This window comes from Arthrobacter sp. Y3223151, from assembly GCF_059091125.1.
In genome coordinates, this window is sequence record NZ_JBNHGI010000006.1 from 111,706 (window position 1) to 169,376 (window position 57,671).

Sequence of the window (57,671 nt, forward strand, 5' to 3'; positions counted from 1 at the left end):
GACGAGGAAGCGGAAACCCTGCGCAAGATCCTCTCCTCCAACTGACCTGAATGTTCCTGGCCTCCTACCTGCTGGCCGCCATGGCGGTCATTTTGGCGTGGCCTGCCCCCATCCTGCTCTCGCGGGCTCGTTGGACGGCCCGCAGTCCCGGGACGGCGCTGGTGCTCTGGCAGGCCATCGCCCTGGCCGGGGGCCTGTCCATGATCGGCGCCATGCTCACATGGGGCTTGGAACCGCTGGGAGACCACCTGCTGGCCGGCCTCCGGGGCCTGACCGGCCTTCTGCTGGACGACAGTCCGGACACCGGCCTGGACCTGGTGCACGTGTTCGCGCTCAGCGCCGCCCTGCTGCTGACCGTGCACCTGGTCTTCACGCTGCTGCTGACCTACTACAAGATCCGCAAACAGCGCGGCCGGCACCGCGACCTGCTGAATCTGCTCAGCTCCCCGTCCGAAGACTCCCCGCGCACCTTGGTGATCAACCATCCGGCGCCGGTGGCCTACTGCCTGCCCGGCGGCGGCGGATCCGTCACGGTGCTCTCGAACGGCCTGCTCGAGTTGCTCTCGCCCGACGAACTGCACGCCGTCATGACGCACGAAAAGGCGCACCTGGACCAGCGCCACGACCTGCTGCTGTGGGCCTTCGCCGCCTGGCGGGCGGCCCTGCCCTGGCTCCCCACCTCCAAGCTGGCCCGGACGGCGGTGAACGAGCTGATCGAGATGCTCGCGGACGACCATGCCCTGAAGACGTCGGCCCGCGAGACGCTGGTGCGCGCGATCGCCGTCGTCGCCGCCGGTGAGCGGCCGGCCACGGCAGGCCCGGCCGCCGGCCTGGGCGACCCGGCGAAAGGTTTGCTCGGCGCCGCCGAGGCGGAGTCCTTTGTCACCGCGCACCGGCTCCGGCGGCTGCTCTCCCCCGTTCCGGCCCTCGGCGGGGCGGCCCGGTCCGCGGTACTGCTGGCCGCGGCATTGCTGCTGGCAGTGCCGACCGTCCTGCTGGTGGCACCCGGGCTGGCGGCCTAGGCGTCGATCCGTTCCCGGTCCAGCATGGAGGCGCCGGCCACGATGAACTCCTTGCGCGGCGCCACGTCGGAGCCCATCAGCAGGTCGAAGGAACGCTCGGCCGCTTCGGCATCCTCGATCCGCACCCTGCGCAGCGTTCGGTGGCGGGGCTCCATGGTGGTCTCGGCCAGCTGGTCGGCGTCCATCTCGCCCAGGCCCTTGTAGCGCTGGATCGGCTCCTTGTACTTCCGGCCGTCCTTCTCCAGGGTGGCGAGCAGTTTGTGAAGCTCGTTCTCCGAATAGGTGTACACGACCTCGTTGGCCTTGGCACCCGGATTGATGATCTCCACCCGATGCAGCGGGGGCACCGCGGCGTACACGCGGCCGGCGTCGACCAGGGGGCGCATGTAGCGGAAGAAGAGCGTGAGCAGCAGCGTGCGGATGTGCGCGCCGTCCACGTCGGCGTCCGTCATGAGGACCACCTTGCCGTAGCGGGCCGCGTCCAACTGGAAGCTGCGCCCTGACCCGGCCCCCACCACCTGGATGATGGCCGCGCATTCGGCGTTGGAGAGCATGTCGCCCACCGACGCCTTCTGCACGTTGAGGATCTTGCCGCGGATCGGCAGCAGCGCCTGGTGGTCGGACGAGCGGGCCAGCCGTGCCGTGCCCAACGCGCTGTCGCCCTCGACGATGAACAGCTCGGAGCGTTCGACGTCGCTGGTGCGGCAGTCGATCAGCTTTGCCGGCATGGAGGACGTCTCCAGCGCATTCTTGCGCCGCTGCGTCTCCTTGTGGACGCGGGCCGAGATGCGGGACTTCATCTCGCTGACGACCTTTTCCAGCAGCAGCGCCGATTGGGCCTTGTCCCCGCGGTTCGAGGACCCCAGCTTGGCGGCCAGCTCCTTCTCCACCACGCGGGACACGATGGCGCGGACGGCGGAGGTGCCCAGGATCTCCTTGGTCTGGCCTTCGAACTGCGGCTCGGCCAGGCGGACGGTGAGCACCGCGGTGAGTCCCGCGAAGACGTCGTCCTTCTCAATCTTGTCGCTGCCGGCCTTCAGCTTGCGGGCGTTCGCCTCGATCACCTTCCGGAAGGTTTTCAACAGCGCCTGTTCGAAGCCGGCCTGGTGCGTGCCGCCCTTGGGGGTGGCAATGATGTTCACGTAGGAACGGACCGTGGTGTCGTAGCCAATGCCCCAGCGCAGGGCGACGTCCACGTGGCAGTCGCGGTCGACCTCGGCGATCTTGCTGTGCCCGTTTTCGTCGAGTACCGGAACGGTTTCCTTGAACTTGCCGGAGCCGTGGAAGCGCCAGACATCCGTGACGGCGCTGTCGTTGGCCAGGTATTCGACGAACTCGGCAATGCCGCCGTCGTGGTGGAACACTTCCTCGATCGGGCCGTTCTCGCCGGCGGTGCCGGCCAACCTGCGCTCGTCGCGCAGCGTGATCTTCAGCCCCGGAACCAGGAACGAGGTCTGCCGCGCCCGGTTCTGCAGCTCTTCATAGGAAAACTTGGCGTCCGGGGTGAAAATCTGCCGGTCGCCCCAGTACCTGATGCGCGTTCCGGTCACGCCGCGTTTGGCGGTGCCGACCACTTCCAGTTTGGAGCCCGTGACGAACGGCTCGAACGCGGACTCCGGGCCCGGCCCCCTGCCGGTGTCGATGAACTTGCCCGGCTCGCCGCGGCGGAAGGACATTTGGTACGTCTTGCCGCCGCGGTCCACCTGGACATCCAGGCGGGAGGACAGGGCGTTGACCACGCTGGCGCCGACGCCGTGCAGGCCGCCGGAGGCCGTGTAGGAGCCGCCGCCGAACTTGCCGCCGGCGTGCAGTTTGGTGAACACCACTTCGACGCCGCTCAAGCCGGTCTTTGGCTCGATGTCCACCGGGATGCCGCGGCCGTCGTCGTGGATCTCCACCGAGCCGTCCGGGTGCAGCGTGATCTTGATGCTCTGCCCGTACCCGGCCAGCGCCTCGTCGACGGAGTTGTCGATGATTTCCCAGAGGCAGTGCATCAACCCGCGGGAATCCGTGGACCCGATGTACATGCCCGGCCTCTTGCGGACGGCTTCCAGCCCTTCCAGGACGGAAAGATGGCGTGCTGTGTACTCAGACTTCGTTGGCGCCACGTGTACGAGTGCTCCTTGGCAGACAGAACTGCGGTCCTTAGCCGCGGTCCGCCGCGAATAACGGACCGTTACTAGGCTAATCCCCTTTGCGGGCGGGCTTGTGCACCGCGCCGGGGCACATGCCGGCATGTGACGCAGCTCCCGGCTGTTACCCACACGTGATACGCGGTGAGCGAAAGTGACCCCATCTTGCGAAGATTTCCGCGCTTCGGATGGTTCTATGGATAGACGCACTCGTAAGGAGGTCATCATGACGACAGCAGTAGCCCCCCGTGAACTGACCGCATTGGATCGATGCGACCGGTGTGGTGCCCAAGCCTATGTACGGGTTGTCCTGGCCTCCTCCGGCGGCGAACTCCTCTTCTGCGGGCACCATGCCCGTCAGCATGAGCCGCAGCTTCGCTCCAAGGCCTCGGAATGGCAGGACGAAACCAGCCGGTTGACCGAAAAGGCCGGCGCCGCCGCCGAATAGGTTCTTGAGGGAACGGCTGCAGCGGCAGCCCGTTCCCGGTGCGGTCCGACAGGTCCGCCCGGTACCCGGTCAAAGGGCGCCGTTCCCCGCAGGGGGAACGGCGCCCTTTGCGTCTCCGGAAGCCTTTCCGTCGGGGCACCCGCGCACCTGACGCCGCAACGCGGGACCCCTTCCCCTCCCCTGCTCCCGCCGGCTAAAGCAGCAGGGCCGGCCCCTTGCCGGTGGCCGGTTAACGCAGCAGGGCCGGCCCCTTGCGGGTGCCGGCCCTGCTGCGCAGTCGGATTAGTCCAGGTAGTCGCGGAGTACCTGCGACCGCGACGGGTGCCGCAGCTTGGACATGGTCTTGGATTCGATCTGGCGGATGCGCTCCCGCGTGACGCCGTAGACCTTGCCGATTTCGTCTAAAGTCTTCGGCTGGCCGTCGGTGAGTCCGAAGCGCATGGCCACCACGCCGGCTTCGCGCTCGGACAGCGTGTCCAGCACCGAGTGGAGCTGTTCCTGCAGCAGGGTGAAGCTGACCGCGTCGGCGGGAACCACGGCTTCGGAGTCTTCGATCAGGTCGCCGAACTCCGAGTCGCCGTCTTCGCCCAGCGGCGTGTGCAGCGAGATCGGCTCCCGGCCGTACTTCTGGACCTCGACGACCTTTTCCGGCGTCATGTCCAGTTCCTTGGCCAGCTCTTCGGGAGTAGGCTCGCGGCCCAGGTCCTGGAGCATCTGGCGCTGCACGCGGGCCAGCTTGTTAATGACTTCTACCATGTGCACCGGGATGCGGATGGTGCGGGCCTGGTCCGCCATGGCGCGGGTGATGGCCTGCCGGATCCACCAGGTCGCGTAGGTGGAGAACTTGAAGCCCTTGGTGTAGTCGAACTTCTCGACGGCGCGGATGAGGCCCAGGTTGCCTTCCTGGATCAGATCCAGGAACAGCATGCCGCGGCCCGTGTAGCGCTTGGCCAGCGAGACCACCAGGCGGAGGTTGGCTTCCAGCAGGTGGTTCTTGGCGCGCTTGCCGTCGTGGACAATCTGCTCCAGGTCGCGCCGCAGGCGCGTCTCCATGGTGCCGTCGTCCTTGGCCAGCTTCTCTTCGGCGAAGAGACCGGCCTCGATCCGCAGCGCGAGGTCGACTTCCTGCTCGGCGTTCAGCAGGGCGACCTTGCCAATCTGCTTCAGGTAGTCCTTGACGGGGTCGGCGGTGGCGCCGGCGGAGACCACCTGCTGGGCGGGGGCGTCGTCGTCATCGGCGTCGGAGTAAACAAACCCGGACCCGGTCTCGCCTTCCTTGCCCTTCTTGGCGCCGGCTTCCTCGGTGGCTTCTACATCTTCCTCCGTGGGCTCCGGCTCAACCTCGGGATCCTCGTCGACTTCTTCTGTAGCCAGCTCGGCGGTGTTCGCCTCATCCTTCTTGGCGGCGGCACCGGGCTTGCGGCCGCGCCGTTTGGGAGCAGCTTCCGCCGCTGCCGCTGACTGGGCGCCCGCGCGCTTGGTCGTCGCGGACTTTTTCGGAGCGGAGGCAGCAGTCTCCTCATCGGGAGCTGCAGCAGTCTTCTTGTCCGGTGACACAGAGAACCTTTCGTACGGCGGTCTGTGACGCTACCTGCGGGTAACACCACTATGACCCTGTCAAGTCCGTGAATGAATTCAAACCAAGCCACGGACGCAGGGTCTGCATGGCATAACCTGATCCGCGGCGGCGGTATTCCCGCAGGAACTACCGCTGTTTGAAACACGAACCCAACCGGGTCTCGGTTCCCATTGTCTCACGATTCAGACCGCCGGATGAACTGATTTTCGACCCCCCCGCGGACGCCGCGGTCATGCCGTCAGGTGCCTCCGGCCCGGCCAGGCCGTCTCCCGCCGGCGCGCCCACACCGGCAGCATTCCGCTGTCCGCCAGTTCCCGCACCAGTTCCGCCAGCCGATAGCCGGGCCATTCGCGAAGGCATGCTTCGGCGCGTTGATGCGCATGCGTACCGCGCCCCCGGGCCCATTCGATCCAGGCATGCAGCGTGCCGGCGGCAGCGCGGGAGCGCCCCGTTCCGACCGCGTGCAGGCGGGAGAGCAGGTGTGCCGTGGCGTCCACGCGATCCCAGTCCGGAGCGTGGGGCGACTCGCCGATCAGAATTTTGGACCAGCCCCGGGCTGCCGCAGGATCGCCGGACCCGGGGAATGGAACGGCGGGCGGCGCGGCGCCCGCCGCCCGGTCCGCGTCCTCGAGGAGGCCGGACGCCTCGGCCCAGAGGAACGCCGTCTCGGCGCTGCTGCAGGCGAAGATGGCAACACCGTCCCGTACCGCGTTGTCGGTCAGGCTCGCCAGCAGGAAGGCCTGCGCTTCCGCCGTGAGGGTTCCAGCTTGGTGCGCTGCCAGGGAATGCTCCCAGCGGCGGAGGGTATGGAAGTAGCAGGCCGCATGGGTCCACCCTCCCGCGGTTTCCGCGGCGAGCCGGTCCGCCTCCTGCTGTATCCCGGCCGCCACGTCGGGTGGTACGTCGGGTGCCGCTGACGCTGCCGGCGGCGGTGCGGCGGCTGACCCCGTCTTCCGGCCGGATGCGGCGGCCGCGTAGGGTGCGCCGGATGTTGCGGCCCGTGGGACGGCCACGGCCTCCGCTGCGGATGGCGCATAGGTGCTGCCGCTGTAGACAAGTTCGGCGTTCAGCGCACTGTCCCGGATCTGTGACACCGGACGCCCGGGCAGCGGACAGCATTTCGTGTCGCCGCAATAAAGCTCGCGCCAATGCCGTGGGCCAACCGTCCAGCCCGCGCGGACCGGCAGCCCGGCGGCGGACAGGGAACGGCCGAGGGCGGCCACGAGCCGGGCATGGGGCGGCCGCTCCGGCGAACGCCAGGGGTGGTCCGTGTACAGGATGAGCAGCGCGGAGTCGGCGTCCTCATCGGAGCGCAGGTAGTCCGCCGCTGTTTCGGCAAACAGTTCGAGGTGGCAGCCGTCCCCGCTGGCGGGAAGATCCAGGCGGAGAGTCGCGCCCAAACGGCCTTGTGTCAGGGCCAGCAGCACCACGCTGTCGGCGGGAAGGAATCCCAGCGCATGCGGCACGAAACCGAGAATGTCGACGGAGCGGCGGGCGGTGAACTTCTTCTTCTCCATGACAGGAGCCTTCCGCCGCTGCCTGCCCCGCGGCCAGCCGAGGGGGCTCCCCTGTGGACAAGTGCCCTGCAGAAGCCCAGGTGGAGGGAAGGTGCTCAACCGTGGAGCGAGGGCGCTTACCCGCCCCGGGTTCCGCCGTTCCCCTTGCGTTCCCGGATCCGTTGGCGCCGCCGGCGGCGCTCCCGGGCCAGCGCGTCGCGCAGCGGCGGCACGGTGATCCCGCCGTGCGACATCCGGGTACGCACGCGTTTGCGCACGGCCAGCATCGCCAGCGTGCCCGCAATCAGGAAAAGGAACTGGAGGCTGAAGGCCAGCTTGAACGAGTCCAGCGCGTACAGGTCGCCCTGCGAGAACCCGCTGGCCAGCAGGGCATCGAGCACCACGCCCATGCCGAGCATCACCAGCAGCGCCGAGATGAAGCCGCCGACGTTGACAATTCCGGTGGCCGTTCCGGCGCGGCTGAGCGGATTGAAGGTCCGGGCGAAGTCGAAGCCGATCATGGAACCCGGGCCGCCGACCGCCACGGCCATGACCAGCAGCAGAAGCAGCCAGAACGGTGCCGGACCCGGGTAAACCAGCACGCACAGCCAGGCGGCCGACATGGCCCCGACGATCAGCAGGACCATCGTGGAGCGCCGCAGGGGATGCCGGCCCACCCAGCGGCCCAGCAACGGGCCGGCGACGAAGGAGGTCATGACCGCTGCCGTCATCAGCACCGAGGCTTCCGTCGGCGTCAGGCCCTGGGCGGACACCAGGAATGGGTAGCCCCACATGAGCATGAACACGTTCGCGGGGAACTGGACCGTGAAATGGGTCCACAGTCCCAGTCGCGTTCCCGGTTCCCGCCACGCTTCGGCCAGCGACGCGCCGGTCTGGCGCAGGGTCGGCTGCGGGGCCGTCCGCCGGGGGCCGGGCTCGTTGCGGACCACCGCGAGGGCAAGGACAAAGGCCACCGCGGAGAGCGCGGCAACAGAGAGGAAAGCCGGCGTCCAACCCGCAAGGTTAAGGATGGCCACGAACGGGATGACGCTGATCAGCTGGCCGATCTGGCCCAGCTGGCCGGTCAACTGGGTCAGCAACGGGATGTGCTTGCCGCTGAACCAACTGGGCAGCAGCCGCAGCACGGACACGAAGGTCATCGCGTCGCCGGCACCGACGAGGACGCGTCCGGCCAGCCCTTCGGGGACGGAGGACGCGAAGGCCAGGGCGGTTTGCCCGGCCAGCATCAGCACGGCCCCTCCGGCCACCATCATCCGGGGCCCGTATTTGTCCACCATGAGGCCGACGGGGATCTGCAGCCCCGCGTACACCACCAGTTGAACCACGGTGAACGTCGACAACGCGGCGGCGGTGGCGTCAAAGCGCTCGGTGGCCTGCAGGCCTGCTACGCCGAAGGTCGTCCGCTGGGTGATCGCCACCAAATAGGCGAATATCCCGCTCCCCCACACCCACCAAGCACGCCGCGAATCCATTGCTCCATCTTGCCCACGGCCCGGGGCGCGGGACTAATCGGCGTCGCCGGGCCCCGCGGAGGCTCCTTCGGCGCCGTCGTCGTCGGTGGCAGGCTGGGTGGCCAGGAAGGCCTCCACTGCCGCGCCGATCTCGTCGGCGTCGGGAAGCTCTTCGTTGTCCTTGACCAGCAGCGAGCGGCGCTCTTCGTGCCCCGCGTACTCGTCATACCGCTCTTCCAGCCGGCCGACCACCCGCTGGACGTCGGCAGAGTCCTGTACCTGCCGGTCGATTTGGCTCTCGACCTCGCGTCCGGTCTCGCGCAGCCGGTCTGTGGGCAACGTCAGCGAGGTGGCGGCGCCGATGTACTCCAGCGCCGCGACGGCGGCGGGCGGGTACTGGGCGTCGGACAGGTAGTGCGGCACATGGATGGAATAGCCGACGACGTCACGCCCGGCCTCCGCGAGGCGCATTTCCAGCAGCGGGCCGATGCCGGCCTGCAGCTCCGCCTGGGGTTTCCAGCTGGTGATCCCGTCGATCAGGTCCTGCCGCGAGCCGTGGACGGTGACGCCGATCGGGCGGGTGTGGGGCACCGGCATGGGAAGCGACTGGACCCACGCGACCAGCCGCGTCTGGAGCCGGTTCGCCACCCAGACGACCGCCCGGGAGAACCGCTCCCATTGGTAGTCCGGTTCGGGGCCGGTCAACAGCAGGAACGGCGTGCCGAGCCCGTCGACCAGCCGGTACAGCTCGATGGCGGGGGCTTCGTAGTCGGTGAAACGGTCGCCGGCGAAGATGATGCGGGGCCGCCTGCTGCGGTAGTCCACCAGTTGGTCGGCGTCGAAAGAGACGACCAGCTGTGCGTCGAGCTCGTCGAGCAACTCGTCGCCGATCTGTTCCACCACGTGGCCGGCTTCGGCAGCACCGGTGAATCCCATGACGAGATCAAGCCCGCGCAGCGCAGGCGAGTCGAATAACTCCGCGTTGGTCGACATCAGCGACCGTGGATCCAGCAATGTGCCCTCCGTTCCGGCATCGTCTTTCCCTGCCGTGCATGGCTCTCTCGCAATGTTCAGCGCCCGGGCGGGCGGAAAAATTCCTGCCCGCGGGCCGGGACAGCGCGTGCGCGGCACCGCATCCGGTGCCGGAGAGACTACGATCGACAGGTGCAGGCCCTGTTCCGGCCAACCTTTCAAAGGCTCATTCCTGCTGGAACTACTGTAGACACAACGGTAAGCAACCGGTGAGCGGCGGCGGGCACCACCCGTCCGGCCGGCCGGCTGTAGGAGAAGTTAGGACAGATCTGCGTGATCCCCACGACCGAGCTCAAGCTCAGCGCCATTGCCAAAGATGTCAAAAAGGCCAAGTCAGCCGCCCTCGTCATTGCGGTCGGGCAGGACGGAGACGGTCCGGTCCTGCTGGAGAATCCGCTGCCGGCCAAGGCGTCGAAGACGCTGCAGGACTCCCTTCCGCTGCTCGGCGTCACCGGCGCGGCCGACGAGGTACACCGGCTGCCGGGGCTGCCCGGGGCCGGGGCGGACGTGGTGGTGCTGGCCGGCGTCGGGAAGCTGCTTCCTGGGCAGGCGTTGACGGAAGAAACCCTGCGCCGCACCGCCGGCTCGGCGGTGCGCCAACTGGCAGGGGTCCGCTCGGTGGCCCTCGGCCTGCCGGCGGGAACAGTCGCCGAAGCGGCGGCCGTCGCCGAAGGCGCCGCCCTGGGCGCCTATGACTTCAGCGATCACCGCACCCGGGCGGCCGGCGCCCGCGGCCCGGTGGCGGAAGCCACCGTCATCACGCCGGTTGCCGGCGACAAGGAACTGGCGAAGGCACTCAAGCGGGCCTCGGTGCTGGGACGGGCGGTCAACGCGACGCGCTCCCTGGTCAACCAGCCGCCGAGCCACCTGTACCCGGAGTCGTTCGCCGAGGCGGCCACCCAGATGGCCCGGAACCTGCCGGTCAAGGTCACCGTCCTGGACGAGGCCCGGCTGGCGAAAGACGGGTACGGGGGCCTGACCGGCGTCGGCAAGGGCTCCAGCCGCCCGCCCCGCCTGGTCAAGGTGGAATACTCGCCGGTCCGGGCCAAGGCGAAGCTCGCCTTCGTGGGCAAGGGCATCACCTTCGACTCCGGCGGCCTCTCGCTCAAGCCCGCGACCGGCATGATGACCATGAAGTGCGACATGGCAGGCGCGGCCGTGGTGCTGAACGCCGTCCTGGCGATCGCGGAGCTGGGACTGCCGGTGAAGGCCACGGCGTGGCTTTGCCTGGCGGAGAACATGCCGTCCGGCACCGCGTCCCGGCCCTCCGACGTCTTAACCATGTACGGCGGCAAGACGGTGGAAGTGCTGAACACCGACGCGGAGGGCCGGCTGGTCATGGCCGACGGACTGGCCGCCGCCAGCGAGGAACATCCCGACGTCCTGTTGGACGTCGCCACGCTGACGGGTGCGCAGATGGTCGCGCTGGGAAGCCGGGTAGCCGCGGTCATGGGCGAAGAACCCGTGCGTGATGCCGTCAAGGCCGCCGCCGACCGGGCGGGGGAACTGTTCTGGCCGATGCCGCTGCCGGAGGAACTTCGTCCCAGCCTGGACTCGCAGGTGGCAGACCTGTCCAACATGGGCGACAAGTACGGCGGCATGCTGACGGCCGCGATCTTCCTGCGCGAGTTCGTGGGCGAATCCGGCGGCGCGCGCATCCCGTGGGCCCACCTGGACATCGCCGGCCCGGCCTTCAACGAAGGATCTCCGCACGGCTACACCCCGAAGGAGGGCACCGGCGTCGCCGTCCGCACGCTGGTGGCCTACGCCGAGGATGTAGTGGCCCGCAGCTCCTAAAGGCCCGCGCCCCGCGGCTCGCCCGCGTGAGTCCGCACACAATCCGGCCTGTTGGGGCCGTCACCAACTAGATGATGGTATGCGGGAGGGCTAAGGTGAGACCCAACCAACTTCGTTCGTCAACCCCAATCAACTCATCGACGTGTCACCACACGTTGCGAACACGCGAGGGAGCGTTCACGTGGCCGATTCGGCAACAGCGCAAGAATTCGACATCCTGATCCTCGGCGGCGGCAGCGGCGGTTATGCCGCTGCCCTCCGCGCCGTGCAGCTGGGCTTCAGCGTCGGTCTGGTGGAAAAGGGCAAGCTCGGCGGCACCTGCCTGCACAACGGCTGCATCCCCACCAAGGCGCTGTTGCATTCGGCCGAGCTGGCCGACCACGCCAAGGACGCCGCGAAGTACGGCGTGAACGTGAGCCTCGATTCCATCGACATGGCTGCCGTCAATGCCTACAAGGACGGTGTCATCGCCGGGAAGTTCAAGGGCCTGACCGGCCTGGTCAAGTCCAAGGGCATCACCGTCATCGAAGGCGAAGGCAAGCTCGTCGGCAAGGACACCATCGAGGTCGGCGGCACCGCCTACAAGGGCAAGAACATCGTCCTGGCCACCGGCTCCTACTCCAAGACCCTCCCCGGCCTGGAAATCGGCGGCAAGGTCATCACCTCCGACCATGCCCTGAAGATGGACACCCTGCCCAAGAGCGCCGTGGTGCTCGGCGGCGGCGTCATCGGCGTCGAGTTCGCCTCGGTATGGAACTCGTTCGGCGTTGACGTCACCATCGTCGAGGGCCTGCCCTCGCTGGTGCCCAACGAGGACCCGGCCATCATCAAGCAGCTCGAGCGCGCGTTCAAGAAGCGCGGCATCAAGTTCAACACCGGCGTTTTCTTCGAAAAGGTGGAACAGAACGACGACGGCGTTGTGGTCACCCTCGCCGACGGCAAGACGTTCCAGGCCGACCTGATGCTGGTTGCCGTCGGGCGCGGACCGAGCACCGCAGGCCTGGGCTTCGAGGAAGCCGGCCTCACGGTTGACCGCGGCTTCGTGATCACCAACGAGCGGCTGCACACCGGTGTCGGCAACATCTACGCCGTCGGCGACATTGTTCCCGGCGTCCAGCTGGCCCACCGCGGATTCCAGCAGGGCATCTTCGTGGCCGAGGAGATTGCCGGCAACAAGCCGGCCCTCATCGAAGACATCAACATCCCGAAGGTCACCTACTGCGATCCGGAGATTGCCTCCGTCGGCCTCAACCAGCCGCAGGCCGAGGAGAAGTTCGGCAAGGACAACGTGGAGACCGTCGAGTACAACCTGGCCGGCAACGGCAAGAGCTCGATCCTGGGCACCAGCGGCATGATCAAGATGGTCCGCGAAAAGGACGGCCCCATTGTGGGCATGCACATGATCGGCGGCCGCATCGGCGAGCAGATCGGCGAGGCGCAGCTGATCGTCAGCTGGGAAGCCTACCCGGAGGACGTCGCGGCGCTCATCCACGCGCACCCCACGCAGAACGAGGCCCTCGGCGAGGCCGCCATGGCGCTGGCCGGCCGCCCGCTGCACGGCTAACAAGCCCTCCCCTGGTGCACCCGTCCCCGCGGGGCGGGTGCACTAGGCTCAAGACAAGACTCGATGTACCGGCCAGGCCGGAAAATAGACTCAAAGGAGAACGGGCACCACATGTCTGAAACCGTGAACTTGCCCGCCCTCGGTGAAAGCGTCACCGAAGGCACTGTGACCCGCTGGCTGAAACAGGTCGGCGACCGGGTCGAAGTCGACGAACCCCTGCTCGAGGTTTCCACCGACAAGGTCGACACCGAGATCCCCTCTCCGGTAGCCGGTGTGATCGAAGAGATCCTGGTCGCCGAGGACGAAACCGCCGACGTCGGAGCCCCGCTGGTGCGCATTGGCGACGGTTCCGGCTCCGGCGAGGCAGCCGAAGAAGCGCCGGCGGCGCAGCAGGAGGCTGAAGCCCCCCAGCAGGAAGCCCCCGCCCAGGAGGCCCCGAAGCAGGAGGAGCCCCGGCAGGAAGCCCCCGCCGAGGAGGCTCCCGCCGCCGGTTCCGGCGAAGGCACCGAAGTCACCCTCCCGGCCTTGGGCGAAAGCGTGACCGAGGGGACGGTCACTCGCTGGCTGAAGCAGGTGGGCGACACCGTCGAGGTCGATGAGCCGCTGCTCGAGGTCTCCACCGACAAGGTAGACACGGAGATCCCGTCCCCGGTGGCCGGCACGGTCCAGGAAATCAAGGTCGCCGAGGACGAGACCGCAGAGGTCGGTTCGGTGCTCGCCATCATCGGCACCGGTGCCGGCCCCGCCAAGGCGGAGCCGAAGGAAGCCGAGCCGGTGGCCGCGGCGCCTGCCGAGGAACGCGAAGCCCCGGTGGCTGAACCGTCCGCCGAACAGCCTGCCGCAGAAGCCCCCAAGGCCGAGGCTCCCAAGGCCGAGGCTCCGAAGGCCGAGGCTCCGGAGGCGGCAGCCCCCCAGGCAGCCCCGGCCCCCGCCGAGCCCGCCGCGGGCCCGGACGCCGGCTACGTCACCCCGCTGGTCCGCAAGCTGGCCAACCAGCACGGCGTGGACCTGTCAGCCGTCAAGGGCACCGGCGTGGGTGGACGCATCCGCAAGCAGGACGTGCTGGAGGCGGCCGAATCCGCCAAGCCGGCCGCAGCACCGGCAGCCGCCGCGAAGGCTCCGGCGGACGCCGCGGCCTCGGCCAAGCGCGGCACGGTCGAGAAGGCACCGCGGATCCGCCAGGTGATCGCCCGCCGGATGCGCGAATCGCTGGACGCTTCCACCCAGCTCACCCAGGTCCACGAGGTCGACATGACCAAGGTGGCCAAGCTGCGCGAGCGTGCCAAGAAGTCCTTCCAGGAGCAGAACGGCGTCAAGCTGACGTACCTGCCCTTCATCGCCAAGGCCGTCGCGGAGGCGCTCAAGCAGCATCCGAAGCTGAACGCCGAGTACGACGAGGAAAAGCAGGAGATCACCTACCACAACGCCGAGCACCTGGCGATTGCGGTGGACACCGACAAGGGCCTGCTGGTCCCGGTGATCAACGACGCCGGCAGCCTGAACCTGGCCGGCCTGGCGGGCAAGATCGCCGATGTTGCCGCACGTACCCGCAGCAACAAGATCGCTCCCGACGAGCTCTCCGGCGGTACCTTCTCGATCACCAACATCGGCAGCGTCGGCGCCCTGTTCGACACGCCGATCATCAACCAGCCGCAGGTGGGAATCCTCGGTACCGGCGCCATCGTCAAGCGGCCCATGGTGGTCCAGGATGAGAACGGCGACGATTCGATCGCCATCCGCTCGATGATGTACCTGTCCCTGACCTACGACCACCGTCTGGTCGACGGCGCGGATGCCGGCCGTTTCCTGCAGACACTGCGGGCGCGTCTGGAAGCCGGACAGTTCGAGGCGGACCTGGGCCTCTAGCCCGACCCCCCGCGCGACGCACGGATGAGCGGCGGGCTGCGTTCCCAGTGGACGCAGCCCGCCGCTGTGCTTTGCCCCCTCGGCCCGCCAGCCGCTACTACGTCAGGTAGAAATACCCGTCCCGCCGCGGCATGGCGCGGATCTGCGTACCTCCCCGGCCGATAAGCTGGGCCTATGGACATCCTTTACAACATTTTCGTCTTCCTGCACATCGTCGGTGCTGCCATGATCGTCGGCATCTGGATCGGCAACATGAAGAAGCCCACCGTCCACCCCCGCCAGTTCGACGGCGCCGCCCTCCAGCTGATCACCGGCGTCATCATGATGGGCCTGATTCCGGCCCTGGCCATGGACGCCGACTACGTGAAGCTGACCATCAAGCTGGTCATCGGGCTCGTCGTGGGCGTCCTCGCGTTCATCGGCCGCCGCAAGTACAAGGCCGGCGAACCGATTTCGACCGGGCTGGCCCATTCCGTGGGCGGCCTGGCGCTGCTGAACGTCGCCATCGCGACCCTCTGGAACTGACCTTACGAATGTGCACGCTGCGGCCGGCCCCGCCCCGGGGCCGGCCGCGGTGGCTTAAACCGTTGCCGCCGGACAGTCGGGCGCAACTCCCCTAGGATGAAGAAGACGGCACCGGCCGCCTTTGGCCGGGACCGGCGGAAAACGCATCCTGTACATCGACCAAGGAGGACATATGGCTACAACACGTTCTGCCAGCACCGAGTGGAACGGCGACCTGTTTAGCGGCGCCGGCCAGACTACGTTCGAAACGTCCGGGATCGGCACCTACGATGTCACCTGGAAGGCACGTGCGGACCAGTCCGAAGGAAAGACCAGCCCCGAAGAACTGCTGGCTGCCGCCCACGCCACCTGCTACTCGATGCAGTTCAGCAACATGCTTAAGGAAAACGGGACCACCGCCGAGAGCATTAAGACCTCGGCGGCCGTGGATTTCGTGCCGGGCACCGGCATTACCGAGATTCGCCTGACCGTGAACGCGACCGTCCCCGGGATCAGCGAGGACGACTTCCAGCGCCTGGCCTCCGGTGCCAAGGACACCTGTCCGGTTTCCGGCGCCCTGGCCTCCGTGCCGAGCATCACGATTGATGCCACTCTGGCCGGCTAGCACTCCAGTCTTCGTCGAAGAACCCCGGGCACCTTCGGTGTGCCCGGGGTTCTTCAATGTTCGGCCCGGCCCTCAGCCGGCCTCCTGCGGACGCGGCGGCAGCGGTCCGGGGCGCAGCACGGGATAACCGGCCCGCGCCGGCGGCTGGTCGGTCGGCAGCTCGCCCAGCATCTCCTTGAGGATGCCGACGCTGTGCTCCAGCTGCGGGTCCTCCCCCGCCCCGTACGCATGCGGCGGAAACGGCACCTCGATGTCCGGATCCACCCCGTAGTTCTCCACGCCCCAGCCCACGCCCTGCGTGAACCAGAACGCGTACCGCGGCTGCGTGACACCGGTGCCGTCGGCCAGCGAGAACTTCGCGTCGATGCCGACTACCCCGCCCCAGGTCCGCGTCCCGACCACGGGACCGATTCCGCGCAGCTTGCTCACCTGGGTGATGATGTCGCCGTCGGACCCGGCGTATTCATCCGTGAGGACGACGACGGGGCCCCGCGGCGCATGGGCCGGGTACGTGCCCGGCTGCTCGCCGCGGGCGAGGTTCCAGGCGGTGACCTTCCGGCCGATCAACTCGGCAACCAGCTGGGAGGTATGGCCGCCGCGGTTGCGCCGTACGTCGATGACGAGCGCGTCCTTGGCGGTCTCCACGTCCAGGTCGCGGTGCAGTTGTGCCCAGCCGCGCGCCACCATGTCCGGGATATGGAGGTAACCGAAGCGTCCGTTCGATGCCTCGCGGACATTGCGGCGGTTCCCGGAAACCCAGTTCTGGTACCGGAGCCGCTCTTCGTCGCGGATGGGGATCACGGCGATCCGCCGCTGCAGGCCGGCTTCCGGGCTGCCCGCCCCGTTGACGATGGTGAGCTCGACCGTCTTGCCGGCCGCGCCGGCCAGCAGCGGCGCCGGGCCTGCCAGCGGGTCCACGGGGATGCCGTCCACCGCCGCGATCACGTCCCCCGGGTCGACGGCTGCGCCCGGAGCTGTCAGCGGAGACATCGCCAGCGGGTCCGACGATTCGCCGGCGAGGATCCTCTGCACGGTCCAGCCCGCCTCGGTCCGCGCCAGGTCGGCGCCGAGCCGTCCCTGTTTCCCGGAGCCGGGCTCGGCGACCGGCGGGGGCGAAACGTAGGCGTGCGAGGTGCCGAGTTCGCCATGCAGTTCCCAGAGCAGGTCCACCAGGTCGTCGTGCGATCCAAGCCGCTCGACCAGGGGCCGGTAACGGTCGTAAACGCCTTGCCAGTCCAGCCCGGCCAGGTCCTCGGCCCAGTAGAAGTCGCGCTGCAGCCGCCAGGCCTCGTCAAACGCCTGGCCCCAGACCTTGAGCGGTTCGAGCGTGACCCGGATCCGGCCCAGGTCGACCTGCACGCTCTCGGGCGAGTCGTCGTCGACCTTGCCGGCGGCCGGCACGGCCTTCACCTGCGCCTTGTGCACGTACACGATCCGCTTGCGGTCCTGGGACACCTCGTAGGAATCCAGCGCGGGCACCAGCACGGAAACCTCCCGGCGGGAGAGGTCGAACCGCTCCAGCCGCTGGGACTGCTCCGGCTCCTCCGCCGACGCACGGCCTTCTCCGGTGACACCGGCGGGGTCACTGGCCAGCCACAGCAGGGCTCCGTCTACCGCGCTGAGGTCGGTGTAGCGGCCCTGCCGGACCGGGACCGGGATGATCCGCTCGCCCAGCCGTTCGGCGTCCACCACCATGTCGGCGACGGCGGGCGTGGCCTGGTCCTCCCCGTTCGGGGATCCGTCGTGATCCTTCCCGGCCGACGGCGGCGCGTCCGGCAGCGTGCCGTGCACCGACGGACCGAACGGCGAAGACGTGGCGGCGGCCAGGGCCACCAGGAACGGCTTGGTCGATTCGGGAAAACCCAGGTCGAAGCTGTGGGTGGAATAGACCGGATCGAAGCTCCGTTCGGAGAGGAACGCGGCGAACTTGCCGTCCGGGGTGAACGCCGGACCATGGTCGCGGAAGCGCCCGTCGGTCACGTCGACGATGCCGCCGGTGCCGTCGGCCCGGGCCAGCCGGAGACGCGTGCGGGTGCCCTCCGCGGTCACGGGCTCGGCCCACAGGATCCAGCGGGAATCCGGTGAGAAGACCAGCTCGCTGATCGCCCCGTGGTCGGTGCCGGAGAGCCGGCGGAGCTGCGCGCTGTCGGCGTCCAGGACCAGTACCTGGCCGTATTCGGTGGCCACTGCCGCCAGCTTGCCGTCCGGACTGGCGGCAAGCGCGCTCACCCGGTCCGGGCCGGGCAGCTCGACGCGGCGCAATTGCTGCGGCTCCAGCGCCTCGGCGGAACGGGCGTCCGGTTCCCCGCCGCCGCTTCCGCCGCCTTGCCGTCCGCCGGACCGCACCTCCACGATGGGCTGGGACTGGGTCGGATGCACGACGGCGGAGGCCGACACCGGGCGCGGCAAGCCGTCGGGCTCCGGTTCGGCGGGGGCCGGCGCGGCTGCCGCGGGAGCAGGCTGGTCGGACCGGGACAGCTGTTCGAAGACCTGGCGGATGTAGAGGGCTTCTTCGCCGTCGTGGTCGGCGACGTAGACCACCCGCGTGTCGCCGAGGGGCCGCGCGAGCCGGGCGCGGACGCCGGGCGTCGATTCCACCGCGCGCGACGGGCCGTCCCGGTGGGTCAGCCAGTGCACCGTGCCGTGCGTTTCGATGACGGAGGCGGTTCCCTTGGGATTCGGCACGGCGGAGGCCAGGTGCTTTGCCACGTCGAGCGGGCGGCCGCGGCGGCTCGTGGATGCCGAGCCCAGCGTGATCTCAAGCCGGCGCGGCGCGCCCGGGGAGTCGAGGGAGTCCAGGATCCAGAGTTCGCCGGCGGATTCGAAGACCACGCGCGTGCCGTCCGTCGCGGCATGGCGGACGTAGAAACCGTCGTGGTCGGTGTGCCGGCGCAGGCCTGTTCCATCCGGCCGCACCGAGTACAGGTTGCCGTAACCTTCGTGGTCGCTCAGGAACGCGATCCGGTTGCCGATCCACATCGGGTCTGCCAGGTTGCCGTCGAGTTCGGCCGCCAGGCGCCCGAACTCGCCGCCGCCGTCCCGGTCGATCCACAGTTTGCCGGCCGTTCCGCCGCGGTAACGCTTCCACCACGCCGGTTCGCGCGAGAGCACGCTGCCGACCACGACCGGACGCTCGTCGCCGAGTTCCGGCCCGAACGCGATCGAGTCCACGGGGCCATAGGGCAGGACCCGGGCGTCCGAGCCGTCCAGCGGCACAGCGTAGGCCCAGGTGTGACGTGATTCTTCGCGTTCGAAGGAACTCGTCACCAGGGCGTGGCCCGCGGGCGTGAATCCTTTTACCTTCGTGCTGGCGTGCCCCCAGTAGGTCAGTTGGCGGAATCCCCCGCCGTCGACCGACGCCGTGACGGCCTCGGGGGCGCTGGCCTGCACCACGCTCCAGGCCAGGTGCTGCCCGTCGGGCGAGAACCTCGGGTTCCGCGCCGGCAGTTGCAGCGACGAAACACGCCACGCCCGGCCGCCGGCAAGGGGCGCGACCCACACGTCGTCCTCAGCGACGAACGTGACCAGATCGCCGTGCACGTGCGGGTAGCGGAAGTAGCTCGATGAAGTCATGCCTCGATCTTAGTCACGGCCGGTGCGGGCCCCGGGGTCATCCGAGCGGCGGGGCGCCTCGCGGGCTGACTGGATCAGCCAGCCGGCATCCCGCCTCACCATCTCAAGTTGGACCCGTTGCACGCTGGGTTCGGCGCGTCGTCCCAGCACGCTGCCGTCGGCGGCCACCTGCCGGTACGCCGACGTGCTGACGGTCGCGGCCACCCATTCCTGTGGCCCTCCGCCTGGTGGCGCTGGATCCACGGTTACCGCCTCCACCGTGGTTTCCAGCCCGTCGAGCCAGCTGCCGGAGCCTGCCAGCGCCGCGATGATGCCCCGGTCCGTGTCCATGACGGCCGTGCCGGGTACATTGACCCGGTTGAGCAGCGTTGCGTCGCGGGTCCTGACGGCCTCGGTGCGCAACCAGGCCAGGGCGGGCAGGGCCGCCGCGGCATCGCCGCCCCGCAGCGCCCGTTCCAGTTCCGCCGGCAGTACCCGGGCTTCGGGAGGAGCCGGGGGCTGCCCTTCGCGCTGCGCCGTGGACACCTGTTGCACGGACCGGTCACGGCCGGGCGATGAGACCGCATCCGGAACGCTCGGCGGAGCAGGCGTTACGTTGCCGGCCAGGGCGAACAGGATGCCCGCTGCCGCAGCCGCGGTGACCGCCAGCCCGGCCCTGGCCCGCCGGCCGGGGGCGGGCCGGGCACCGCCTCCGCGGCCGGCCCCAACCTGCGCCCGCGGAAACGGTGGCAGCAGTCCCCTGTCCCGGCGGCCGGCGGCCTTACCCGCCGCCTGCCGCCGGGTCAGCAACTGGCTGGCAACGGAAGGATGCGCCGACGCCGTCAAATCCAGGGCCTCCGGCTTTGCGGCCCGAATCGCCCGGCGGGCGAACTCCGCCGCCGAGGGGCGCTCCCCTGCACGCTCGGCCAGTCCGTCTTCCAGGAGGGCCACCAGGTCATCGGGCACCTCGGGCACCAATGCCGCCAGTGGCGGCCGCTGCGCGGTGGCACCGGGCACCCGGCCGGTGAGCGCGAACCAGCCGATGGCTGCCAGCGCATAAATGTCCGCTTCGGGATCCAGCCGGCCGCCGCCGGACCCGCTGCGCGGTGCCCCGAACCCCGGCGTGCCCGCCGCCGGCGGGCGGTTACTGCCCAGCGCGCGGGCGACCCCCAGGTCGGCCAGCATCGGCTTGCCCACCGCAGTGAACAACACGTTGCCGGGCGATACGTCCCCGTGCACGGTCCCGGTCCCGTGCAGGTAATCCAGGGCCTGTGCTACCGGAGTCAGAATCGTCACGGCCTCGCCCACGGCCAGCGGGCCGCGGGCGGCGACGAGTGCCGCGAGCGAGCCGCCGGCAGCATATTCCAGCAGCAGCCCGGGCCCGCGGTCGGTCGCCACGTGACCGTGGACGGGCAGCAGGTGCTCATGCCGCGCCCCCGCCAACAGGGCAAGTTCATGGTCGGCGGCAGCGGCGGCCGCGGCCCCCGGTTGCCCCTCCGCGGCAACCGCCCAGGGAGCGGGCTCGCCCTCATCGGCGGCGGATACGTGCCAGGCAGGGCGCCGCCCCGGCGGCGGGCCTCCGCCGTCGTCGGAGGAGGAAGCAGGCGGCGCAGACAGCACCTTCAGGGCATACTCCGTACCGGTCAGCGCCTCGCGGACCAGCCATACCGAGGCCGAGGCGCCGCTGCCCAGCCACCGCTGCACGTGCAGCCCCGGCGCCGCCGGGCGCGGCGGTTCCTGCTCCACGGAGGCCGCCCCGGATGTCTGCCCATCTTCCATGGACCACTTGTACTCCGTTTGGCCGCGGGGTGCAGGAGTTATCCACAGCAATTGCGGCGTTACACAAATAGCAGTGCCCGGCCCCCGGAGCGTAGTCTTGCTGAATGGCTCTTGAGTTTTCTCGGCTGGGCTTCGCCCCTGACTACGTCGATTATGAAGAAGGCTGGGCGCTGCAGCGCAAGCTGCACGCCGAAGTCGTGGCGGGCACGGCGCCCAGCACCGTGCTGTTGCTGGAGCACAGCGCCGTCTACACCGCCGGCAAGCGGACCGAAGACCATGAGCGGCCGCTGGACGGCACCCCCGTGGTCAGCGTGGATCGTGGCGGCAAACTGACCTGGCACGGCCCCGGCCAGCTGGTGGGTTACCCCATCGTGGCTCTCCCGGATCCCACCCGGGTGGCCGACTACGTTGACATCCTCGAGCAGGTCCTGATTAACGTGCTCGCCGGTTACGGCGTGGCCGGCACCAGGATGGAGGGCCGCTCCGGCGTCTGGATCGAGGCCGACGAGCGCGGTCCGGCCCGCAAGATCGCCGCCATCGGCATCCGCGTGAACCGCCGGGTAACCATGCACGGCTTCGCGCTCAATTGCCGGAACGACCTGGCACCCTACAGCCAGATCATTGCCTGCGGCATTACCGACGCCGGCACCACCACCATCCAGGCCGAGACCGGGCTGGACGTGGCTCCGGCCGACATCGCAGACCGGGTGGAGGAAGAACTCCGCTCGTTCGAGACATCCCTGGTCAAGGCCGGCACTCCCGGCCCCGCGGCCACCGACACCGACACTGGCCACCGCCAGACCGAAGGAGCCCTGTTGTGACGCTCGCCCCTGAAGGACGCCGCCTGCTGCGCGTCGAGGCCCGCAATGCAGCCACCCCCGTGGAGCGCAAGCCGGACTGGATCAAAGCCAAGGTCAACATGGGCCCCGAGTACGTGGGCATGAAGAACCTGGTCAAGAAGGAGGGGCTGCACACCGTCTGCGAAGAGGCAGGCTGCCCCAATATTTTCGAATGCTGGGAAGACCGCGAGGCGACGTTCCTGATCGGCGGCTCCGAGTGCACGCGCCGCTGCGACTTTTGCCAGATCCACACGGGAAAGCCCTCGCCCGTTGACATCCTGGAACCCACCAAGGTGGCCCAGTCGGTCCAGCAGATGAACCTGCGCTATGCCACCGTCACCGGCGTGGCCCGCGACGACCTGGCCGACGAGGGCGTGTGGCTCTACGCCGAGACCATCCGGAAGATCCACGAACTCAACCCCGGCACCGGCGTCGAAATCCTGATTCCGGACTTCTCCGGAAAGCCCGAACACATCACGGCCATCTGCGACGCCAAACCGGAGGTGTTCGCGCACAACGTGGAAACCGTGCCCCGGATCTTCAAGCGCATCCGGCCGGCCTTCCGCTATGAGCGTTCGCTCGATGTCATCACGCAGGGCCGCGACCAGGGCATGGTGACCAAGTCCAACCTGATCCTGGGCATGGGCGAAACGCGCGAAGAAATCTCCGAGGCGCTGCGCGATCTGCACGCCGCCGGCTGCGACCTGGTGACCATCACCCAGTACCTGCGCCCGACCGAACGCCACCACCCGGTGGAGCGCTGGGTGAAGCCGGAGGAATTCGTGGAACTGAGCCAGGAGGCCGAGGAGATCGGCTTCCTGGGCGTGATGAGCGGGCCGCTGGTGCGCTCGTCCTACCGCGCCAGCCGCCTCTGGGCCACCGCGATGCGCAAGAAGGGCCTGGAGCTTCCGCCCCAGCTCGCCCATATCGGCGAGTCCGGCAGCACCCGCCAGGAAGCCGCCACGCTGATTGCAGCCCGGTAGCTGAACCGCCGGAACCGCGGTCCGGGAGCCTGCCGGCTGCCGGGCCGCTGCCGTGTCCGCGTCCGGCACGAGTGCCTCCTCCGTCACGATAGAATTGGACATTATGGCCCATAGCACCGATTCCGACGCCCCGAAGCGGGGTCTCTTCTCACGCAAGCCCAAGGCTGGGAAACCGTCCAAAGCCAACAAGCAGCCCGGCCGGCTGAAGCAGATCGGCCAGGTCTTCCGGATGACCCGGCGCAACGACCCGAACGTTGTCTGGTTCATGCTGCTGGCCTTCCTCGGCATCGTCGCCGTCGGCCTGGTCATCGGCCTGCTGATCAACAACTGGGTCACGCTGCTGATCATCTCCATCCCGCTGGGCCTGCTGGCCGCCACCTTCATCCTGTCGCGGCGCGCCGAACGTGCGGCGTTCTCGCAGATCGAGGGCCAGCCCGGTGCTTCCGGCGCGGCCCTCAGCGTGCTGCGCCGCGGCTGGATCCTGCAGGACCAGCCGGTGGCCGTGAACCCGCGCACCCAGGACGCCGTCTTCCGCGCCGTGGGCCGCCCCGGCATTGTGCTGGTCACCGAGGGCCCCTCGCACCGCGTGCGGCAGCTGGTCGAGTCGGAGCGGCGCAGGCTTCGCCGCATTCTGCCCAATGTCACGATCCATGTGATCGAGACCGGCCGCGGCGAAGGCCAGGTGGAGCTGAGCAAGGTTGCCAAGACCGTGCAGAAGCTCAAGAAGGAACTGACCAAACAGGAAGTCAGCGCCGTGGACAAGCGCCTGTCTGCCCTGGGCAGCAACAAGCTCCCCATCCCCAAGGGCGTGGACCCGTTTAAGGCCCGCCCGGACCGCAAGGCCATGCGCGGCCGCTAAGAGCGCGTCCCGCCTGACTTACCGAGAGGCTGCCGGTTTCACCGGCAGCCTCTCGGGTTTAACGGGTTGGGAGCCGGCTGGGTTGTGCCGGCAGGGTTGGGACGGGCCGTGAGGCGCTGCCTCGGCGGCGCACCAGGATGGTGGTGCTCACGGCACGATCAAGGAACGCTGCCTCAGCGGCGCACCAGGACGGTGCCCATGGCGCGATCGTGGAAGCCTCGCTGGTCGGCGTCGAAAATAACCGCCGGAATCACCAGGCACAGGAGGACGGTGCGCACGACGGCGGCCAGCAACCCGGGTGCGGAACCGTCGAGTTTGCGCACGTGGATGCCGAGCAGGCGGTGGCCGAAACTGTAGCCGAGCGTCCCTACCAGCAGCAACTGCTCGACGGCGAACACCGCCAGGATGGCCAGCTGGCTGCCGCCCAGGAAGGCGTTCGCGATCGCGTAGCACAGGAGCCAGTCAATGAGCAGCGCCACGATCCGTCGCCCCGGACGCGCAATCGAGCCGGACCCGGATTGCGGGAGCCCGAGCCGCTGCCCGGGCCATTTCTGGATGTTGGACTGCGGGGGGCCTTCGAGCCAGGAACCAAGATCGCGTCTGCTTACCACCCCTCAAGTTTACCGGTCCTGCCTGCCGCGGGGTTCCCCGGGGTGCGGGCCCGAGTTCCCGCCGGTAAAGCGTGAAGGCCACTGACGGTAAACTTGCAGTGCACGTCGATTTCGTAACCTGCCCGAAACAATTGCGACACTGTCGGGAAATTCCCTGCTCCTAATGTTGTAACTGTTGCCGGCCCCGTACAGCGGAGGCAGGTTCCCCCAGAATGCGTAAGGAGCATGACCCGATGTTCAAGAATGCGGACGAGGTCCTCAAGTACATCGCCGACGAAGACGTTAAGTTCGTCGATATCCGTTTCACCGATCTGCCCGGCGTCCAGCAGCACTTCAACGTGCCGGCCAAGACCGTTGACGCGGACTTCTTCGTGAACGGCCAACTCTTCGACGGCTCCTCGATCCGCGGCTTCCAAGGCATCGCCGAGTCCGACATGCAGCTGATCCCGGATGTTTCCACCGCCTTCATCGATCCGTTCCGCGTCGAGAAGACCTTGGCGCTCAACTTCTCCATCGTGAACCCGCGCACAGGCGATCCCTACCACCGCGACCCCCGCGGCGTGGCCGAGCGCGCCGAGGCGTACCTGGCCTCCACCGGAATCGCCGACACCGCGTTCTTCGCCCCGGAAGCCGAATTCTTTATTTTCGACGACGTCCGTTACCAGTCCAGCCCCGAGCATTCCTTCTACCGGGTGGACTCGGTCGAGGCGTACTGGAACTCCGGAAAGCGGGAGGAAGGCGGGAACCAGGGGTACAAGACCCCGGTTAAGGGCGGCTACTTCCCGGTGGCCCCCACCGACAAGCAGGCGGACCTGCGCGACGCGATCTGCGTGGAGCTGGACGCCGTCGGCCTCGAGGTCGAGCGCTCCCACCACGAGGTCGGCGCCGCCGGCCAGGCCGAGATCAACTACAAGTTCAGCACGCTGACGCACGCGGCCGACGATCTGCTGAAGTTCAAGTACATCGTCAAGAACGTCGCCGACGCCTGGGGCAAGTCCGCCACGTTCATGCCCAAGCCGGTGTTCGGCGACAACGGCTCCGGCATGCACTGCCACCAGTCGCTCTGGACCGGCGGGCAGCCGCTGTTCTACGACGAGAAGGGCTACGCCGGCCTCTCCGACACCGCCCGCTGGTACATCGGCGGCCTGCTCAAGCACGCTTCCGCCGTGCTGGCGTTCACCAACCCGACGGTGAACTCCTACCGCCGGCTGGTGAAGGGCTTCGAGGCCCCGGTGAACATGGTCTACTCGCAGGGCAACCGGTCGGCCGGCATCCGCATCCCGATCACCGGCTCCAATCCGAAGGCCAAGCGCATCGAGTTCCGCGCTCCGGACCCCAGCTCGAACCCCTACCTGGCCTTCGCCGCGCAGCTGATGGCAGGCCTGGACGGCATCAAGAACCGGATCGAACCTGCCGACCCGATCGACAAGGACCTGTACGAGCTGCCCGCCGAGGAAGCCAAGGACATCCAGAAGGCTCCTGGTTCGCTGGAGGAAGCGCTCGAGGCACTGGAGGCGGACAACGAGTTCCTGCAGGCCGGCGGTGTCTTCACCCAGGACCTGATCGACACCTGGATCGCCTACAAGCGCGAAGAAGAAATCGCGCCGCTGGCCGCCCGCCCAAACCCGTACGAATTCGAGCTCTACTACGGCTGCTGACCGCTAAGCTTGCAGGATCGCGGCTAGGCCGCAGGGAGTCCGCACGAGCTGCCAACACTTCGGTGATGGCGGCACGTGCGGACTCTTTTTGTCCGGAAAGGCAGGTCTTCTACCGTCGCTCTGCAACCCTGAACCTGGCCTCGTAGGTATACGGCGACGGTTGCTGCTATGCGAAGACCGGCTAAGCCGGCTGCTGGCCCGAGACCACCGGTGCGGCGAATCAGGCGCCCAGCGAGAAGAACAGCCCGATGGGATTTCCTGCCTAGCTCGTGACAAGCTCTTATGGCATCAATAGTCTCAGGGCATGAGTCAGGGCATACAGGAGTGGAACCGGAAACAGCAGAGGCTCATGCTGGTGGTCTTATTCAGCGCGCTCATCGTTTCCTGGCTGAACTTGGTGCTGTCCTTCGTTGAACCTTGGCACTGGCTGATAGTTGGCCTCCAGACGGCGCTGACGATAATTTCCATCGCTCTGCTGACACGTTTTGTTCTCCGCCAGCGAGACGAATACTGGCGAGAAAGGGGAAAGGATCCCAAACACCCTGAACTTTGACGCTCGATGGAATGGCGGTACGGACTGGTTGCCGGTATCCATGCACTGCCCAAGGATGCCGGTAGTAGCGACACCTTTACTGTGTCGACCGCGGAGTGCTCCGGCTCTTTCACCCGAGTGCCCCGGCGCGTGCACCCGTCATCCGATCGGGCCGCACCGGTGAGCGGCTGCGGGAGAGGGCCTCGGCTGCGACTTCGAGGCGTGGCAAAATGAAGCCTATGGGCGAAAGCGGGGGGCCCGCACCTCAGAGCCGCACGCCGCGACCGGTCAGGGCCGCGCTCATCGGCGCTGCCGTCACCTTCCTGGTGTTTCTGGTCATCCTGCGCGTCGGAGTCGCCTATTCGCTGGTGCTGACTGCCACCGCGCTGCTGTTCGCGGGAGTGGTGGCGATCATCCGCAGCGCGCTGCGTAGGTAACGCGCGAAGCGCTATGCGGGTAAGGCCCGGGGCGCCGCTCAACCGCCCCGGTGGGTCTCGGCGGCGCCGATCAGTTGTCCCGGCGCGTCTCGGTGACCGCCGTCAGCAGGAACACCGAGTCCTCGGACGCCTCCACCGAGTGCCGCTCCTGCGGGATCACGGCGAGCTGGTTCTGATTGACGGCCATGCGGCCGGACGCGGACACCACGGTGACCGCCCCTTCCAAAACCAGCAGCGTGCCGGCCAGCGGGGCGTTGTGCTCCCCCAGCTCCGCCCCTGCCTTCAAGGCCAACACCGTCTGGCGCAGCGGACCGTCCTGGGCCACCAAGGCGGCACTGCGTCCATGCGGGGCTCCGACTGCCACGGCCAGGTGTTCGCGTCCAAGCACATCGATGTCGGTCATGTCCGGCGCTCCTTCGGTTGGGTTCCGGCCTCAGCCTAACCCGGCGCCCTGTTCCCGGCCACACCAACAGGGCGGGGCCCGACGGCGGCGCACCCCCGAGCATCGGAGGGCACCGCCGTCGGCCGGTCAGAGGACCTCAGAGGACCTCAGAGGACCTTGGCCAGGAAGTCCTGGGTACGTGCCTGCTGCGGAGCGCCGAAGAGTGCCTCCGGGCTGCCTTCTTCCACGATGTTGCCGTCGGCCATGAAGATCACGCGGTCGGAGACTTCGCGGGCGAAGCCCATCTCGTGGGTGACCACCACCATGGTCATGCCTTCGGCCGCCAGATCCTTGATGACCTGCAGCACCTCCCCCACCATTTCCGGGTCCAGGGCGCTGGTGGCCTCGTCGAAGAGCATGATGTCCGGGTTCATGGCCAGTGCCCGCGCGATGGCCACGCGCTGCTTCTGTCCGCCGGAGAGCTGGGCCGGGCGGGCGTCGGCCTTCTCGGACAGCCCCACCCTCTCCAGCAGCTCGAGGGCCTTGCTGCGTGCTTCGGCCTTGCCGAGCTTCTTGAGCTCCACCGGGGCCAGCATGATGTTCTCCAACACGGACTTGTGCGGGAACAGGTTGAAGTGTTGGAAGACCATGCCGATGTGCTGGCGCACCTTGTCCAGGTCGACCTTCGGGTCGGTCAGGTCGAAACCGTCGACCACAACGGTTCCCCCGCTGATGTCCTCCAGCTTGTTCAGGCAGCGCAGGAAGGTCGACTTGCCGGAGCCGGACGGCCCGATCACGCAGACGACTTCGCCTTCGGCCACCTCGACGTCGAGGCCCTTGAGGACCTCGTTGCTGCCAAAGCTTTTTCTGAGTCCGGCGACGTGAATCTTGCTCACTTGTTGAACCTCTTATCCAGGATGTTGGAAAGCTTGATCAGCGCGGTGATCACCACGAAGTACAGCGCCGCCACGATCAGCAGGGTTTCGCCGGTGCGGAAGTTGGAGGCGTAGATCTGCTGGCCCTGATAGGTCAGTTCGGCGAAACCGATGACCGCCAGCAGGGAGCTGTCTTTGAGCGTGATGACGAACTGGTTGATGAAGCTGGGGGTCATGATCTTGACCGCCTGCGGGATCACGACCTTCTGCATGGACTTGACGTAGCCCAGGCCCAGGCTGCGGCTGGCTTCCATCTGGCCGGGATCCACGGACTGGATGCCGCCGCGGACGATCTCGGTCATGTAGGCGCCGGCGTTCAGGCTCAGCGTCAGCACGCCGGCGGTGAGGACGTCGATCGGCGCCCCGGTCAACTGCGGCAGGCCGAAGTAGAAGAAGAACGCCTGGACCAGCAGGGGTGTCCCGCGGAAGATGCCCACGTAGGTGGTCGCGATCCCGCGCAGCACGATCCGGCGGGATACCTTCAGGAATCCAAAGGCAACGCCCAGGACCAGGGCGATGAGGATGGAGATCGCCGTGGCGAACAGCGTGAGCCCCAGGCCCTTCATCAGGGCGGGCAGGCTGTCGGTCAGCAGTTGCCAGAAGCTGCTCTTCCCGGCGGTCTCCGGCGAGGCGAGGTACTTGTCCAGGATCTGCTGGTATTCGCCGCTGGCCTTGAGCTCGGCCAGGCCGGCGTTGAAGGCCGCGATCAGTTCGGGATTCCGGTCCTTGTTGACCGCGAAGCCGTAGGAACTTCCGCGTTCCTTCTCCGTGACGGCCTTCAGCCCGTTGTTCTGGGCGATGCCATAGGCGAGGACCGGGTAGTCGTCGAAGACTGCCACGGAGTTGCCGGCCTTGACGTCGTCGTACATGGTGGCCGACTGGTCTAGGGGCTTGACCGTGAAACCGTACTCTTCGGCGATGGAGTCGGCGAAGGCTTCACCCTCGCTGCCGCGCTTGACCGCGACTGTCTCGCCCGCGAGGTCCTCGTACGAGGTGATCTCGTTGTTGCTCTGCGCCACGGCCATCTGCACGCCCGAGTCGAAGTACTGGTCGGAGAAGTCGAAGACCTGCCGCCGCTCGTCCGTGATGGACATGCCGGCGATGACTCCATCCACCTGGTTGGACTGCAGCGCCTGCAGCGCGGCGTCGAACCCGAGCGAGCGGATTTCCACCTCGAAACCCTGGTTCTCGGCGATCGCCCGCAGCAGGTCCATGTCGATGCCGACCAGTTCGCCGCCCTGGCGGAACTCGAAGGGGGCGAACGTCGTGTCGGTACCGATGACGTAGCTCTTGCCGCTGGCGCTCTGCGGCGCCTGGGCCGCAGCCGCGGCCGCGTTGCCGCCGAAGACCAGCGAGAGCACCGCCAGCAGTCCGGTCAGGGCCAGCAGGCGCCGTCCCAGCCCGGTGCGTTGGAGGGTGTGCAAACTAAACAGCTCCTAGATTTGTTCTCAGGGCACGCCTGTACAGCCTGTGCAAGGCGCAAAAGATCCTCATTGAGGGTACAGACCGGTGACCGGCGGCACCACTTGGCGTCGGGGAGGCTAGGTGCCGTAACCGTAGAAGTAGCGCTCGAAGATGGCCCGGGCGCGGCGGGTCAGGCGCAGGTAGTCTTCCTCGATCGCCGCAGCGTTTCCGGGCTCGTAACCGCACCAGCGTGCCACCGCTTCGAGGTCCCGGCGCGAGGCCGGCAGCACGTCTAAGTTCTTGCCCGCCCAGATCACATTGGCCGACCGGATCCGGGTGGCGAGGCTCCAGCTTCGCCCGAGGGCGGCGGCGTCCTCGCCCGGCAGCAGCCCGGCGGCTGCGATGGCGGAGAGCGCTTCGAGTGTGTTGGTGGTACGCAGCTCCGGGAGCTTCCGGGCGTGCTCCAGCTGCAGCAGCTGGACCAGCCACTCCACGTCGCTGAGTCCCCCGCGGCCGAGCTTCAGATGGCGGGCCGGATCGGCGCCGCGCGGGAGCCGCTCCGATTCCACCCGCGCCTTGATCCGGCGGATCTCGCGCACCTGATCGTTTCCCAGCCCCTCCGGGTAGCGGATCGGATCCACGAGCGCGATGAACTCGTCCGCCAGGTTGTCGTCGCCGGCCATCGGGCGGGCGCGCAGCAAGGCCTGCGCCTCCCAGACCAGGGACCAGCGTTGGTAATACTCGCGGTAGGAGTCCAGCGAGCGCACCATCGGCCCGTTCTTGCCTTCCGGCCGCAGCGCGGCATCCACTTCGAGCACCCGTTCAGCCAGCACCGGAGGTGTGCAGGGCTGCTTCAGGAGGGAAGAGATCCGCGTGACGATGCGCTCCGCCTGCTGCTGGGCCAGGCCGGGGTCGGCTCCCGGCAAGGGCCGGTGCACGTACATGACGTCGGCATCCGAGCCGTAGCTGATTTCCCGTCCGCCCTGCCGGCCCATGGCCACCACCAACAGGGCCGTCAGCCGTTCCTCGGACTCCAGCACGGAGGTTTCCGCCACATGGAGCGCGCCGAGCACGGCGGCGCGGTCTGCGTCCGCCAGCGCGGCGCCGACCTGGGACTGCTCCAGCAACCCGGAGGAGTCGGCGAGCGCGATGCGCAGCGTTTCCCGGCGCCGGATCAGCCGGATCAGCCGGATGGCCTCCTCGGGCACCGGATGGCGGGACATCTTGGACCGGATTTCCTGCCACTGGGCGTCGAAGCTGAGCGGGACGAGGTCCTTGTCGGTGCCCAGCCAGGCCGTGGACTCCGGCGAGACCTCCAGCAGGTCCGTGATGAAACGGCTGCTGGAAAGGATGTGGCACAGCCGTTCGGCGGCCGAGCTTGAGTCCCGCAGCATGCCCAGGTACCAATGAGAGTCTCCCAGCCGTTCGCTCAACCGGCGGAAGCCCAGCAGGCCCGCGTCCGGATCGACACCGGAAGCGATCCATTCCAGCAAGACCGGAAGCAGCTGGCGCTGCAGCGACGCCTTCCTGCTGACCCCGCCGGTGAGCGCCTCGATATGACGCATCGCGCCGCGCGGATCCTGGTAGCCCAGCGCGGCCAGCCGGCCCTGCGCGGCCTCCGGGGTCAGCCGCACCTCGTCCAGGCTCAGGTTGGAGGCCGCGGCCAGCAGCGGCCGGTAGAAGATGCGTTCGTGCAGCGCCCGCACCCTGCGCTTGGTCTGCTGCCACTTCTCCAGCAGCTCGGCCGGCGCCGGTCGCCTCTCGAGCAGCGCGCCCTGCGCGGCTTTGGCCAGCACGCGCTGCGCCTGCTCGTCGTCGGGCATCAAGTGGGTCCGGCGCAGGTGCACCAACTGGATCCGGTGTTCCAGGACGCGCAGGTACCGGTAGGCCTCATCGAATTCCTGGGCGTCGGTGCGCGAGATGTAGCCGGCCGTGCTCAACGCCGCGATGGCCGACGTCGTGTCGCGCTGGCGGATGGATTCGTCGACCCGGGCATGCACCAGCTGCAGCAACTGGACCGTGAATTCGACGTCGCGGAGCCCGCCGCGGCCCAGCTTGATCTGGCGACCGCGCTCATGGGCCGGGATGTTGTCGGTGACCCGGCGCCGCATGGACTGCACCGACTCGACGAACCCTTCCCGTTCCGACGAGGACCACACCAGCGGCGACACCGCTTCCTCGTACCGACGGCCCAGCTCGGCGTCCCCGGCCACGGCCCGGGCCTTCAGGAGCGCCTGGAACTCCCAGCTCTGCGCCCAGCGCCGGTAATACGTCAGGTGCGAGTCCAGCGTCCGGACCAGCGGCCCGTCCTTGCCCTCCGGGCGCAGATTGGCGTCGACTTCCCAGAGCCCGGGTTCCGGGCCGGGTGAGGAGATGGCGCGCGCCGTTCCGCTGGCCAGCGCCGCGCCGATCACCCCGGCCTCGGTGTCCGCGAGCCCGTCGGCCTCGACGACGTACACCACGTCGACGTCGGAAATATAGTTCAGCTCCCCGGCCCCGCACTTGCCCATGCCGATGATGGCCAGCCGCACCGCCGCGACGTCGCCGGCGCCGAAACGTTCCGCTGTCTCGGCGCGGGCCACCGCAAGCCCGGCGTCCAGCGCGGCCGCGGCCAGGTCCGCCAGTTCCCGGGCGGCGTCCGGCAGGAAGTCGACCGGGGAGGCTGCGGAGAGATCGCGGATCGCCAGTTCGGACAGGTGCCGGCGGTACGCGCTCCGCAGCGCGACGTAGGCGTCCTTGCCCGAAAACGAGGCGACCGGCTGTCCCGACAAGGGGTCCGCCCCGACGGAACGCAGCAGCGAGCTGCGCAGCCGGGAGGCCGGCACCCGGCCGGGTTCCGGTCCTATATCCGTATCGAGGACGTCCAGATGCTCCGGCCGGCGGAGCAGGAAGTCCGCCAGTGCCTCGGAAGCCCCGAGCAGCCGGAACAGGGCTTCGCTGCCGTCGCCGCCCATGTTGATGACGTCCGCCAGGGACGGGTTTTTCTCCAGCAGTCGCACCAGTGACACCAGCGCCTGGTCCGGGTCGGCGCTGACCGCGAACCCGGCCTCCAGCCGCTCCTGGCTGATGCCGGACAGTTCACTGGCCTGCAGGAACCGGGTGCTGCGCTCCAGATCGTGGAATCCTCGGGCGATCAAGCGCCGATTCGTCAGCACGTGTCCGCCCTAGAGGATTCCGATGTTGCGCTTCAGCTCGTGCGGGGTGACCTGCAGCCGGTAGTCGTGCCACTCGGCCCGCTTGTTGCGCAGGAAAATCTCGTACACCTGTTCGCCCAGGATCCCGGCGACCAGCTCCGACTCCTCCATGCTGCGGATGGCGTCATGCAGGCTGGACGGCAACGGGTCCAGGCCCATCGCCCGCCGCTCGGCGGTGCTCAGGCTCCACACGTCGTCCTCGGCGGCCGGCGGCAACTCGTAGCCCTCCTCGATGCCCTTGAGCCCGGCGCCCAGGAGCACCGCGTAGGACAGGTAGGGATTGGCCGCCGAGTCGATGCCCCGGTATTCCACCCGGGCGGACTGGCCCTTGCTCGGCTTGTACAGCGGCACCCGCAGCAGCGCCGACCGGTTGTTGTGGCCCCAAGACACATAACTGGGGGCCTCTCCCCCGCCCCACAGGCGCTTGTAGGAGTTGACGAACTGGTTGGTAACGGCGGTGAATTCGGGTGCATGGCGCAGGATCCCGGCCATGAACTGGCGCGCCGTCTTGGAGAGCTGGAATTCGGCGCCGGCTTCGAAGAATGCGTTCGAGTCTCCCTCGAACAACGAAAAGTGCGTGTGCATGCCGGACCCCGGGTGGTCGGAGAACGGCTTGGGCATGAAGGTCGCGTAGATGCCCTCCATCAACGCCACTTCCTTGACCACCGTGCGGAAGGTCATGATGTTGTCCGCGGTCTGCAGGGCATCGGCGTACCGGAGGTCGATCTCGTTTTGGCCGGGCCCGTCCTCGTGGTGGCTGAACTCCACCGAGATGCCCACGTTTTCCAGCATCGTCACCGCGGTGCGGCGGAAGTCCTGGGCAACACCGCCGGGCACGTGGTCGAAATACCCGGCGTGGTCCACGGGCACCGGGACCCCGTCCGGACCCAGCTGGTCGGACTTGAGCAGGTAGAACTCGATTTCGGGGTGCGTGTAGCAGGTGAAGCCCATCTCCGCGGCCTTGCCCAGCGTCCGCTTGAGGACGTTGCGGGGGTCGGCGGTGGACGGTTCGCCGTCGGGGGTGAGCACGTCGCAGAACATCCGGGACGTTTGCTCCGCTTCACCCCGCCACGGCAGGATCTGGAACGTGGTGGGATCCGGCTGGACCAGCATGTCGGACTCGAAGACCCGGGCCAGCCCTTCGATCGAGGAGCCGTCGAAGCCGAGCCCCTCCTCGAAGGCGCCTTCGACCTCGGCCGGGGCCAGCGCCACCGATTTCAGCGACCCGACGATGTCGGTGAACCAGAGCCGGACAAAGCGCACGTCGCGTTCCTCGATGGTACGGAGGACGAATTCCTGCTGACGGTCCATGTGCTGCCTTTCGCTGTGTCCGGGCCACGGCATCCAAAACTGCATGCCAAGGCCTGCGGTGGTCTGCTTCCCTTTAGCCTACTGGCAGCACAACCGAAGTTGGCGCCCCCGGTAACGCAGCCGCGCACAAGTGGAGCAGCAGTCGTCTGAGGATTAGGCTCTACCACATGCCCACTTCACAGACTTCCGGTGCCGAGCAGCCGGCTCCTTACGGCACGCCGGCGGCGGCATCGGCTTCCCGCCCGGCCCGCCGCACCCGCATCCACCACCTGCAGCAGGCCAAGGACGAGGGCCGGCGCTTCGCCATGCTGACGGCGTACGACCAGTACACCGCGGAAATCTTCGACGCCGCCGGCATCGAGGTGCTGCTCATCGGGGACTCGGCGTCCAACAACGTCCTGGGCAACGAGACCTCCCTGCCGATTACCGTGGACGAGATGCTGCCGCTCTGCCGGGCGGTCGCCCGCTCGGCCCGCAGCGCCTTCGTCGTTGCCGACCTGCCCTTCGGCAGCTACGAGGTGTCGCCGGCGCAGGCGGTGGAAACGGCCGTGCGCTTCCTGAAGGAAACCGGCGTCCACGCGGTGAAAATGGAGGGCGGCGCCTACTATGCGGACACCGTCCGGGCCATGGTGCAGGCCGGAGTTCCGGTACTGGCGCATATCGGCTTCACTCCGCAGAGCGAACATGCGCTGGGCGGCTACCGGGTGCAGGGCCGCGGCGACGACGCCGAACGGCTCATCGACGACGCCCTGGCCCTGGAAGCTGCCGGAGCCTTCGCGGTGCTCATGGAGATGGTCCCGGCCGAGGCGGCCGCCAAGGTGGACCAGGCCCTGCGTGTCCCCACGATCGGGATCGGGGCCGGGCCGTCGACCACCGGCCAGGTCCTGGTCTGGCAGGACATGGTCGGCCTGCGCGGCGGCAAGATGGCGAAGTTCGTCAAACAGTATGCGGACGTGCGCACCGTGATCTCCGACGCCGCCGCCGCCTTCCGCTCGGACGTCCAGGACGGCGCGTTCCCCGGCCCGGAGCACTCCTTCTAGGCGGCGTGTCCCTTCAGGCTCCGGCGGCCTCTAGGCCCCGCGGCCTCTAGGCTTCGCGTCCCTTTGATCGGCGCACCCCGCCTCGGGGCAGGCGCCGGCGGGATCAGTCGTCCTCCGCGTCCCACTCCTCGTTGCGCCGCTGCACCTTTTCCAATGCGTGCTCGGCCTCTTCGCGGGTCTCGTAGGGGCCGATCAGCTGGGTCCAGTCGGACTGGGCGCCCACTTCCACCTGATGGGTGACCACGTTGTACCAGAAATCCGCCATGCCGGCCTCCTTACGTTGACGGCGCCCGGCAGCGTTCGAAGGCTGTTGCCCCTCCGCTGTCGGGCACCTCTGCAGCACCTATATGATCGATACTATGCCCCACAACGCAGCAACAGCACCCGTCGGAACCCTCGTTCAAGGCACAGTCAGCCCCCCGTTGCCCGTTCCCCCTTCGATCGTTCGGCCCGAGTACGCGTGGAAGCCGGCGCCGGCCAAATTCACCGGCTCGGAGGTCAAGACGCCGGAGACCATCGAGAAAATCCGCGTCGCCGGACGGATCGCCGCACAGGCCATCGTGGAGGTCGGCAAGCACATCGAGCCGGGCGTGACCACCGACGAGTTGGACCGGATCGGGCATGAATTCCTGCTGGATCACGGGGCGTATCCCTCCTGCCTGGGCTATCGCGGCTTCCCCAAGTCGATCTGTTCCTCGGTGAATGAAGTGATCTGCCACGGCATTCCGGATACCACCGTGCTGCAGGACGGGGACATCATCAACATCGATATCACCGCGTACCTGGACGGCGTCCACGGGGACACGAACTACACCTTTTTGGTCGGTGACGTCGATGAAGAGTCGCGCCTGCTGGTCGAGCGCACCCAGGAGTCGCTGCGCCGCGGCATCAAGGCCGTGGCCCCGGGGCGGGAGATCAACGTCATCGGCCGGACCATCGAGTCCTATGCCAAACGTTTCGGCTACGGCGTGGTCCGCGATTTCACCGGCCACGGCGTCGGCGAGGCCTTCCACACCGGCCTGATTATCCCGCACTATGATGCCGCCCCGGCCTACAGCCGGGCGATTGAGCCGGGCATGGTTTTCACCATCGAGCCCATGCTGACCCTGGGCACGATCGAGTGGGAGATGTGGGATGACAACTGGACGGTCGTCACGAAGGACCGCAGGCGGACCGCCCAGTTCGAGCACACGCTGGTGGTCACCGACTCCGGAGCGGAAATCCTCACCCTCCCCTAGCCTTTAGCAGCCTGACACCGCCGGACACAGCGGGTAGGCTTCCGGTAGTCCGGCGAGGCGCGCCGGGGCTCAACGCGCACGGAGGTGGCATGGCGACCCAGGACACTGTCGTCAAGAAGGCAGCCAGGCGGGCGGCCCGGTCGGCGATCGGCATCGATATCGGCGGAACCGGCATCAAGGGCGGCATCGTCGACCTCAAAAAAGGCATCCTGGTCGGCGACCGCATCCGCTATGACACGCCCCGCCCCTCCAGTCCGGAGGCCGTGGCCGACGTCGTCGCGCGCATCGTCAAAGAACTCAGCGCGCGCCCGGAAGGACCCGAATCCGACCGCCCGGTGGGGGTGACGTTCCCCGCCATCATCCGCCACGGCATTGCACGGTCGGCGGCCAACGTGGACGAGCGCTGGATCGGCACCGACGTCGACGCGCTGCTCACGCACCGGATGTCCCGCCCCGTGCAGGTGATGAACGACGCAGACGCGGCCGGCCTGGCGGAGGTCCGCTACGGGGCGGGTTCGGGGGTAAAAGGGACCGTGCTGGTCATCACCCTGGGCACGGGCATCGGGTCCGCGTTCATCTTCGACGGCAAGCTGGTGCCGAACGCCGAGCTGGGCCACCTGGAGCTGGACGGGCACGACGCCGAGTCGAAGGCTTCCGCCGTGGCCCGCGAACGCGACGGACTGGACTGGGCGGAGTACTCGCAGCGCCTGCAGCGGTACTTTTCGCACGTCGAGTTCCTGTTCTCGCCGGAACTGTTCATCATCGGCGGCGGCATCTCGAAACGGAGCGAGGACTTCCTGCCCCGGCTTCAGCTGGCCACGCCGATCATCCCGGCCCAGCTGCGCAACAACGCCGGCATCGTAGGGGCGGCCCTGCAGGCGGCCCTGCACTTCGGCTTCGCCAAATAGGCCGGCAACCGGACGGTTGGTGCCGGTGGCGGCCTCGGCTTCCCCTCCGCAGCCGCCACCGGAGTCTTGGTCGCGCTATTGCGCTGTCAACGGCCGTTGCCGGCCTTCGGGCCCCTGCTGGCCGTTCCGCTGCGCATCGTGGCGCAGCTGGTCGATCGCGGATTCGAAATCCTCCAGCGATTCGTAGCCCTGGTAGACGCTGGCGAACCGCAGGTAGGCGATCAGGTCCAGCTTCTTCAGCGGGCCGAGGATGGCCAAGCCCACCTCATGCGCGTCGATTTCCGCGGCCCCGCTGGCGCGGACAGATTCTTCGACTTCCTGGGCCAGCATGGCCAGGTCATCTTCCGTCACGGGACGGCCCTGGCAGGCCTTGCGCACGCCGTTGACGACCTTGGTCCGGCTGAACGGCTCGCTGACACCGGAGCGCTTGATCACGCTGAGGCTGGTGGTCTCCACTGTGGTGAAGCGGCGCCCGCAGGCCGGACACTGGCGGCGCCGCCGGATCGCCGAACCGTCATCGGTCAGCCGGCTGTCCACCACCCGGGAATCGGAGTTGCGGCAGAACGGACAGTACACGCCACACTCCTTCCCTCGGGACAGCCAACCCATTCATCCTAGAACCATATGTAGGTGAATTACAAGACTGTCATTACTACATGTTGGGGTTTGGCCCGGTTCAGGCGAATCGGATGGCGACGGCGTCGCCGTGGGCCGGGAGGTTCTCGGCGCGGGCCAGCGCGGCGATGTGCCCGCTGACTTCCCGCAGCGCCGCGTTGCCGTAGTTGACCACCTGGACGGCACGCAGGAAGGTCGTCACGTTCAGGCCGCTGGCGAAGGTGGCGGTCCCGCTGGTGGGCAGCACGTGGTTGGAGCCGGCGCAGTAGTCGCCCAGGCTCACCGGGCTGTAGTCGCCTACGAAGATCGCTCCGGCGTTGCGGATCCGGGCGGCCACCGCGGCCGCGTCGGCGGTCTGGATCTCCAGGTGTTCGGCGGCGTAGGCATCGCAGACGGCGATGCCCTGTTCCAGCCCGTCCACCAGGATGGTCCCCGACTGCGGGCCGGACAGCGCCTCGCGGACGCGGCGGGCGTGTTTGGTGCGGGCGACCTGCCCGCCGAGTTCCCGGCGCACTGCCGCCGCCAGTTCCTCCGAAGCCGTGATCAGGACCGAGGCGGCGTGCGGGTCGTGCTCGGCCTGGCTGATCAGGTCGGCGGCCACGAACGCCGGATTGGCAGTCTCGTCGGCCAGGATGGCGATCTCGGTGGTGCCGGCCTCCGCGTCGATCCCCACCACGCTCTTAACCAGCCTCTTGGCCGTGGCCACATAGACGTTGCCGGGGCCCGTGACGACGTCCACCGGTTCCAGCGCCGGGCCGTGCGCGTTCGCGGGCGCGCCGTAAGCGAACGCCGCCACCGCCTGCGCGCCGCCGATGGCGTACACCTCGTCGATTCCCAGCAGTTTGGCGGCGGCCAGGATGGTCGGGTGCGGGAGCGAGCCGAAGTCTTTCTGCGGCGGCGACGCGAGGGCGATGGACGCTACGCCCGCGGCCTGGGCGGGTACCACGTTCATGACGACCGATGACGGGTACACCGCCAGCCCGCCGGGGACGTAGAGGCCCACCCGGTTCACCGGGATCCATTTGTGCGTCACCACCGCTCCGTCACCGATCTCGACGTCGGTGTCCGCCGGCTTTTGCGCCGCGGCGAACCGCCGGGCGCGCGCGATCGATTCCTCCAGGCCGGCGCGGACCTGCGGATCCAGCTGTTCCAGGGCTTCGTCCAGCGCGGCCGCCGGCACGCGGGGGTGCAGTTGCTCGACCCCGTCGAAGCGGCGGGCAAGCTCCGCCAGGGCGGCGAACCCGCCCGCCCGGACCTTGCCGATGATTTCCTCTACGGCGCCGGTGGCGGCGTCGAAGGTGGTCTCCGCCCGCGGCATGGCGGCCTTGAGTTCGGCGGTGCCCAGCCGGCGGCCGCGCAGGTCCAGGGTGGGGAAATCGTTGAAGGTGTTGGCCGAGTCTGCAGAAGTCACCCACCCATTCTACTGACCCGGCGCCGCCGCCCGGTCAGGCATCGAGGCAGGCGGGCCCGAGCAGGACTTTGAGGTCGCCGAACAGCGAGGGGTTCGGATTGACCCGCAGGTCCACCCCGAGCTTCATCACCTCGACCTTGCGCGAGCCGTTCAGCCGCACCTGCACCTCGGTGGTGCCCGGGTGGGTGCGCAGCACGTCGCCCAGCGCGGTGACCACCGACTCGGTGGCCTTGAAGCTGGCCATCGAGATCACGACGGGTCCGGAGTGCCCGTCGCTCAGGTCCGGAACGGTGAGTTCCTGCGCATTCAGGGTGACGGCACCGTCGTCGCGGCGCTGCAGCCGGCCGCGGACCACCACGATCAGGTCTTCCGCGAGCACGGTGGCGATCGGCGCGTAGGCCTGCCCGAAGAACATCACCTCCATGGAACCGCCCAGGTCCTCGACCTCGGCGCGGGCGTAGGCGTTGCCGCTGTTCTTGGCGATCCGGCGCTGCAGCGACGTGATCATGCCCGCGATGGTGATGATCTGACCGTCCGGCGGGCCGTCCTCGCCGATCACGGACGTGATGGACAGGTCCGCGTGCTGGCTCAGGATCCCGTCCAGCCCCTGCAGCGGGTGGTCCGAGACATACAGGCCGAGCATGTCCCGCTCGAACGCGAGCTTGTCCTTCTTGTCCCACTCGGGCAGGTCCGGCACGTCGACCGACAGGCCCCCGGCGGTTTCGCCGCCGTCGTCGAACGCGCTGAAGAGGTCGAACTGGTTGGCCGCCTCGTTGCGCTTGAGCACGATCACCGAGTCCACCGCCTCTTCGTGGATCATCGCGAGGGCGCGGCGCGGATGGCCCAGCGAGTCGAAGGCGCCCGCCTTGACCAGCGACTCGATGGTGCGCTTGTTGCACACCACGGCCGGGACCTTCTGCAGGAAGTCGCTGAAGCTGGCGAAGTTGCCCTTCTCGTCGCGTGCGGCCACCATGGCGTGCACGACGTTGGCGCCGACGTTGCGGATGGCGCCCATGCCGAAGCGGATGTCCGTGCCGACCGGGGTGAAGTTCAGTGCCGACTCGTTGACGTCCGGCGGCAGCACGGTGATGCCCATGTGCCGGCATTCGTTCAGGTACAGCGCCAGCTTGTCCTTGTCGTCGCCCACCGAGGTGAGCAGGGCGGCCATGTATTCGGCCGGATAGTGCGCCTTCAGGTAGGCCGTCCAGTAGGACACCAGGCCGTAGGCCGCCGAGTGCGCCTTGTTGAACGCGTAGTCGGAGAAGGGCAGCAGGATGTCCCACAGCGCCTTGACCGCCGCCTCGGAGTAGCCGCGGTCCACCATGCCTTGGTGGAAGCCCGCATACTGCTTGTCCAGTTCGGACTTCTTCTTCTTGCCCATGGCGCGGCGCAGGATGTCCGCCTGGCCCAGCGAGAAGCCGGCCACCTTCTGCGCGATCGCCATCACCTGCTCCTGGTACACGATCAGGCCGTAGGTGGTATCCAGGATTTCGCGCAGCGGCTCTTCCAGCTCCGGATGGATCGGGGTGATCTCCTGGACGCCGGTCTTGCGGAGGGCGTAGTTGGTGTGCGAGTTCGCGCCCATCGGGCCCGGCCGGTACAAGGCGATGACGGCGGAGATGTCTTCGAAGTTGTCCGGGCGCATCATCTTCAGCAGGGACCGCATGGGGCCGCCGTCGAGCTGGAACACGCCGAGGGTATCGCCGCGGGCGAGCAGTTCGTAGGACGGCCGGTCGTCCAGGTCGAGCGTTTCAAGGTCCAGGTCGATGTCCTGGTTCATCTTGATGTTCTCGATGGCGTCCGTGATGATCGTCAGGTTGCGCAGGCCGAGGAAGTCCATCTTGATCAGGCCGAGGCCTTCGCAGGTGGGGTAGTCGAACTGCGTAATGACCTGGCCGTCCTGCTCCCGGCGCATGATCGGGATGATGTCGATCAGCGGTTCCGAGGACATGATCACGCCGGCGGCGTGCACGCCCCATTGGCGCTTCAGCCCCTCCAGGCCCAGCGCGGTTTCGAAGACCTTCGCGGACTCCTGGTCGGACTTGAGCAGCTCACGCATCTCATCGGCCTCGCCGTAGCGCTTGGCGTTGGGGTCGTGGACTTCCTTCAGCGTCAGGCCCTTGCCCATGACGTCCGGCGGCATCGCCTTGGACAGCCGCTCGCCGGTCGAGAACGGATAGCCCATGACGCGGGACGAGTCCTTCAGCGCCTGCTTGGCCTTGATGGTGCCGTAGGTGACGATCATGGCGACGCGGTCGTCGCCGTACTTCTCGGTGACGTACTTGATCACCTCGGGGCGGCGCCGGTCGTCGAAGTCGACGTCGAAGTCGGGCATCGAGACGCGGTCCGGGTTCAGGAAGCGCTCGAAGATCAGCCCGTGCTTGAGCGGGTTCAGGTCGGTGATGCGCATCGCGTACGCGACCATGGAGCCGGCGCCGGAACCACGGCCGGGTCCGACGCGGATGCCGTGGTCCTTCGACCAGTTGATGAAGTCGGCGACCACCAGGAAGTAGCCGGGGAAGCCCATCTGGAGGATGATGCCGATCTCATATTCGGCCTGCTTCCGCACGTCGTCGGGAATGCCGTGGGGGAACCGGTAGTGCAGGCCCTTCTCGACTTCCTTGACGAACCAGGACTCCTCGTTCTCCCCCTCCGGGACCGGGAAGCGCGGCATGTAGGAGGCCTTGGTATTGAACTCCACGTTGCAGCGCTCGGCGATCAGGAGCGTGTTGTCGCAGGCCTCCGGGACGTCGCGGAAGATGGCCCGCATTTCCGCCGGAGACTTCAGGTAGAACTCGTCCGCGTCGAACTTGAAGCGCTTCGGGTCGGCCAGCGTCGAGCCGGACTGCACGCACAGCAGCGCCGCGTGCGACTTCGCGTCTTCGGCATGGGTGTAGTGGAGGTCGTTGGTGGCGACGAACGGCAGCCCGAGTTCGCGGGCCAGTTTCCGCAGGTCGGCCTGGACGTTGCGTTCGATGTCCAGGCCGTGGTCCATCAACTCGCAGTAAAAGTTTTCTTTGCCGAAGATGTCCCGGAAATCGGAGGCGGCCTGCTTGGCCTCGTCGTAGAGTCCCAGCCGCAGCTTGGTCTGGACCTCGCCGGACGGGCAGCCGGTGGTGGCGATCAGTCCCTTGCCGTAGGTCTGCAGCAGGTCGCGGTCCATCCGGGGCTTGTAGAGGTAGCCCTCCAGCGAGGCCAGCGAGGAGGCGCGGAACAGGTTGTGCATGCCCTCGGTGGTCTCGGCCCACATGGTCATGTGGGTGTAGGCGCCGGCGCCGGAGACGTCGTTGCGTCCGCCGTCGCCCCACCGCACCCGGGTCTTGTCCGCCCGGGCGGTGCCCGGCGTCAGATACGCTTCCACTCCGACGATCGGCTTGATGCCGGCGTTGCGGGCCTTGTTCCAGAAATCGAAGGCGCCGAAGACGAACCCGTGGTCGGTCGTCGCCACCGCGTTCATGCCCAGTTCATCGGCGTGGCTGAACAGGTCGGTCAGCCGCGCCGCACCGTCGAGCATCGAGTACTCGGTGTGGTTGTGAAGGTGGACGAAGGAATCGTTGCCGATTTTGGATGAAGTCACTGCTGCCACCGTTTCATTCTAGGTGCCGGAGCCAGCCAGTACCGGCTTACACGCGGTGTTCGGCCAGCGCCTGCAGCGCGTAGGCCAGGTCCCGCGGGTACTCGCTCTCGTATTCGACCCACTCCCCGCTGCCGGGGTGGTGGAAACCAAGTTTCTTGGCGTGCAGCCACTGCCGGGTCAGTCCCAGCGCGGCGGCGAGTTTGGGGTCCGCGCCATATGTCAGGTCGCCGGCACACGGATGCCGTAGCGCGGAAAAGTGAACCCGGATCTGGTGCGTGCGGCCGGTCTCCAAGTGCACCTCGACCAGCGAAGCCCTGCCGAAGGCCTCGAGTACCTCGTAGTGGGTGATCGAGTTGCGGCCGTCTTCGACCACGGCGAACCGCCAGTCGTAGCCGGGATGCCGGCCGATCGGCGCATCGATGGTGCCCTCCAGCGGGTCCGGCAGTCCCTGGACCAGCGCGTGGTAGACCTTGTCCACCGTGCGTTCCTTGAACGCGCGCTTCAGCAGGGTGTAGCCGTGTTCGGTCTTGGCGACCACCATGACGCCGGAGGTTCCCACGTCCAGGCGGTGGACGATGCCGGCCCGCTCGGCGGCACCCGACGTCGAAATCCGATAGCCCCGGGCGGCCAGGGCTCCGACGACGGTCGGGCCGACCCAGCCCGGCGAGGGGTGGGCGGCAACGCCCACCGGCTTGTCGATGACGACGAAATCGTCCTCGTCTCCGAGAATCTGCAAATCCTCAACCTCTTCCACCACGACGGCGAGCGGATCCCGCTGTTCGGGTACGGCAATGCGCAGGCTTCCCTGCTGCGGGAGCTTCTCCGACTTGGCGATAACCCGGCCGTCCAATTCCACGCGTCCGTCGCCGAGGAGTGCTGCGGCTGCCGAGCGGGATACTCCCAGCAGCGCGGCCACCGCGGTATCGGCCCGCGCGCCGGCTGTCCGGGCGTCCAGCTCCACGACCCTGACGTCGTCAGTCACCGCTCTCCCCCGCCGCCTTGCCGTCGCCGGCCGGCTTGTCCGCGGCCTTGGCGGTCTCCCGGGTACCGTCCATTCCGATGCCCATGAACGTCAGCACGCACCACAGGATGACCGCTCCCACCACGGCGGAGTCGGCAATGTTGAAGATGGCGAAGTTGGGAAAGGCGATGAAGTCCACCACGTGGCCCACCCCGAAGCCGGGTTCGCGGAACAGCCGGTCGGTCAGGTTGCCCAGCGCGCCGCCGAGCAGGAAGCCGAGGGCCACGGACCACCACAGGGACCGGACCTTGCGCGCGTAGATCACGATCGCCGCGGAAACCGCCGTCATGACGATGGTGAACACCCACGTGTAGTCCTCGCCGATCGAGAACGCGGCCCCGGAATTGCGGATGAAGTGCCAGTGCAGCAGCGGCGGCAGCACCGGGGTGATCTGGCCCTCGGTCATGGTGGACACCACCCACCACTTGGTCAGCTGGTCGAAGGCATAGGCGAACGCCGCGCAGCCGGCCAGCAGCAGGATGAACCGGCCGGCGCCCTTCCGCTGTCCCGGTGCGGCCGCCGCCCCATCGTCGGGTCGATCGGCTGCCGGTGAAGTTTCTGACATGTCTCTCTCGTCTTCAGTGCCGGTCGGGCGCCGGCGCGGGGCGTCCAAAGCCAATGGCCGGCGGCAGGGTAATCCCGGCGCCGGCCATTGGGAGCCCCGTGGCACGGGGCTGGCGGTTATCTTCCGCGCTTACGCGTCGGCGCTGTCCTTGACCTCGGGGGCAGCGAAGGATCCGCGGGCTTCCAGGTCCCGCAGCTGGCCTTCGATGTACGCCTTCAGGCGGGCCCGGTAGTCGCGTTCGAATCCACGCAGCTGCTCCAGCTTGCGCTCCAGCACGGCCTTCTGCTGCTCGAGGTTGCCCAGGGTCTTGCGGCTCTTCTCTTCGGCGTCATTGACCAGGCTGCTGGCTTCCAGCTGTGCCTCGGCAATGATCTTGTCCCGCTGCTCCACGCCGGCGGTGACGTACTCGTCGTGGAGCTTCTGGGCCATGGCCAGCACGCCCGCGGCGGACTCGGCGGCCGCGGTGTGCCCGGTCCCGGATGCCGGAACGGCCGCGGGGGCCGGCTTCGGCTCCTCCTTCGGCTTGGGCTCTTCCTTGGGCTCTTCCTTGACCGGTTCCCTGACCTGCTCGGTCTTCGGGGCGGCGGAGACCGGAGCCGGCACGGAGGCCTCCGGACCCTGGTTCGACGTGGCGTCGGCCAGCTTCTTGCGAAGTTCGTCGTTCTCCTGGTTCAGCCGGCGGAGTTCGACGACGATCTCATCTAGGAAATCGTCGACCTCGTCCTGGTCATAGCCTTCGCGAAACTTGGTCGGCTGGAACCGCTTGTTGACAACGTCTTCTGGCGTCAAAGCCATCTGGTCACCTCATACTGGTTCGTGGGTCATGAATGCTACGTGCTGGATTCATAACAACGGTAGCGAATATCCGCCGTGCAACGGACATCCGCCAGCTATATCTGAATCAGAATATATCGTTTCGGAGACGAACACTAACGCGCCCCCGGTCAGGCCAGACCGGCCACGATCGCCATGGCGATCGTGACGGCAAGGAACAGGACCAGGAACGCAAGATCGAGCGCGAATCCTCCGATTCGCAGCGGCGGAATGAGCCGTCGGAGGGCCTTCATGGGCGGGTCGGTCACGGAGTAGACCGCTGACGCCGCGACGAGCGCGATGCCGCGCGGCCGCCAGCGCCGGGCAAAGGCCTGCACGATTTCAAAGACGATCCGCACGATCAGGGCCAGCTGGAACAGCATCAAGATCAGGTAGAGCAGGACGAAAATGAGGGACACGCCGGTTCCACGATTCCTAGCGCTAGAAGGAGTAAGGCTGGCGGCACGCCTGCCGGAGGTGGCTGCGGGCTAGCTCTGGTTGAAGAAGCTGGCCTGCTGGTCGCTGGACTTCCGGTCCTCGCCCAGCACTTCCACGCTCGACGGCGAGAGCAGGAAGACCTTGTTCGTGACCCGCTCGATGCTGCCGTGCAGGCCGAAGACCAGGCCGGCGGAAAAGTCGACCAAACGCTTGGCTTCCGCTTCGCCCATGTCCGTGACGTTCATGATCACCGGAATGCCGTCGCGGAAACTTTCGCCAATGATCTTGGCATCATTGTACGACCGCGGATGCACGGTGGTGATCTGGTGCAGCACTGTAGCGTCCTCGCGGGCCGACGGAGCGCGCTTGATCGGCGTCACCGGCGCCCGGTATTCCTCGGCAACCTGCTTCACCGGCGGGGCGGGCTCGGGGCGGCGCTCCTGACGGGGCTGGTCCACAGGCTGCTCCTCATCTCGAGCGGGCGTGTCTGCCTGCTCGGCTTCGTAGTGCTCGTCACCATCGGCGAGCCCAAGATAAATCATTGTCTTGCGCAGTGTGCCTGCCATGGTCGCTCCCATCCTGTCTTCAGCGCTGCTGTCCCGCCTTGCCAGGTCCCGGATTGGCGGGCCCGGCAAGGAGTCTGCCTAGCCAAAACGCTACCCCACGGCCGGTCGCGGGCCGAGGACATCGGAACCGACGCGGAGGTGTGTCGCGCCCGCGGCGACCGCGGCTTCGAGGTCCTGGCTCATGCCCGCCGACACCAGGCCGGCGCCGGGGTGCTGTTCCTGAAGCCGCTGCGACAGCTCGACCAGCCGGCCGAACGCGCGGGCAGGGTCTGCGCCCAGCGGTGCGACCGCCATCAGCCCGGCGGGGTTCAGTCCCGTGGTGTCACCGAGGGCATCGGCCAGCGCCGGGATGTCCTCCGGCCGGGCACCGCCGCGGGCCGCCGTGCCGGCGCCCTGCCCGGTGCCGCTCTCGTCGAGGTTTACCTGGATCAGGCAGTCCAGGTGCGCCCGCGGTGCGAGCCCGGCGGCCTCCCGCCGTTCCTGCTCGGCGAGCACGGCCTTGCCGAGGGCGGTGACGAGTTGCCGCCGGTCCACCGAATGGACCACATCCGCGTACCGCACCACGGACTTTGCCTTGTTCGTCTGCAGTTGGCCGATGAAATGCCAGCGGAGCCCGGCACCGGCAAGCTCGGCGGCCTTCGCGGCCGCTTCCTGGTCCCGGTTTTCGCCGACGTCGGTGACGCCCAGGTCATGCAGCAGCGCAACGTCGGAGGCCGGGAAGAACTTCGTCACGACGATCAGTTCCGGCTCCGTGGAACGCCCCGCGGCGGCCCGGGCGATCCGGGCCCGGACACGTTCCAGGTTCGCTGCCAGTTCGGACTTGCGGGCGTCGGTACTCATGCGTCCTTCCAGACAAGGCCGGCGAACCGGCCGGTTCGTTGATCGCGCCGGTAGGAGTACAGCCTCTCGTCCTCCCGGGTGCAGCCGGCCACCTGGTGCACGTCCACACCGAGCCCGGCCAGCTCTGCCCTGGCTCCGGCGGCAAGGTCCAGGGCCGGCGTCCCCCAGGCTGTCCTCGCCGCCAGTTGGGGAATCCGGTCAACCGCCTCGGCCTGCATCTGCTCGGGAACCTCATAGCAGGCCCCGCAGATGGAGGGACCGATCCAGGCCCGCAGTTCGCCCGCACCGGCCTCGCGGAGCCGGGCGACGGTGTTGGCCAGCACCCCGTCGAGCAGTCCGCGGCGGCCGGCATGGGCCACGGCGGTGGCGGCCCCGCCGTCGGGACGTGTCCCCACCAGCACGACCGGCAGGCAGTCCGCGACCATCACCGCCAGCGGTGCCGCGCCGTCGGCGCTGACCAGCGCGTCGGCCGGCGCGGCTCTTTCAGTGGTGTCGGCCTCCCCGCCGCCGGCGGGGATGACCGCCGCGACGGCCGAATGCACCTGGTTCATGAACCGCAGCGAACCGGCCGGTACGGACATGGCGTCTTCCAGCGCCGCGCGCCGCCGGAGCACCGTGTCGGGGTCGTCCCCGACATGCAGGCCAAGGTTCCCGGCCGAGCGGTCGGTAAAGGCGGCCCACACGCCGGTGTGGACCCGCTGCTTCCACCAAAACACTGCCGGACCCGCCTGGGGGTTTACTTCAGGAAGTCCGGAACGTCCAGGTCGTCGACGCGGCCCGCGCTCAGGTCCGGCTCGACGATGGCCGGCAGATCCATGTCGAAGCCCGCATCGGCGGGAACGTGGTGCTGCGGCATGGCACTGCTGAAGCTGTGCTCAATGGGCTCCGAGACCGGCACGGACGGCTGGGCGGCCGGAACGGCGGGCGTACCGGCCGGGGCGGCGGCCGGCTTCTGGGGCGGAGCGGAGGTGACGTCCACCTGGTCAAAGCCGGCGGCGATGACGGTCACCCGGGCTTCGTCGCCGAGCGCATCGTCGATGACGGCGCCGAAGATGATGTTCGCCTCGGGGTGTGCGACTTCCTGCACCAGCCGGGCGGCCTCGTTGATCTCGAACAGGCCCAGGTCCGATCCGCCCTGGATCGACAGCAGCACGCCGTGCGCACCGTCGATCGACGCTTCCAGCAGCGGAGACGCGATCGCCAGCTCGGCGGCCTTGACGGCCCGGTCCTCGCCGCGGGCGGAGCCGATGCCCATCAGCGCCGAGCCGGCGCCCTGCATGACGGACTTCACGTCCGCGAAGTCAAGGTTGATCAGGCCCGGGGTGGTGATCAGATCGGTGATGCCCTGCACGCCGGAGAGCAGCACCTGGTCGGCGGACCGGAAGGCATCGAGCATGGAGACGTTGCGGTCGCTGATGGACAGCAGACGGTCGTTGGGGATCACGATGAGGGTGTCGACTTCGTCGCGCAGCGTCTCGATGCCGCTTTCGGCCTGGTTCGACCGGCGGCGGCCCTCGAACGTGAACGGGCGGGTGACAACGCCGATGGTCAGGGCGCCGAGCGAGCGCGCGATCCGGGCCACCACCGGTGCGCCGCCGGTGCCGGTGCCGCCGCCTTCGCCGGCGGTCACGAAGACCATGTCCGCCCCGCGCAGCACTTCCTCGATCTCTTCGGCATGGTCCTCGGCGGCCTTTCGGCCCACCTCCGGGTCGGCGCCGGCACCAAGACCCCGGGTGAGTTCGCGCCCGACGTCGAGCTTGACGTCGGCGTCACTCATCAGCAGTGCCTGAGCGTCGGTGTTGATGGCGATGAACTCCACGCCGCGGAGTCCCACCTCGATCATCCGGTTGACGGCATTCACGCCACCGCCGCCGATGCCGACGACCTTGATGACGGCCAAGTAATTCTGCGGTGCTGCCACGTCCTGTGTCCCTTGCTCGAGTCTGTGCACTGATCAGTTCTGCCGGAGCGGGCGGGTACCCTGTCCGGTAGTTTCACCTAACCTTAACCTTCAACTTGAAGGTTAGAGTTATGTCAAGTAGTTCCTATTCGAGACGCTAGACGCAAGCCCCGGCCCACACAACGACCTTGCTCCGCGTGTCGCGCGTTCCCACCATGTTGCGCATTTCCCGTCTCCTGCTCAACGCGTCACCGGGCGTGTGGGCGTGCTCACATCGATGACGCTCGCCTTGTCTTTCACGTCTTTTGCCCGCAGCAGCGCCTGCAGGACGGTGGCCTTGAGTTCCTGCTCCTGCGCGTTCCCCCACAGCACTTTCTGGCCGCTGGCCAACTGGAGTTCCACCGAGTCCACCGACTGCGCGGAGGCGTGCTTGAGTTGTTTCAGGACGTCGGGCGGCAGCGCGGCGAGCACCCCGGTGATGGACGCGAAGACATCCGGGTTTTCGGCGGCCTTCGCGCCGTCGATCAAGGGCAGTTTTGCCTCGCTGCGCTTGGCGACCGACGCAAGTTCCGTCCCCGACTCGTCGATCAGCACGAATTTCTTGCCGTCCTTCAGCACGGCCACGGGGGTGTGCTCGATGATCCGAACGTGCAGTTCCGACGGCGGCCTGGCGATCACTTCCACCGACTCCACTGCCGGCAGGTGGTCCACCCGGGCATGGACGTCGCGTTCTCCGATGCGGGCCAGCGGCGTTCCCATGAGCGGTTGCAGCGCCTCGGTGAGCGTTGCTTTTTCAGTCAATTCGGCGCCCTCGACGGTGATCGTCTTCACGGCCAGCGCCGGCGACAGGAAGATCACCGACATCAAGACGGCGAAGAGCACGGCCACAATCCCGGCGGCGATCAACAGCCGGCGCCGCGTCTTACGCGCGGCCGGTTCGGGGAAACTGACAACGGTGGTATCGGAGGTGTCCGCCCCGTCCGCGCGGTCCGGTCCCGCCCCGTGGCCCCGCCACCGCGACAGCAGCGCTGCCGCCCCGGCCCGCTTGGCGCCGGACGCGCGCGCGGTCTTGCCTGCCCCCTTGCCGGGCGCGCCGGATGCTGCGGGGACGGACGGAGTGCCGGAGCCGGGCTTGGGTGTACGCGCGGGCCGTGCCGCTCCCCCGGCTTTGAGGGTGCGGGAAGGAGCCGCTGTCCCGGCCGTCCTCCCGGCGGCGGCAAGACCGCCCCGACCGGAAGGCTTGCCCGATCCGCGCTTGGGGGCGCGCGGGGCGGGCTTGGCTGCCGGGGCCGGTCTGGCTGCCGCGGCGGGCCCGGCAGCCGCAGTGGACTCCGCGGCGGGCATGGCCGACACCCTGCCGGTGTTGATCCGCACGCCCGTGTCCCGGGGCGCCTCCGTCGCAGCTCCGGGGTTTGGCTGCTGCCCGATGGCCTCCGGCGGCCGCGGGGCGTCCGGCTGCCGGGCGGCGGCGGGACGTGCGGCGGGCGTGCGGGGCTTGCGCGGACTCATCGCGCCGCCGCTGCGGCCTGCCCCAGGGCTTCGACCAGCACCGGCCCGTATTGGGTCACGTCACCGGCGCCGACGGTCAGCACGATGTCCCCGGGCCGGGAACGGGCAACAATGTCCCGCACCGCCCGCCCCGGATCCGGTGCATAGCTGCCGGGAGCGAGCCGGCTGGTGATCAGTTCGCTGGTGACGCCCGGGATCGGATCTTCGCGGGAGGCGTAGATATCGAGGACGGCCGCCGAATCGGCCAGTTGCAGGGCCCGGGCGAACTCCGCGGCAAATTCCCGGGTGCGGGAAAACAGATGCGGCTGGAACAGGACATGCACCGCATGCCCGCCGGCCACCTTGCGGGCGGCCGTGAGGGCCGCGTGGACCTCGGTGGGGTGGTGTGCATAATCGTCGAACACGCGCACCCCTGCCGCCGTGCCCTTGGCCTCGAACCGCCTGGCTGCTCCGGTGAACCCGGCCAGTCCCTCGGCTGCGGTGGCCGGATCGATGCCCTGGGTGATGGCCACGGCGAGGGCGGCGGCGGCATTGCGGATGTTGTGCTCGCCCGGCACCTGCAGCCGCAGCGTGCAGCTGCCGCCGGGGTATGCGATCCTGCTGGTGCTCCCCGAGCCGGCGAAGACTGTGTCTTCGACGCGCACCTGGGCTTCGGCCGCGTAGCCATAGCCCAGCACGCGGCCTGCTGCGCCGGACGCCGCCGTCCGTTCCGCCAGGGCGCGGGCGCCGTCGTCGTCGAGGCAGGCCACCAGGGTGCCGTCGGCCGGAAGCAGTGCGGTGAACCGGTCGAAGGAGGAGTACACGGCTTCGGCCGACCCGTAGTGGTCCAGGTGGTCGGCCTCCACGTTGGTCACCACGATGACCTGCGGATTGTAGTTGAGGAACGACCCGTCGGATTCGTCTGCTTCGGCGACGAACAGTTCGCCCCGCCCGTGGGCGGCGTTGACGCCGAGCGCCGCCACATCGCCGCCGATGGCGAACGAGGGTTCGCAGCCGGCCGCCTGCAGCATCACGGTCGCCATGGCCGTGGTGGTGGTCTTGCCGTGGGTGCCGCCGACGGCGATCAGCCGCTTCCCCTCCATCGCGGCGGCAAGGGCCACCGAACGGTGCACGATGTTCAGGCCGGCGGCGGCGGCGGCCTGCAGTTCGGGGTTCTCCGGCCGGATGGCGGTGGAGACTACCACCGTGTCCGCGCCGGCGACATGGGCGGCCTCGTGGCCCACGAAGACGTTGGCACCGAGGGCCTCCAGCTGGCGCAGGACCGCCGAGTCGCGCGCGTCCGAACCGGAGACCGGCAAGCCGCGGGCCAGCAGGATCCGGGCGATGGCGGACATTCCGGCGCCGCCCAATCCAATGAAGTGCACGGCGCCGAGGTCGCCGAACGGCAGCCGGGCGGTGGTGTGGAAATCAGTGGCTTTCATCTGTGTTCCTCCCTGCTGCCTCGAGCACCAATTGTGCCATTCGGGTGTCCGCGTCGCGGATTCCCAGGGCGTGTGCCGCGGCGGACATCTGCTGCAGCCGCTCCGGGTTTTGCAGCAGGGGGATTAGTTCGTCCGTGACCCAGCGGGGTGTGAACCCGCCGTCGCTGACCAGCACGGCCCCGCCCGCGGCCACGAGGGAGGCCGCGTTCAGTGCCTGTTCGCCGTTGCCGTGCGGCAGCGGCACCAGCACGGACGGCAGGCCCACGGCGGCTATCTCGCACACCGTGGCCGCGCCGGCGCGGGCCAGCAGCAGGTCGGCCGCCGCGTAGACATCCTGCATGCCGTCCACAAATTCCACCTGGTGGTAGCCGGGAGCGGCGAGCAGCTGCCCGTCGGCGTCCCGCAGCGCCTTGTTCCGCCCGGTGATGTGCAGCACCTGGATCCCTGCCGCGGCGAGCTCCTGCAGGGAGGCGCCGATGGTGCGGTTGATGCTCAGCGCGCCCGAGGAGCCGCCGGTGACAATGAGGGTCGGCCGGTCCGGCGCCAGTCCCAGCCGCCGGCGCGCGGCTTCGCGGGAGGCTTCCCGGTCCAGGGTGGCGATTTCGGGCCGCATCGGCATGCCGACCCAGCGGGCGCCGGGCAGTTTCGTGTCTTTGAACGCGACCGCGACCCGGCCGGTCAGCCGTGCCCCGACCCGGTTCGCCAGCCCCGGCCGGGCGTTGGCTTCATGGATCACGATCGGCACCCGGCGCAGCCTGGCGGCGATGTAGACCGGCGTGCACACATACCCGCCGACGCCCACCACGACGTCGGCCTTCGCGCCGTCGATGATGCCCGCGGCCTGGCGCACGGCCCCGGCGAACTTGAACGGCAGCTTCAGCAGGTCGAGGGAGGGGCGGCGCGGCAGCGGAACCCGCCCGATCGTGGCGAGCCGGTGGCCCGCCGCGGGGACCAGCCGGGTCTCCATGCCGACGGCGGTGCCGACAGCGAGGATGCGGGCCGCGGGGGCGGCCCGGAGGACGGCGCCGGCGATGGCCAGCAGCGGGCTGACGTGCCCCGCCGTGCCGCCGCCGGCCAGGACCACAGAGGGATCGGAAGTGTTCATGGTGTTGCGGAAGTACCTTCTGCTCGGCTGCTGGTGGTCTGGGTGGGGGTCAGCGGTTCCCGGCCGGCGCTTGCTGCCGCCACCGGCCCAGGAGTCCCCCGGACTTCTTCCGGCCGGGCACATCGGTCCGGGCAAAGGACAAGAGTACACCGACGGCGGCCAGGGTGACCGTCAGCGCGGAGCCTCCGTAGGAGATGAACGGCAGGGGCACTCCGATCACCGGAAGCAGGCCGGTGACCACCGCGATGTTCACGAACGCCTGGCCGATGATCCACACCATGATGGAACCCGCGAGGATCCGCACGAAGAGGGAATCCTGGCGCATCACGGTGCGCACCAGGGCGATGGCCAGGACGCCGAACAGCGCCAGGATGACGGTGGTGCCGAGCAGGCCCAGCTCTTCGCCGATGATGGCGAAAATGTAGTCGTTGTGGGCTTCGGGAATCCAGTTGTATTTCTGCCGGCTCTGTCCCAGTCCCACGCCCCACCAGCCGCCGGAGGCGAGGGCGAAGAGCCCGTTGCATGACTGCATGTTCAGCCCGGTCGTCGCCTCACAGCTCTGGTCCGTCCACATGAGGACGCGGCCCATGCGGTTGGGGCTGACCACCACGAGCAGCAGCACCAGCGCGCCGGCCCCCAGACCGGCCAGGCCGAACAGCTTCAACGGGGCGCCGGCGAAAAACAGTCCGCCGGCAATAATGAGCATCAGGATCATCGCGGTGCCCAGGTCGTTGCCGAGCAGCACCGGGCCGACCACGAGGAGGGCACCGGGCACGACCACCGGGATCAGCAGGTGCTTCCACTGGCCCAGCAGCCGCTCTTTGGCCGCCAGCACCGTTGCCATCCACAGGGACATCCCCAGCTTGGCCACTTCCGACGGCTGCAGGGACACATTGCCGGGGAGGTAGATCCAGTTGCGGTTGCCGCCGACCGTTTCGCCCAGCGGGGTAAAGACCAGCAGCAGCAGGAGCACCGACACCGCGAGGCCGGGCCAGGCGAGCTTCCGGTAGGTGGACACCTTCCACCGCGAGAGGACCAGCATCGCCGTGACCCCCAGTCCGGCGAACACGGCCTGCCGGATGAACAGGCTGAACGGCGAGGTTTCGTCGGCGATCGATTCCACCGCGGACGACGACAGCACCATCAGCAGGCCGATGGCCGTCAGGGCCAGCGCCGAGCCCAGGATCAGGTAGTAGCTGGCCCCGCTGGACCGCGTGCCGGTGCCCTGGATGCGGTCCAGCAGGTCGGTGCCTCGCTGCCGCAGCTCGCGCATCCGGCCGGCGGGGGCGGCCTTCGTCGCGGGAGCGGCGTGACCGCGGGCAGCGGCGGGGGCCGGTGTCCGGCTTCCGCTGCGGGTGGTGGCCATTACTGCTCCTTAGTCGACGGTGCCTGTCCCTCTCCGTACCGGCGGACCGCTTCCATGAACGCATTGCCCCGGTGGGCGTAGGACGTGAACCGGTCCATCGAGGCGGCTGCCGGCGCCATCAGCACGGTGTCCCCGCCGGCGGCGATGCCCGCTGCCGCTTCCACGGCCGCCGCCATCACGGTTTCGCCGTCGGTGTCCGCCGCCTCCGGGGCGCTGCCTCCAGTGTCTCCCGGGTGCGCGTGGACGACCGGGACATCCGGTGCGTGTCGCTGCAGCGAGGCCAGGAGGGCGGTGTTGTCCCTGCCGATCAGCACCACAGCTTTCAGCCGGCGCGCGTGGTCGGCGATCAGCTCGTCGTAGCTGACGCCCTTGGAGAGTCCGCCGGCGATCCATACGACCGAGGAGAAGGACGCCAGCGAGGCCGACGCCGCATGCGGGTTCGTCGCCTTGGAGTCATTGACCCACAGCACACCGGCGTGCTCCAGCACCTTCTGGATCCGGTGTGCCCCCGGATCGAACCGCCGCAGTCCTTCGCGGACCGCGGCCGGTTCCACGCCGTACGCCCGGACCAAGGCGGCGGCGGCCAGGGCGTTGGCCACCTGGTGCCGGGGCGCCGGGTCACCGAGGTCGCCGAGGCCGGCCAGCTCGGTGGCGGAGTCCCGGCGTTCTTCGATGTAGGCCCGATCCACGAGCAGGTTCTCCACGACGCCGACCATGCTGACCGCCGGCATTCCGGTCGTGAAGCCGATCGCCCGGCAGCCCTCGACGACGTCGGCCTCCTCGACCATTTCCTCGGTCTCGCGCTGCTCGGCGTTGTAGACGCACGCGATCCTGGTCCGCTCGTAAATCCTGGCCTTGTCGGCCAGGTACGCCTCATAGGTCCCGTGCCAGTCCACGTGGTCTTCGGCCACGTTGAGCACCACGGAGGCCAGCGGGGACATGGTGTGGGTCCAGTGCAGCTGGAAGCTCGACAGCTCGACGGCGATGACGTCGTAGCCGATGGGATCACGCACCGCGTCCAGGATGGGCGTGCCGACGTTGCCGGCGGCGATGGCGCGCAGCCCGGCCGCCTGCAGCATGGATTCGGCCATCCCCACCGTCGTGGTCTTGCCGTTCGTACCGGTGATGGCCAGCCATTCCGCGGTGCGCCGGCCGGCGCGTTCGCGGACCCGCCACGCCAATTCAACGTCGCCCCAGATGGGGATCCCCGCGTCCGCCGCGGCGGCCAGCAGCGGTGTCCGCGGCTGCCAGCCCGGCGAGGTGACCACCAGTTCGGCCGGCTCCCCGCCGACGTCGGGCAGTGCGCCGGTGTGGTCTTCGCCCAGCAGGACCTGCCGGGCCCCGACAATCTTCAACGTGTCGGCCTTGGCCCGGTTTTCCGCCGTGTCGCTGCCGTCGACGACGACGACGGAGGCGCCCAGTTCGATCAGCGTGTCGGCCGCGGAGAATCCCGACAGCCCGATGCCGGCGACCACCACGCGCAGCCCGGACCAGTCCGCGTCCCAGGAGGTGAGTGCGTCGAGCCGGCTCATGAGCCCAGCACCCATTCGGCGTAGAAGATGCCCAGCGCGGCCGCCACGCACAGCCCGGCGATGATCCAGAAGCGGACGACGACGGTGACTTCGGCCCACCCCTTGAGCTCGAAGTGGTGCTGCAGCGGGGCCATCTTGAAGACGCGTTTGCCGCCGCTGAGCTTGAAGTAGACCACTTGGATGATCACGGACAGCGAGATGATCACGAACAGGCCCGCCATGACCACCAGCAGCAGCTGGCTGCGGGACAGGATGGCGAACCCGGCGATGGCGCCGCCGATTGCCAGCGACCCGGTATCGCCCATGAAGATCTTGGCGGGGGCGGTGTTCCACCACAGGAACCCGATCAGCGCGCCGGCCATGGTTCCTGCCAGCAGCGCCAGGTCCAGCGGGTCGCGTACCTCGTAGCAGACCTCCCCGGGGACCTTGACCGAGCCGCAGCTCTGGTTGAACTGCCAGATGCCCATCAGCATGTAGGCGCCGCAGACCATCACCGAGGCGCCCGCCGCGAGCCCGTCCAGCCCGTCGGTCAGGTTCACGCCGTTGGTGGCTGCGGTGACAATGACGTTCGACCAGATGATGAACAGGATAGTGCCAAGCACGGTGCCGCCGAAGGCGAGGTCCAGCCACGGGATGTCACGGGCGAAGGAGATGTTCATCGACGCGGGCGTGCGGCCCGCGTTGTCCGGGAAGTTCAGCGCCAGGACGGCGAAGAGAATGCCGACGATGCCCTGCAGCACGATCTTGGCCCAGGCCCGCAGCCCGAGGCTGCGCTGCTTGGAGATCTTGATGAAGTCGTCCAGGAAACCGACCAGCCCCATGCCGGCCATCAGCAGCATGAGGACGCCGGCGGAGACGGTGGGCCCGGAATGCGCTTCCCCGTTCATCATCCACATCATCAGGTGCGTGGCAAAGTAGGAGAGCATCACCGCGGCCACGATGACCACGCCGCCCATGGTGGGCGTTCCGCGCTTGGTGTGGTGCGCCGTCGGGCCGTCGTCGCGGATGAACTGGCCGTAGCCTCTCCGCACCAACAGCTTGATGAACAAGGGCGTGCCGAGCAGGGACAGGACCAGCGCCAGGGCAGAGCCGATCAGCAGGGCTATCACTGCGCCTGGCCTTCCTGTTGGGTTTCGGGTCTGCGCGCTGCAGCCGCCGCGGGGCCGTCCGTCGACGGATTTCCTAATGCTATCCGGTCGCCCAGGAACCGCAGCCCGGACGAGTTGGAGGACTTGAACAGCACCAGGTCGCCCGGTTCCAGTTTCTCCTCGAGCACCCCGCGGGCCTCCTCGGGCGTGGCGACCCAGAGCGATTCGTCGCCCCAGGAGCCTTCCAACACGGCGGCGTTGTGCATGGCCTTGGCTCCCGCTCCCACCACGATCAGGTGGGAGATGTTCAGCCGGACCACTATCCGCCCGATCGCGTCGTGGGCCTGCACGGAGTCTTCGCCCAGTTCCAGCATTTCGCCCAGCACCGCCCAGGTGCGGCGGCCGCGGCCGAGTTCGGCCAGCGTGCGCAGCGCTGCCCGCATGGATTCGGGGTTGGCGTTGTAGGCGTCGTTGATCACCGTGACGCCGTCGGCGCGCTCGGTGCGTTCCATCCGCCAGCGGCTGGCGGGGCCGGCCCCGTTCAGGCCGGCGGCGATGGTTTCGGCCGGCACGCCCAGCGCCCAGGCGGCGCCGGCGGCGGCCAGCAGGTTGGTCACGTGGTGGATGCCGATCAGCCCGGAGGTTACCGGCTGCTCGGAGCCGTCCGGGAAGCGGAGCGTGAATTCGGGGTGCCCGTCGTCGTTG

At 68.3% G+C, this 57,671-nt stretch carries 49 protein-coding genes (2 of these 49 only partly in view); 17 read left to right on the forward strand and 32 right to left on the reverse strand.

Annotated elements, in window-relative coordinates; genetic code table 11:
• Both AC5RUP_RS10595 and AC5RUP_RS10600 read left to right on the forward strand, forming a co-directional pair.
• Positions 1 to 45, forward strand: partial view of a BlaI/MecI/CopY family transcriptional regulator gene (locus AC5RUP_RS10595; RefSeq protein ID WP_493999504.1) — the final stretch only. Its footprint begins 345 nt before the window's first position; 45 of the gene's 390 nt are visible here — the last part of the coding sequence; its start codon lies beyond the left edge, outside the window; its stop codon occupies positions 43 to 45.
• Between the two features lie 5 nt (positions 46 to 50).
• Positions 51 to 1,022, forward strand: coding sequence for a M56 family metallopeptidase (locus AC5RUP_RS10600; RefSeq protein WP_494158529.1), 972 nt, complete (start codon positions 51 to 53; stop codon positions 1,020 to 1,022).
• Here the strand turns inward: AC5RUP_RS10600 and AC5RUP_RS10605 are convergent.
• Positions 1,019 to 3,130, reverse strand: coding sequence for a DNA gyrase/topoisomerase IV subunit B (locus AC5RUP_RS10605; protein ID WP_494013833.1), 2,112 nt, complete (start codon positions 3,128 to 3,130; stop codon positions 1,019 to 1,021). The genes AC5RUP_RS10600 and AC5RUP_RS10605 overlap by 4 nt on opposite strands.
• Before the next feature lie 250 nt (positions 3,131 to 3,380).
• On the opposite strand from AC5RUP_RS10605, the gene AC5RUP_RS10610 reads away from it, so the two are divergent.
• Positions 3,381 to 3,602: a DUF7455 domain-containing protein gene (locus tag AC5RUP_RS10610; protein WP_493999501.1), complete on the forward strand. Its 222-nt coding sequence runs from the start codon at positions 3,381 to 3,383 to the stop codon at positions 3,600 to 3,602.
• Positions 3,603 to 3,884: 282 nt separating this feature from the next.
• Here AC5RUP_RS10610 and AC5RUP_RS10615 read toward each other — a convergent pair whose 3' ends face one another.
• The 4 genes from AC5RUP_RS10615 to AC5RUP_RS10630 all read right to left on the reverse strand — a co-directional run bounded on the left by AC5RUP_RS10615 (position 3,885) and on the right by AC5RUP_RS10630 (position 9,142).
• Positions 3,885 to 5,159, reverse strand: a complete 1,275-nt coding sequence (locus tag AC5RUP_RS10615) for an RNA polymerase sigma factor (RefSeq protein ID WP_494067639.1) — start codon at positions 5,157 to 5,159, stop codon at positions 3,885 to 3,887.
• 252 nt (positions 5,160 to 5,411) lie between these two features.
• The gene (locus tag AC5RUP_RS10620; protein WP_494092776.1) at positions 5,412 to 6,698 is read right to left on the reverse strand and encodes a DUF4192 domain-containing protein; all 1,287 of its coding nucleotides are present in this window, start codon (positions 6,696 to 6,698) and stop codon (positions 5,412 to 5,414) included.
• A 116-nt stretch (positions 6,699 to 6,814) separates the two neighbouring features.
• On the reverse strand, positions 6,815 to 8,170 hold the full coding sequence (locus AC5RUP_RS10625) for an MFS transporter (protein WP_494154812.1): 1,356 nt from the start codon (positions 8,168 to 8,170) through the stop codon (positions 6,815 to 6,817).
• Between the two features lie 33 nt (positions 8,171 to 8,203).
• On the reverse strand, positions 8,204 to 9,142 hold the full coding sequence (locus tag AC5RUP_RS10630) for a proteasome assembly chaperone family protein (protein WP_494154814.1): 939 nt from the start codon (positions 9,140 to 9,142) through the stop codon (positions 8,204 to 8,206).
• A 312-nt stretch (positions 9,143 to 9,454) separates the two neighbouring features.
• Here AC5RUP_RS10630 and AC5RUP_RS10635 point away from each other — a divergent pair, with 312 nt between their 5' ends.
• From AC5RUP_RS10635 to AC5RUP_RS10655, 5 genes are all read left to right on the forward strand, one after another.
• Entirely contained in the window at positions 9,455 to 10,978 is a 1,524-nt protein-coding gene (locus AC5RUP_RS10635) for a leucyl aminopeptidase (protein WP_494158530.1), read from the forward strand.
• Positions 10,979 to 11,159: 181 nt separating this feature from the next.
• The gene (lpdA, locus tag AC5RUP_RS10640) at positions 11,160 to 12,542 is read left to right on the forward strand and encodes a dihydrolipoyl dehydrogenase (RefSeq protein ID WP_494013827.1); all 1,383 of its coding nucleotides are present in this window, start codon (positions 11,160 to 11,162) and stop codon (positions 12,540 to 12,542) included.
• Positions 12,543 to 12,653: 111 nt separating this feature from the next.
• Positions 12,654 to 14,408: a 2-oxoglutarate dehydrogenase, E2 component, dihydrolipoamide succinyltransferase gene (gene sucB / locus AC5RUP_RS10645; RefSeq protein WP_494158531.1), complete on the forward strand. Its 1,755-nt coding sequence runs from the start codon at positions 12,654 to 12,656 to the stop codon at positions 14,406 to 14,408.
• A gap of 174 nt (positions 14,409 to 14,582) precedes the next feature.
• The gene (locus tag AC5RUP_RS10650) at positions 14,583 to 14,933 is read left to right on the forward strand and encodes a hypothetical protein (protein WP_494149345.1); all 351 of its coding nucleotides are present in this window, start codon (positions 14,583 to 14,585) and stop codon (positions 14,931 to 14,933) included.
• A gap of 172 nt (positions 14,934 to 15,105) precedes the next feature.
• Complete coding sequence (locus AC5RUP_RS10655; RefSeq protein WP_493987444.1) at positions 15,106 to 15,537, forward strand: OsmC family peroxiredoxin; 432 nt, start codon at positions 15,106 to 15,108, stop codon at positions 15,535 to 15,537.
• A gap of 72 nt (positions 15,538 to 15,609) precedes the next feature.
• Here AC5RUP_RS10655 and AC5RUP_RS10660 read toward each other — a convergent pair whose 3' ends face one another.
• The gene (locus AC5RUP_RS10660) at positions 15,610 to 19,110 is read right to left on the reverse strand and encodes a S41 family peptidase (protein ID WP_494158532.1); all 3,501 of its coding nucleotides are present in this window, start codon (positions 19,108 to 19,110) and stop codon (positions 15,610 to 15,612) included.
• A 9-nt stretch (positions 19,111 to 19,119) separates the two neighbouring features.
• The gene (locus tag AC5RUP_RS10665) at positions 19,120 to 20,868 is read right to left on the reverse strand and encodes a serine/threonine-protein kinase (RefSeq protein ID WP_494158533.1); all 1,749 of its coding nucleotides are present in this window, start codon (positions 20,866 to 20,868) and stop codon (positions 19,120 to 19,122) included.
• A 104-nt stretch (positions 20,869 to 20,972) separates the two neighbouring features.
• Between AC5RUP_RS10665 and lipB the strand changes: the two genes are divergently transcribed.
• From lipB to AC5RUP_RS10680, 3 genes are all read left to right on the forward strand, one after another.
• Positions 20,973 to 21,689 (forward strand): lipoyl(octanoyl) transferase LipB, encoded by a 717-nt coding sequence (gene lipB / locus AC5RUP_RS10670; protein ID WP_493999490.1) that lies wholly within the window; start codon positions 20,973 to 20,975, stop codon positions 21,687 to 21,689.
• Complete coding sequence (lipA, locus tag AC5RUP_RS10675) at positions 21,686 to 22,690, forward strand: lipoyl synthase (protein WP_493999489.1); 1,005 nt, start codon at positions 21,686 to 21,688, stop codon at positions 22,688 to 22,690. Before lipB ends, lipA begins: the two co-directional genes overlap by 4 nt.
• Before the next feature lie 103 nt (positions 22,691 to 22,793).
• Positions 22,794 to 23,549, forward strand: coding sequence for a DUF4191 domain-containing protein (locus tag AC5RUP_RS10680; RefSeq protein ID WP_493978004.1), 756 nt, complete (start codon positions 22,794 to 22,796; stop codon positions 23,547 to 23,549).
• A gap of 173 nt (positions 23,550 to 23,722) precedes the next feature.
• Here AC5RUP_RS10680 and AC5RUP_RS10685 read toward each other — a convergent pair whose 3' ends face one another.
• A complete protein-coding gene (locus AC5RUP_RS10685; protein WP_494067630.1) occupies positions 23,723 to 24,160 on the reverse strand; it encodes an RDD family protein in 438 nt (145 codons plus the stop codon).
• A 233-nt stretch (positions 24,161 to 24,393) separates the two neighbouring features.
• Here AC5RUP_RS10685 and glnA point away from each other — a divergent pair, with 233 nt between their 5' ends.
• From glnA to AC5RUP_RS10700, 3 genes are all read left to right on the forward strand, one after another.
• A complete protein-coding gene (gene glnA / locus AC5RUP_RS10690) occupies positions 24,394 to 25,818 on the forward strand; it encodes a type I glutamate--ammonia ligase (protein WP_493967363.1) in 1,425 nt (474 codons plus the stop codon).
• Positions 25,819 to 26,122: 304 nt separating this feature from the next.
• Positions 26,123 to 26,371 (forward strand): hypothetical protein, encoded by a 249-nt coding sequence (locus tag AC5RUP_RS10695; RefSeq protein ID WP_494067629.1) that lies wholly within the window; start codon positions 26,123 to 26,125, stop codon positions 26,369 to 26,371.
• A 218-nt stretch (positions 26,372 to 26,589) separates the two neighbouring features.
• Positions 26,590 to 26,787 carry a hypothetical protein gene (locus AC5RUP_RS10700; protein WP_494158534.1) on the forward strand — a complete coding sequence of 66 codons (198 nt, stop codon included), beginning with the start codon at positions 26,590 to 26,592 and terminating at the stop codon, positions 26,785 to 26,787.
• 70 nt (positions 26,788 to 26,857) lie between these two features.
• Here the strand turns inward: AC5RUP_RS10700 and AC5RUP_RS10705 are convergent, their stop codons facing one another.
• The 5 genes from AC5RUP_RS10705 to AC5RUP_RS10725 form a co-directional block, all read right to left on the reverse strand.
• Positions 26,858 to 27,190, reverse strand: coding sequence for a cupin domain-containing protein (locus AC5RUP_RS10705; protein ID WP_494153410.1), 333 nt, complete (start codon positions 27,188 to 27,190; stop codon positions 26,858 to 26,860).
• Positions 27,191 to 27,336: 146 nt separating this feature from the next.
• Positions 27,337 to 28,065 carry an amino acid ABC transporter ATP-binding protein gene (locus AC5RUP_RS10710; protein WP_493999485.1) on the reverse strand — a complete coding sequence of 243 codons (729 nt, stop codon included), beginning with the start codon at positions 28,063 to 28,065 and terminating at the stop codon, positions 27,337 to 27,339.
• On the reverse strand, positions 28,062 to 29,528 hold the full coding sequence (locus AC5RUP_RS10715) for an amino acid ABC transporter substrate-binding protein/permease (protein WP_494153409.1): 1,467 nt from the start codon (positions 29,526 to 29,528) through the stop codon (positions 28,062 to 28,064). Before AC5RUP_RS10715 ends, AC5RUP_RS10710 begins: the two co-directional genes overlap by 4 nt.
• A 117-nt stretch (positions 29,529 to 29,645) precedes the next feature.
• Positions 29,646 to 32,663: a bifunctional [glutamine synthetase] adenylyltransferase/[glutamine synthetase]-adenylyl-L-tyrosine phosphorylase gene (locus AC5RUP_RS10720; protein WP_494153408.1), complete on the reverse strand. Its 3,018-nt coding sequence runs from the start codon at positions 32,661 to 32,663 to the stop codon at positions 29,646 to 29,648.
• A 9-nt stretch (positions 32,664 to 32,672) separates the two neighbouring features.
• Positions 32,673 to 34,013, reverse strand: a complete 1,341-nt coding sequence (locus tag AC5RUP_RS10725; RefSeq protein ID WP_494067624.1) for a glutamine synthetase family protein — start codon at positions 34,011 to 34,013, stop codon at positions 32,673 to 32,675.
• A 167-nt stretch (positions 34,014 to 34,180) separates the two neighbouring features.
• Here AC5RUP_RS10725 and panB point away from each other — a divergent pair, with 167 nt between their 5' ends.
• Positions 34,181 to 35,053 (forward strand): 3-methyl-2-oxobutanoate hydroxymethyltransferase, encoded by an 873-nt coding sequence (gene panB / locus AC5RUP_RS10730; RefSeq protein WP_494131333.1) that lies wholly within the window; start codon positions 34,181 to 34,183, stop codon positions 35,051 to 35,053.
• A 103-nt stretch (positions 35,054 to 35,156) separates the two neighbouring features.
• On the opposite strand, the gene AC5RUP_RS10735 is transcribed toward panB, so the two are convergent.
• A complete protein-coding gene (locus AC5RUP_RS10735; protein WP_494091496.1) occupies positions 35,157 to 35,396 on the reverse strand; it encodes an SPOR domain-containing protein in 240 nt (79 codons plus the stop codon).
• Between the two features lie 16 nt (positions 35,397 to 35,412).
• Between AC5RUP_RS10735 and map the strand changes: the two genes are divergently transcribed.
• A complete protein-coding gene (gene map, locus AC5RUP_RS10740; RefSeq protein WP_494153407.1) occupies positions 35,413 to 36,291 on the forward strand; it encodes a type I methionyl aminopeptidase in 879 nt (292 codons plus the stop codon).
• Between the two features lie 89 nt (positions 36,292 to 36,380).
• Complete coding sequence (ppgK, locus tag AC5RUP_RS10745; protein WP_494153406.1) at positions 36,381 to 37,199, forward strand: polyphosphate--glucose phosphotransferase; 819 nt, start codon at positions 36,381 to 36,383, stop codon at positions 37,197 to 37,199.
• 75 nt (positions 37,200 to 37,274) lie between these two features.
• Here ppgK and nrdR read toward each other — a convergent pair whose 3' ends face one another.
• The 18 genes from nrdR to AC5RUP_RS10835 all read right to left on the reverse strand — a co-directional run.
• The gene (nrdR, locus tag AC5RUP_RS10750; RefSeq protein WP_493999479.1) at positions 37,275 to 37,775 is read right to left on the reverse strand and encodes a transcriptional regulator NrdR; all 501 of its coding nucleotides are present in this window, start codon (positions 37,773 to 37,775) and stop codon (positions 37,275 to 37,277) included.
• 100 nt (positions 37,776 to 37,875) lie between these two features.
• Positions 37,876 to 39,225 (reverse strand): histidinol dehydrogenase, encoded by a 1,350-nt coding sequence (hisD, locus tag AC5RUP_RS10755; protein ID WP_494153405.1) that lies wholly within the window; start codon positions 39,223 to 39,225, stop codon positions 37,876 to 37,878.
• 34 nt (positions 39,226 to 39,259) lie between these two features.
• The gene (gene dnaE / locus AC5RUP_RS10760; RefSeq protein ID WP_494153404.1) at positions 39,260 to 42,802 is read right to left on the reverse strand and encodes a DNA polymerase III subunit alpha; all 3,543 of its coding nucleotides are present in this window, start codon (positions 42,800 to 42,802) and stop codon (positions 39,260 to 39,262) included.
• 46 nt (positions 42,803 to 42,848) lie between these two features.
• On the reverse strand, positions 42,849 to 43,784 hold the full coding sequence (locus AC5RUP_RS10765; RefSeq protein WP_494149353.1) for an RluA family pseudouridine synthase: 936 nt from the start codon (positions 43,782 to 43,784) through the stop codon (positions 42,849 to 42,851).
• Positions 43,777 to 44,388 carry a signal peptidase II gene (gene lspA, locus AC5RUP_RS10770; protein ID WP_494067618.1) on the reverse strand — a complete coding sequence of 204 codons (612 nt, stop codon included), beginning with the start codon at positions 44,386 to 44,388 and terminating at the stop codon, positions 43,777 to 43,779. Before lspA ends, AC5RUP_RS10765 begins: the two co-directional genes overlap by 8 nt.
• Positions 44,389 to 44,517: 129 nt before the next feature.
• The gene (locus tag AC5RUP_RS10775; RefSeq protein ID WP_494091493.1) at positions 44,518 to 45,183 is read right to left on the reverse strand and encodes a DivIVA domain-containing protein; all 666 of its coding nucleotides are present in this window, start codon (positions 45,181 to 45,183) and stop codon (positions 44,518 to 44,520) included.
• 149 nt (positions 45,184 to 45,332) lie between these two features.
• Entirely contained in the window at positions 45,333 to 45,620 is a 288-nt protein-coding gene (locus tag AC5RUP_RS10780; protein WP_493977952.1) for a YggT family protein, read from the reverse strand.
• A gap of 69 nt (positions 45,621 to 45,689) precedes the next feature.
• Entirely contained in the window at positions 45,690 to 46,205 is a 516-nt protein-coding gene (locus AC5RUP_RS10785) for a cell division protein SepF (RefSeq protein ID WP_493999473.1), read from the reverse strand.
• 90 nt (positions 46,206 to 46,295) lie between these two features.
• Positions 46,296 to 47,045, reverse strand: a complete 750-nt coding sequence (locus AC5RUP_RS10790) for a YggS family pyridoxal phosphate-dependent enzyme (protein WP_494158535.1) — start codon at positions 47,043 to 47,045, stop codon at positions 46,296 to 46,298.
• Positions 47,042 to 47,761, reverse strand: coding sequence for a purine nucleoside phosphorylase YfiH/LACC1 family protein (locus AC5RUP_RS10795; RefSeq protein ID WP_494158536.1), 720 nt, complete (start codon positions 47,759 to 47,761; stop codon positions 47,042 to 47,044). Before AC5RUP_RS10795 ends, AC5RUP_RS10790 begins: the two co-directional genes overlap by 4 nt.
• Before the next feature lie 20 nt (positions 47,762 to 47,781).
• The gene (ftsZ, locus tag AC5RUP_RS10800; protein ID WP_494154985.1) at positions 47,782 to 48,966 is read right to left on the reverse strand and encodes a cell division protein FtsZ; all 1,185 of its coding nucleotides are present in this window, start codon (positions 48,964 to 48,966) and stop codon (positions 47,782 to 47,784) included.
• Positions 48,967 to 49,185: 219 nt separating this feature from the next.
• Positions 49,186 to 50,454 carry a cell division protein FtsQ/DivIB gene (locus AC5RUP_RS10805; RefSeq protein WP_494158537.1) on the reverse strand — a complete coding sequence of 423 codons (1,269 nt, stop codon included), beginning with the start codon at positions 50,452 to 50,454 and terminating at the stop codon, positions 49,186 to 49,188.
• A complete protein-coding gene (murC, locus tag AC5RUP_RS10810) occupies positions 50,451 to 51,875 on the reverse strand; it encodes a UDP-N-acetylmuramate--L-alanine ligase (protein ID WP_494155020.1) in 1,425 nt (474 codons plus the stop codon). Before murC ends, AC5RUP_RS10805 begins: the two co-directional genes overlap by 4 nt.
• Positions 51,862 to 52,980 carry an undecaprenyldiphospho-muramoylpentapeptide beta-N-acetylglucosaminyltransferase gene (murG, locus tag AC5RUP_RS10815; protein ID WP_494158538.1) on the reverse strand — a complete coding sequence of 373 codons (1,119 nt, stop codon included), beginning with the start codon at positions 52,978 to 52,980 and terminating at the stop codon, positions 51,862 to 51,864. Before murG ends, murC begins: the two co-directional genes overlap by 14 nt.
• A gap of 49 nt (positions 52,981 to 53,029) precedes the next feature.
• On the reverse strand, positions 53,030 to 54,346 hold the full coding sequence (gene ftsW / locus AC5RUP_RS10820; protein ID WP_494158539.1) for a putative lipid II flippase FtsW: 1,317 nt from the start codon (positions 54,344 to 54,346) through the stop codon (positions 53,030 to 53,032).
• Positions 54,346 to 55,878, reverse strand: a complete 1,533-nt coding sequence (gene murD / locus AC5RUP_RS10825; protein ID WP_494158540.1) for a UDP-N-acetylmuramoyl-L-alanine--D-glutamate ligase — start codon at positions 55,876 to 55,878, stop codon at positions 54,346 to 54,348. Before murD ends, ftsW begins: the two co-directional genes overlap by 1 nt.
• On the reverse strand, positions 55,875 to 56,987 hold the full coding sequence (mraY, locus tag AC5RUP_RS10830; RefSeq protein ID WP_493999464.1) for a phospho-N-acetylmuramoyl-pentapeptide-transferase: 1,113 nt from the start codon (positions 56,985 to 56,987) through the stop codon (positions 55,875 to 55,877). The genes murD and mraY overlap by 4 nt, the downstream gene beginning before the upstream one ends.
• Positions 56,984 to 57,671 carry the end of a UDP-N-acetylmuramoyl-tripeptide--D-alanyl-D-alanine ligase gene (locus AC5RUP_RS10835; protein ID WP_494158541.1) on the reverse strand. 836 nt of this gene lie beyond the right edge of the window, so 688 of the gene's 1,524 nt are visible here — the last part of the coding sequence; the start codon falls outside the window, past its right edge — the gene reads right to left on this strand; it ends in the stop codon at positions 56,984 to 56,986. The genes mraY and AC5RUP_RS10835 overlap by 4 nt, the downstream gene beginning before the upstream one ends.

Coding starts and splice junctions, on each gene's coding strand:
- AC5RUP_RS10600 (WP_494158529.1), top strand. CDS start 51: ATGTTCCTGGCCTCCTACCTGCTGGCCGCCATGGCGGTCATTTTGGCG.
- AC5RUP_RS10610 (WP_493999501.1), top strand. CDS start 3,381: ATGACGACAGCAGTAGCCCCCCGTGAACTGACCGCATTGGATCGATGC.
- AC5RUP_RS10620 (WP_494092776.1), bottom strand. CDS start 6,698: ATGGAGAAGAAGAAGTTCACCGCCCGCCGCTCCGTCGACATTCTCGGT.
- AC5RUP_RS10625 (WP_494154812.1), bottom strand. CDS start 8,170: ATGGATTCGCGGCGTGCTTGGTGGGTGTGGGGGAGCGGGATATTCGCC.
- AC5RUP_RS10630 (WP_494154814.1), bottom strand. CDS start 9,142: ATGTCGACCAACGCGGAGTTATTCGACTCGCCTGCGCTGCGCGGGCTT.
- sucB (WP_494158531.1), top strand. CDS start 12,654: ATGTCTGAAACCGTGAACTTGCCCGCCCTCGGTGAAAGCGTCACCGAA.
- AC5RUP_RS10650 (WP_494149345.1), top strand. CDS start 14,583: ATGGACATCCTTTACAACATTTTCGTCTTCCTGCACATCGTCGGTGCT.
- AC5RUP_RS10655 (WP_493987444.1), top strand. CDS start 15,106: ATGGCTACAACACGTTCTGCCAGCACCGAGTGGAACGGCGACCTGTTT.
- AC5RUP_RS10660 (WP_494158532.1), bottom strand. CDS start 19,110: ATGACTTCATCGAGCTACTTCCGCTACCCGCACGTGCACGGCGATCTG.
- AC5RUP_RS10665 (WP_494158533.1), bottom strand. CDS start 20,868: ATGGAAGATGGGCAGACATCCGGGGCGGCCTCCGTGGAGCAGGAACCG.
- lipB (WP_493999490.1), top strand. CDS start 20,973: ATGGCTCTTGAGTTTTCTCGGCTGGGCTTCGCCCCTGACTACGTCGAT.
- AC5RUP_RS10680 (WP_493978004.1), top strand. CDS start 22,794: ATGGCCCATAGCACCGATTCCGACGCCCCGAAGCGGGGTCTCTTCTCA.
- glnA (WP_493967363.1), top strand. CDS start 24,394: ATGTTCAAGAATGCGGACGAGGTCCTCAAGTACATCGCCGACGAAGAC.
- AC5RUP_RS10695 (WP_494067629.1), top strand. CDS start 26,123: ATGAGTCAGGGCATACAGGAGTGGAACCGGAAACAGCAGAGGCTCATG.
- AC5RUP_RS10700 (WP_494158534.1), top strand. CDS start 26,590: ATGGGCGAAAGCGGGGGGCCCGCACCTCAGAGCCGCACGCCGCGACCG.
- AC5RUP_RS10705 (WP_494153410.1), bottom strand. CDS start 27,190: ATGACCGACATCGATGTGCTTGGACGCGAACACCTGGCCGTGGCAGTC.
- AC5RUP_RS10725 (WP_494067624.1), bottom strand. CDS start 34,013: ATGGACCGTCAGCAGGAATTCGTCCTCCGTACCATCGAGGAACGCGAC.
- panB (WP_494131333.1), top strand. CDS start 34,181: ATGCCCACTTCACAGACTTCCGGTGCCGAGCAGCCGGCTCCTTACGGC.
- map (WP_494153407.1), top strand. CDS start 35,413: ATGCCCCACAACGCAGCAACAGCACCCGTCGGAACCCTCGTTCAAGGC.
- ppgK (WP_494153406.1), top strand. CDS start 36,381: ATGGCGACCCAGGACACTGTCGTCAAGAAGGCAGCCAGGCGGGCGGCC.
- lspA (WP_494067618.1), bottom strand. CDS start 44,388: ATGTCAGAAACTTCACCGGCAGCCGATCGACCCGACGATGGGGCGGCG.
- AC5RUP_RS10775 (WP_494091493.1), bottom strand. CDS start 45,183: ATGGCTTTGACGCCAGAAGACGTTGTCAACAAGCGGTTCCAGCCGACC.
- AC5RUP_RS10785 (WP_493999473.1), bottom strand. CDS start 46,205: ATGGCAGGCACACTGCGCAAGACAATGATTTATCTTGGGCTCGCCGAT.
- AC5RUP_RS10790 (WP_494158535.1), bottom strand. CDS start 47,045: ATGAGTACCGACGCCCGCAAGTCCGAACTGGCAGCGAACCTGGAACGT.
- AC5RUP_RS10805 (WP_494158537.1), bottom strand. CDS start 50,454: ATGAGTCCGCGCAAGCCCCGCACGCCCGCCGCACGTCCCGCCGCCGCC.
- murC (WP_494155020.1), bottom strand. CDS start 51,875: ATGAAAGCCACTGATTTCCACACCACCGCCCGGCTGCCGTTCGGCGAC.
- murG (WP_494158538.1), bottom strand. CDS start 52,980: ATGAACACTTCCGATCCCTCTGTGGTCCTGGCCGGCGGCGGCACGGCG.
- ftsW (WP_494158539.1), bottom strand. CDS start 54,346: ATGGCCACCACCCGCAGCGGAAGCCGGACACCGGCCCCCGCCGCTGCC.
- murD (WP_494158540.1), bottom strand. CDS start 55,878: ATGAGCCGGCTCGACGCACTCACCTCCTGGGACGCGGACTGGTCCGGG.